Source organism: Kitasatospora sp. NPDC034023 (assembly GCF_055575795.1).
Genome location: NZ_JBVIRY010000044.1, coordinates 1 through 57,671 on the forward strand (window position 1 = coordinate 1; position 57,671 = coordinate 57,671).

The window sequence follows — 57,671 nt, forward strand, 5'->3', positions numbered from 1 at the left end:
CTGCCGTTCGTCGTCGCCCTCAACGGCTTCGACGGACACCAGCCCCACACCGCCGACGAGGTCCGCGAAGCCCTCCAGCTGGGCCCCGACACCCCCGTCATCACGCTCGACGCCCGCCGCCGCGACAGCGCCAAGAGCGCCCTCATCACCCTCGTCGAACACGCCCTGCTCGCCCGCCTCCGCTGAGCGAGCGGGACCGGGCCCGGGTGGCCCGCCGGACTCCGTACGAAGTCCGGCGGGCCACCGGCGGGTCGCAGGCCGACTACTCGGTGGGCTCCAGCCCGGCGCGGATCAGGCCGTAGGTGTACGCGTCCTCCAGCGCCAGCCAGGAGGCGGCGACCACGTTGTCGGCGACGCCGACGGTGGACCAGGTGGACGTGCCGTCGGTGGACTCGATCAGCACCCGGGTCTTGGACCCGGTGCCGTGCTGGCCCTCCAGGATGCGGACCTTGTAGTCCACCAGCTCGAAGGTGGCCAGCGGCGGGTAGATCCCCTCCAGCGCGGTGCGCAGCGCCTGGTCCAGCGCGTTCACCGGGCCGTTGCCCTCGCCGACGGCGATCCGGCGCTCGCCCTTGGCCCAGAGCTTGACGGTCGCCTCGTTGCCGGAGACCCCGTTCGGGCCCTGCTCGCTGATGGTCCGCCAGGACTCGAGGGTGTAGAAGCGGTCCCGGCTGCCGCGCACCTCGTCGCGCAGCAGCAGCTCGAAGGAGGCGTCGGCGGACTCGTAGGTGTAGCCGAGGTTCTCCTGCTCCTTCACCTTGGCCACCACCCGGCCGGCCAGGTCCCGGTCGGTGGACAGGTCGTAGCCGAGCTCCTTGCCCTTGAGCTCGACGGAGGCCCGGCCGGCCATGTCGGAGACCAGCATCCGCATGGAGTTGCCGACCCGCTCGGGGTCGATGTGCTGGTACAGGTCCGGGTCGATCTTGATCGCGGAGGCGTGCAGGCCCGCCTTGTGGGCGAAGGCCGAGTAGCCGACGTACGGCTGGTGGGTGGAGGGGGCCAGGTTGACCAGCTCGGCGATCGCGTGCGAGATGCGCGTCATCTCGGCCAGCCGGCCCTCGGGCAGCACCCGGCGGTCGTGCTTGATCTCCAGCGCGCCGACCACCGGGAACAGGTTGGCGTTGCCGACCCGCTCGCCGTAGCCGTTGGCGGTGCACTGGACGTGGGTCGCGCCGGCGTCCACCGCGGCCAGGGTGTTGGCGACCGCGCAGCCGGTGTCGTCCTGGGCGTGGATGCCGAGCCGGGCGCCGGGCCGGTAGGTGTCGCAGTACGCGCGGACGTCGGTGACGATCTCCCGGACGTCGGCCGGCAGCATCCCGCCGTTGGTGTCGCACAGCACCACCACGTCCGCCCCGGCCTCGTGCGCGGCCCGGACCACGGCGAGGGCGTACCCGCGGTTCGCCCGGTAGCCGTCGAAGAAGTGCTCGCAGTCGATGAACACCCGGCGGCCCTGGGAGCGCAGGAACTCGACGCTGTCCCGGACCATCTCCAGGTTCTCGTCCAGGGTGGTGCGCAGCGCCAGCTCCACGTGCCGGTCGTGGGACTTGGCGACCAGGGTGACCACGGGGGCGCCGGAGCCGACCAGCGCGGCCAGCTGCGGGTCGTCCGCGGCCCGGCCGCCGGCCCGGCGGGTGGCGCCGAAGGCGACCAACTGCGCGTGCTCCAGCTCCAGCTCGGCGGCGGCGCGGGCGAAGAACTCGGTGTCGCGCGGGTTGGCCCCGGGCCAGCCCCCCTCGATGAAGCCGACCCCGAACTCGTCCAGGTGCCGGGCGATGGCCAGCTTGTCCGCCACCGTCAGGTTGATGCCCTCGCGCTGGGCGCCGTCGCGCAGCGTGGTGTCGAACACGTGGAAACTGTCGTCGGTACGGCTGACCTCGGTCATGACCCCTGGTTCTCCGTTCGGGGAGGCTCGTACTGCTCTGGCCGGATTTCTGGTCCCGGCTCCACTGTCCAGGATCTCGCGCGCGGCCCGGTCTCCCCGAGCCCTTCGTGGGGGCTCTCGGCCGGTCCGGGTGGCTTCGCTCGGTGGGGCGGCGCCCAGGGTGTGGGGCGGGCCGCGCCGCAAAGCAAAAGACCCCTCGCGGGTGCGAGAGGTCTGCGCGCGGGTCTGGACGCTCGTGGTCGCTCCGCATCGGGTCCTGCGGAAGCGGTCACTGCGGACCGGCGCGCCTGCTGCCGATAATCAGCGAAAGCGAGGACACATCGGCAGTCTGGCACAGCGCCCGGGATCCGGCCCACCCGTCTCGCGATGCGGAACGTGGCAGGCCGGAGCCGGTGTGCGCGTTCCGGAATCAGACGATCTTGTGCAGCCAGCCGTGGGTGTCGGGGGTCTGGCCGCCCTGGATCGACAGCAGCGCCTTGCGCAGCTCCATGGTGACGGGGCCGGGCTCGCCGGTGCCGACGGTCCAGTCGGCGGCGGCGGACTTCACCGAGCCGACCGGGGTGATGACGGCGGCGGTGCCGCAGGCGAAGACCTCGGTGAGGGTGCCGTCGGCGTTGCTCTGCTGCCACTCGTCGGTGGAGATCTTCCGCTCCTCGACGGCGTAGCCGAGGTCGCCGGCGAGCCGGAGCAGCGAGTCACGGGTGATGCCGGGCAGCAGGGCGCCGGACAGCTCCGGGGTGACGATCTTCGCGTCCTTGCCCTCGCCGAAGACGAAGTACAGGTTCATGCCGCCCATCTCCTCGACCCACCGGTGCTCGGCGGCGTCGAGCCAGACCACCTGGTCGCAGCCCTTCTCGGCGGCCTGCGCCTGGGCGACCAGCGAAGCGGCGTAGTTGCCCGCGCACTTGGCGGCGCCGGTGCCACCGGGCGCGGCCCGGACGTACTCCTTGGAGAGCCAGACCGAGACCGGCTTGATGCCGCCCTGGAAGTAGGCGCCGGCCGGCGAGGCGATGATCATGAAGAGGTAGGAGTTGGCCGGGCGGACACCCAGGCCGACCTCGGTGGCGAACATGAACGGACGCAGGTAGAGGCTCTGCTCCGGCTCGTTCGGGACCCACTCCTGCTCCTGCTGGACCAGCAGCTCCACGGCCTCGACGAAGGTCTCGACCGGCAGCTCGGGCATCGCCAGACGGCGGGCCGAGGCCTGGAAGCGGGCGGCGTTGGCCTCCGGACGGAAGGTGGCGATGGAGCCGTCGGCCTGGCGGTAGGCCTTCAGGCCCTCGAAGATCGCCTGGCCGTAGTGCAGGGTCATGTTCGCCGGGTCGATCTCCAGCGGCGCGTACGGCGCCAGCTGGGCGTCGTGCCAGCCCACGCCCTCGGTCCAGCGGATGGTGACCATGTGGTCGGTGAAGACCCGGCCGAAGCCGGGGTTGGCCAGCCGGGCCTCGCGCTCCGCTGCGGGCAGCGGGTGGGCGGAGGGCTTGAGGTCGAACGTGATGGGCGCCTGGGTGGGCGTGCTCATGGCTGTTTCCTTCACCGTGGGGTTGGTCCGGGCCGCCACCGCCGCAGGGACGTTTCAGCGATCGAACGCCGGAACGGACGCACAGCGACACGACCCACTGTCGATACTCGCATCCAGAGGGCCGTGCCGAACAGCTGCCCGCTCCTTTGAGAGCTGCAAGCTGCGGTTATGCGGTCCGGCCCACCTGGCCGGAAACCTTGTCGGATCCGGCCCGTCGGCCGGAAGTCCGCTCCTGGGTCCGGCCCGTCAGCCGGCGGATACTCGGCCGGCGAGCGCGTCGCCGACCTCGGAGGTGCTGCGGGTGCCGGAGCGCTCGGCCAGGTCCGCCGCGACGACGGCCTCGACCTTGGCGGCCTCGGCGGCGAAGCCGAGGTGCTCCAGCAGCATGGCGACCGACAGCACGGTGGCGGTCGGGTCGGCCTTGCCCTGGCCGGCGATGTCCGGCGCCGAGCCGTGCACCGGCTCGAACATCGACGGGAACTCGCCGCTCGGGTTGATGTTGCCGCTCGCGGCCAGGCCGATCCCGCCGGTGACGGCGGCGGCCAGGTCGGTCAGGATGTCGCCGAACAGGTTGTCGGTGACGATCACGTCGAAGCGCTCGGGCTGGGTGACGAAGAAGATCGTCGCCGCGTCGACGTGCAGGTAGTCGGTGGTGACCTCGGGGAACTCCTTGCCGACCTCGGCGAAGATCCGCGTCCACAGGTGCCCGGCGTGCACCAGCACGTTGTTCTTGTGCACCAGGGTGAGCTTCTTGCGCGGCCGCGCCTGGGCCCGGCGGTAGGCGTCGCGCACCACGCGCTCGATGCCGTACGCGGTGTTCAGGCTGACCTCGGTGGCCACCTCCTGCGGCGTCCCGGTGCGCAGCGAGCCGCCGTTGCCGACGTACGGGCCCTCGGTGCCCTCGCGGACGACCACGAAGTCGATGTCGGGCGCGCCGGCCAGCGGGGACGTCACCCCGGGGAAGAGGCGACCCGGACGCAGGTTGATGTGGTGGTCGAAGGCGAAGCGCAGCTTGAGCAGCAGCCCGCGCTCCAGCACCCCCGACGGCACACTCGGGTCGCCGATGGCACCCAGCAGGATCGCGTCGTGCGACTTCAGTTCCGCCAGCACGTCGTCCGGCAGCGTCTCCCCCGTCCGGTGGTAGCGCCGGGCCCCGAGGTCGTACTCGGTGGTCTCCAGCTTCACATCGGCGGGAAGCACGGCGCCCAGGACCTTGAGGCCTTCGGCCACCACTTCCTGGCCGATGCCGTCACCCGGGACAACTGCGAGACGAATGGTGCGAGACATGCTCGGACCCTACTCCGGCGTCCCAGGAGCTGACACCTGGCGTCCACCATCCGGACGGGTCAGGTCGGCACGGGTCAGGTCGGGGCGGGTCGGCTCAGGTCAGCTCAGGTCGATCTCGACCGGGAACGGCTGATCGACCTTCAGCTGCTTGTGGTGGATGCCGGTCAGACCGTAGGCCCTGGTGGCCGGGTCCAGCTCGTACACGTAGACGATCGGGCGGCCCTCGTCGTCACCCTCCACCCGCCAGAAGTGCAGGATGCCGGCCGCAGCGTACTTCCGGGGTTTGGTGTCACGATCCCGCTCCTGCGACTCCTGGGACACCACCTCCACGGCCAGCAGCACGTCCTCCGCTTCGCACATCGTCTGCCTCGGCCCGGTGTCGCCCCGCTCGTCGACCACGATGAGGTCGGGCTCGGGCCGGTCGCGCCGGTTCAGCTTGACCGTCATCTCCCGCCACACCTCCCACCCCGCCGGGACAGCGCCCTCCAGCGCCCGTTCCAACCTGCGCAACGTCCGCATGTGGAACTTCGTCTGTGCGCTCATGAAGATCAGGCTCCCGTCGAGCAGCTCGGTGTGCGGCGGGAGATCAGGCAGCCGGTCCAGGTCCTCGGCGACGTAGCCGCTGACAGGAGGCCGGATCCAGTCGGGGTACGGCGCGACGCTCACGGTTCCTCCCATACGGGCATCCTGACGGCCCTCTCAGGCTACTCGGCCAAGCCTTCCCGGACGCCACTCCTTTGAAGGAGCGCGTACGTCGGATCCCGCGCCGGGGGCGCGCTTAGGGTGGCGAAGTCCGGGGTCACTGGCAGAACGGGGCGCGTGGGTGAGGGGCGAGCGGCGGCGGGAGGTGCTGGTCTGCGGGGGCGCGGCCGGGCTGGCGATGGCCGGGTACGCGCTGGCGGCCGGACTGCGCGGGCGGTGGCCCGCCGGGGCGGAGGCGGTCGCGGTGCCGTACCACGCCCACCTGTGGGACCTGCTGCACGGGGAGACCCCCGGGGACCTGCTGTTCAACTGGAACAGCGGGTACGGCGTCCCGTTCCTGGCCGACTTCTTCGCCTACCTGATGAACCCGTTCTCCTGGCTCACCGCGCTCCTCCCCCGCGACCGGGGCGAACTCGCCGTCCTCCTGGTCACCCTCGCCACCATCGGCCTCGGCACCGCCCTGATGGCCCACCTGCTCGGCCGCCTCCACCCCGGCCCGCACCGGCTGCGGGTGCTCGCCGCCGTCGGGTACGGGCTGTGCGCCTGGGTGCTGGACGTCGGCGGGGCCGCGCCGATGTGGCTCTGGGGCCTGGTCTCGCTGCCGCTGCTCGGCCTCGCCGCCGACTGGTGCCTGCACGAGCGGCGCTGGGTGGCCGGCGCCCTCTGCGTCGCCCTGGCCTGGGCCGGCAACCTGTACACCGCCGCGCTGGCCACCCTGGCGGCCGGACTCCTCTTCGCCGTCCGGCTGGCCGCCACCTCGAGGCCGTTCCGGCAGCGGGTCCGGGCGACCGGCCGGGCCGTCACCATGGCCACGGCCGGGGTGCTGCTCGCCTCCCCGGTGCTGTTCGTCGCGGTCCTGGCCGCGCGGGGCGCCCAGCCCGAGTCCCCGGTCCAGCCGCTCGGCCCGTCCGGCCTCGGCGGCCACCTCGCCCAGCTGCTGCCCGCCACCCACGGCGGACGGGCACTGCCGGACGTGGCGATCGGCCTGTTCGGGCTGCTGCTGGTGTGCGGGCTGCCGTTCAACCGGCGGGTGCGGCCGCGCGAGCGGGCGGCCTGGTGCGCGGCGCTGGTGCTGGTGGTGCTCGGCTTCTTCTGGACCCCGACCGTCCTGGTCTGGCACGGTCTGGCGATCCCGGCCGGCGGCCCGTACCGGGTCGCCTTCGTGCTCAGCGGGCTGCTGGTGCTGGCCGGCTGGGTGTCGCTGGCGCACCGGCCGGACCCGCTCACCCTGCTGGGCGGCGCCGCCGTGGTCACGGTGATCGCCGCGCTGGCGGCTACCCGACAGTCGGTCCGCCCGGCCACCTGGGTGCTGCTGACCGTCGGCGGCACCGTCCTGCTCGCCGCGCTGTGGATCCTGGACCGCCGGCACCCCGACCGCCGGGCGAACACCCTCGCCACCTGGGTGATCGGCGGCGCGGTGCTCGGCAACGCCGTCTGGTCCGGGTACGCGGCGCTCGGCGCGGCCCCCTCCGACAGCGTCCCCCCGGCGGCGGTGCGGGCCGGGCACGCGGCGGTCCGCACCGCCGACGACTGGCCGCACGGCCGCAGCGACCCCGGCCCGCACACCTTCACCACCAACGACCCGCTGCTGCTGGGCGGCCAGGGCGGCGGCTACTTCAGCGGCTACCTGCCGACCGTCACCGCCCTGCTGCTGCACGACCTCGGCGCGGGCTGGACGGCCGGCGGGCGGCAGACCGCGAGCGTCACCGACCCGGTCGGGCAGGCGCTGTTCGCTGTCCACGCCCACCTGGACGACGGTCCGCCACCGTACGGCTTCGCCCCCGGCCGGGCTGCCGCACCGCCGCTGGTCACCGTTTTGGCGCCGACCGCCCGGCCGGACACCTCCTCGGTCTGGTCCCGACAGGAGTCGCTGCTCGGCAGCCAGGTGTACGACGCCCCGCTGCCCGTCCCGGCCGGCGGCCCGGCGCCCACCCTGCACGGCACCAGCGGCTGGTCGGTGCCGCCCGGCGACGAGGGCACCGTCCTCACCGCCGCCTGCACACCCGGCTCGACGGCGTTCTTCCAGGGCGTCTGGTACCGGGGCACGGTCAGCGGCCTCGGCACCAGCTACCGCAGCGACGGCGAGCAGCCCACCACGGCCGTGGCGATCCACCGGCTGGGGACCGTCCCGGCGGACGGGGTGGTCCGGGTGACGCTGCGGTCCGACACCGTCAGCCAGGTCCCCGCCCGCCCGATCGGCTGCCTGCGCACCGGCGCCCTGGACGCCGCCGTCGCCCGCCTCACCGCCACCGGCGCCACCCGCGTCGACGCCGACGGGCACACCCTCTCGGCCGCCCTCCCGGCGGGCTCCACCGGCACCGCGCTGCTCTCCGTCCCCGCCACCGAGGGCTGGACCTGCGCCGTCGACGGCGGCCGCTACGCCGCCCCCACCCCGGTCCTGGGCATGATCGGCGTCCCCCTCGGCCCCGGCGCCTCCCGGATCGCCTGCTCCTTCCGCCCGCCCGGCCTCACCGACGGCCTCACCGTCACCTCCGCCACCGCCGCCGCCCTCGCCCTGGTCGCCGTCTTCGCCCGCCTCACCCGCCGCCCCACCCGCACCCCCCGCCGGGACCGCCGCGCCGCCCAGGCGGCCCCGAACCCCGAGGAGGCCCCGAACGCGTAGGGGCGGCCTGCCGTGGTCGGCGGGCCGCCCCTGCGGTCGGGTGCCGGGGGTCAGGGCAGGGTCAGCACCTGGGCCCGCCGCTCGCCCGGGTTGAGGTGGTGCAGCAGCAGGAGCCGGGAGCTGTCGCCCGGCGTGCGGTGCACGTCGAGGACGGTGCCCGGGCCCACGGGGGCGAGCACCGCAGGGGGGCCGATGAGGCCGGCCCGGGCGGCGAGGGCCGGGTGCAGGACGTCCAGCGGGACGACCGGTCGGGTGCCGCGCAGGCCGATGGCGGCGTAGGCCTCGGCCGGGTCCGGTGTACCGGAGGCGGCGACGCCGGTCCAGACGCCGTAGTGGACGGTGCTGTGGCCGGGGCCGACGCCGGGCAGGGCGCCCAGTCGGACGGGCAGGACGAGCACGTCGCTGTCCAGCAGCGCGGTGTCGGTGTCGCCCCAGCGGGCGTTCAGCGGCTGGACGTCGAGCTCGGCTCCGGTGCGGGCGTCGAGGGCGCGGGAGACCAGGACATCGCTGCCGCGCAGCCGGTCGGCCTTGAGGATGACGTCGGTGCTGCCGTCCCCGTCGGTGTCCAGCCCGACCCGCACGCCGTACAGCCCGACCGGGGTGGCCGCAGGGGCCCACAACTGCGCTCCCACGTACAGCAGTTCGTGGTCGACGGCGGCGCCGACCGCTCGCAGGTTCGCGGACCGTTCGCCGGGGTGCTCGACGCAGACGTCCTGCGCGGGGCCGGTCTCCTCCCCCGCGTCCTCGGGCCGGATGCCCGCGCCCGGCCCGACGGCGGCGCCGCTGCCGGGCGGGCAGTCGGCCCAGCGCGTTCCTTCGCCGCCGAGGGCGAGGGCGGTGACCAGTCCGGGCGTGGCGCCGGGCGCGGCGCTGCCGCCGACCGTGACAAGGGTGCCGTCCCGGGCGGTCCGGACGGTGGCCGTCGCCGCGAGGTCGCTCGCGGGCCGTGGGGCGGCGAGCACCGGGATCCGCAGCTGGGGCAGGGTGTCGTTCGCGAGCGGCGTCAGCAGCACCCGTCCCGAGAGCTCGCCCCGGTAGCTGCGGGCCCTGCCGCCCTGCACGGTGTCGATGGTGGGGTCGGGCGCGCGGCCCAGCTCCCCGGGGACGGAGAGCGTCACCCGTACCCGTGCGGTGCCGCCCGCGGGGACGTCGACCCGGGCCGGGGCCACCTCGAAGGAGGCGCCGGGCAGTTCGGTGGCCGCCGCGTAGCCGGTGCGGTAACTCAGCGGCGAGTCCGCGTGGTTGCGGACCTCGATGTCACGTACGAGCGCCGTCGGCCCGCCGACCTCGACCGGCCCGAAGGAGATTCCGACGCCGCCCTCCTCGGTGCCCTCGCCCGCCGAGTAGGCGACGACGGGCGTGCGGACCGCCCGGTCCGCCTGGACCCGGCCGGCCCCGGTGCGCTCGGGCCCGTAGACCGGCCCGCTGTGGTCGTCGCCGAGGTAGGTGTCCGTGGCGGTGTTCATCAGCGCGGCTTTGAGCTGCTCGACCGGCCAGTCCGGGTGCGCGGCACGGACCAACGCGGCGAGCCCGGCGACGTGCGGGGCGGCCATGGAGGTGCCGTTCTCGCGCTGGCCGCCGGTGCCGCTGCCGACCAGGGCGGACCAGATGGTCTCGCCGGGGGCCGCCAGGTCGGGCTTGACCACGCCGGGCACGCCGATGCCGCGGGAGGTGAAGTCGGTGAGGGTGTCGGCCCGGGCGGGCTGGTTCTGCACGACGGAGCCGTGCAGCGGGTTGGCGGGGGCGGCGAGCCGGACCCGGACCGGCCCGGCGGCCGCGGCCTGCCGCAGCCGCTCGCCGTCGGCGTGGGCCAGCAGGACGGCCGGGATGCGGTCGTTGCCCGCGATCTCGGCGAGGTGGTCGGTGTCGGCGGCGTACAGCGCGCCGATCGCTCCGGCGTCGGCGGCGTGGTCGGCGCGCGGGCCGGAGTTGCACGGCCGGTCGGCCTCGCTGGTCTTCCAGGCGAGTAGGGCGATCTTCCCGGCCAGCCGCTGCCGGTCGGCTTCGCTGAAGGCGGTGCAGCCGTCCGACTGGTCGGCGGGCAGGGCGAGTTCGCCGCTGACGTCGGCGGTGGCCCAGCCCCGGTAGCGCTCGCTCCAGTGCGCCGGGACGACTCCGGCCGTGGCGGCGGGGTCGAGCACGGTGATGCCGTCCACGTCGGCGTGCCCGTGGACGGAGGCGGCGACGGTGATCGCCCGGGCGGCGGTGCCGGGGCTGCCGCCGATGCCGTACACGTCGCCCTCGTTGCCCGCGGCCGCGACCACGGCGGTGCCCAGCGCGGCGAGCCGGTCGACGGCCAGCGCGTCGGTGTCGTCGGTGCTGCCGAAGCGGCTGCCGAGCGAGAGGTTGACGACGTCCAGCCGGTCGCCCAGGTCGCCGTCGCCGTCCGGGTCGGCGGCCAGGTCGAGGGCTTGGGCGAGGCGGTCGGTGGAGCCGTCGCAGCCGAACACCCGGATCGCGTACAGCTGGGCGCCGGGGGCGGCGCCGGGGCCGACCTTGAACGAGGCCGGGTCGAGCCCGGGGCCGTACGGACCGGCGTAGGGCCGGCCGTCGGCGGTGACGCCGTACCCGGCCGCGGTGCCGGCGACGTGGGTGCCGTGCCCGTTGCGCACGCAGTCGATCGGGTTGTCGCTGGGGTGCGGCACGGGCTGGTGGTGCGGGGAGGCCGGGTCGGGGTCGTAGTCGTCGCCGACCAGGTCCTTGCCGCCGACCACCTTGGCGTTGGGGAAGAGCGCGGGCGGCGCGGGCTTGCCGCGCTCGACCGAGCGGAACGCCTCCTCGGTGCCGGGGCCGCCGAAGTCCGCGTGGGTGTAGTCGATGCCGCTGTCGATGATGCCGATCCGCACGCCCTGCCCGGTGTTGCCGGCGGGCGCGGAGTCACCGGCCCAGACCTGCGGGGCGCCGGTCAGCGGGACGGAGTAGGCGTTGTCGCGCCGCTTGTTGACGATCGGGTGGACGGCCCCGACGCCGGGCAGCGCCCGCAGCGCGGGCAGCCGGTCGGCGGGCGCACTGACGGCGAGGCCGGTGAGCAGGGTGCGGGTGCGGTAGAGCTCGCGGGCGGCGGGCGCCGCCCGGTGGACGGCCCCGGCGAGCCGGTCGAGCGCGTCCCCGGCCCGGCCCCGCTGAGCGGCGCCGGCCTGCGCGGCCTCCCGGCGGACGGCCTCCGGGGAGCGCCGCTCCCGCCGGGCCCCGTCGGCGGCGCGCCGCCAGGCGGGGCCGGCCGCCTCGGTGGTGAGTTCGAGCAGGACGGAGGCCGTTCGGCCGACCCCCGGCGGTCCGGCGGCTGGCGGTCCCGCGGTCGGTGGGCCGCCGACCGCCGGGGTGGCGGCGAGGACGGCGCTCCCGGCCAGCAGGGCCAGGGTGAGGCCGATCCGGGCGACGGGTCGGCGGACGGGTGGCAGACGCACTGGGCCCTCTCCCCCGGCCGGGGGACTGATCCGCACCGCGTGCCGCTGACGCCCGCCCGCGCGGACGTCGATCACCCTTCCGGGGGCCCCAAATTAGGATGATCGCGCCAGCCCGGGCGAGCAACGTCCCTCGAACGGACCGGGGTTGCACCCTACGGGGTGACACACCGTCAATCCGTTCGGCCCAGTAGGCCGATGAACGCCACCCGCGGTGCCGCTCAGAGGTGGCCGGTCGCACCGCCGTTGTCACGGCGGTCCAGCGAGCGCTGCAGGGCGGCGGCCGCGAAGGTGTTCCGCTCGGCGGACCGGCGGCGGCGCGGGGCGCGGACGGAGGTGGCGGCGGGGGCGGGAGTGGCGTGGCGGTCGGCGGTGGAGGGCATACCGGGCTCCTTGGAAGCGGCGCGCTGGAGGACGCGACAAGAGGGTGGAGACGGAGGTGCCGCACGGCGTCCCAAGAGGGGTGGCGGCAGGCGGCGGGAGGGAACGCGCGGGAGCAGGGATCGCCTGCCCGTGAGGGCGCACGCGCACACGGGCCGCACGCCCTGGCTACAGGGGCGGCACACCGTATGGCTCTTCCACGGTAAGGCCCCGCCCCGGCCGTGTCTGCACGAATACTTGGATTTCCTAGTATCTGAGACGGGACCCACCCGGGAGAACGCAGCAGGGCCCGGACCACCGTACGAACGGCGGTCCGGGCCCTGCTCGGGCCGGAAGGATCAGCCCAGGTCGACCGAGCGCGCGAAGCGGGCGCCGATCTCGGCGGCGATCACCGACAGCACCTCCTGCGGGATCTCGCTGTCCACGGTGATGGAGGCCAGCGCGCCGCCGCCGTCGCGGGCGACCTGCATGCCGGCGATGTTGATGCCGGCGTCGCCGAGGTGGCGGCCGAGCACGCCGACCACGCCGGGGCGGTCCTCGTACTTGAAGAAGGCCATGTGGTCGGTGAGCGCCACGTCCACGTCGAAGGCGTCCACGCCGACGATCTTCTGGGTCTGCTTGGGGCCGGCCAGCGTGCCGGAGATGGCGATCTCCTCGCCGTTCCCGAGCGTGCCGCGCACGGTGATCACGTTGCGGTGCTCGGGGCTCTCGCTGGAGGTGGTCAGGCGGACCTCGACACCGCGCTCCTGGGCGAACAGCGGGGCGTTGACGTAGGACACCGTCTCCGCCACCACGTCCTCGAACACGCCCTTCAGCGCGGACAGTTCGAGCACCTTCACGTCGTGCTGGGTGATCTCGCCGCGGACCTCGACGTCGAGCCGGACGGCCACCTCGCCGGCCAGCGCGGTGAAGATCCGGCCGAGCTTCTCGGCCAGCGGCAGGCCCGGGCGGACGTCCTCGGCGATCACGCCGCCCTGGACGTTCACCGCGTCCGGTACGAGCTCGCCGGCCAGCGCGAGGCGCACCGACCGGGCGACCGCGATGCCGGCCTTCTCCTGCGCCTCGTCGGTGGAGGCGCCCAGGTGCGGGGTGGCGACCACGTTGTCGAAGCCGAACAGCGGGGAGTCGGTGCACGGCTCCTTGGCGTACACGTCCAGGCCCGCGCCGGCCACCCGGCCGTCGCGCAGGGCGCTCGCGAGCGCCTCCTCGTCCACGATGCCACCGCGGGCGGCGTTCACGATGCGCACGGTCGGCTTGACCTTGTGCAGCGCCTCGTCGCCGATCAGGCCGATGGTCTCGGGGGTCTTGGGGAGGTGGACGGTGATGAAGTCCGAGGCCTCGAGCAGCTCCTCGAGGGTGACCAGCTTGACGCCCATCTGCGCGGCGCGGGCGGCCTGGATGTAGGGGTCGTACGCGACGATCTTCATCCCGAACGCGGACATCCGCTGGGCGACCAGGACGCCGATCCGGCCGAGGCCGACGACACCGAGGGTCTTCTCGCTGAGCTCGACGCCGGTGTACTTGTTGCGCTTCCACTCGCCCTGCTTGAGCGCGGCGTTGGCGGGCGCGATGTTGCGGGCGACGGAGATCAGCAGGCCGCAGGCGAGTTCGGCGGCGGTGACGATGTTGGAGGTCGGCGCGTTGACGACCATCACACCGGCCTTGGTGGCGGCGGCGACGTCCACGTTGTCCAGGCCGACGCCGGCGCGGGCGACCACCTTGAGCTTGCGGGCGACGGCCAGCGCCTCGGCGTCCACCTTGGTGGCGGAGCGGATCAGGATCGCGTCGACGTCGGCGATCGCGGTGAGCAGCTCGGTGCGGTCGGCGCCGTTGCAGTGGCGGATCTCGAAGTCGGGACCGAGGGCGTCGACGGTGGCGGGCGACAGCTCTTCGGCGATCAGAACGACGGCGGTCTTGGATGTCACAGTGCTCACGACAGTGTGTCCTTAACTCTGCGGTTCCCCCGGCACGAAGGTGGCGTGGAAGGGCGGGGGAAGGTGGCATGCCGCGTAGGTAGACGCACGACGCTGTGGGCCTGACGCGCACTCGGAGTGTATCGACGGGCTGGGTGCCAGGCTGCTCCCGTCCGGCGAAATCACCCGGACGAGAGCAGCCTACTTGTACAAGGAAGTTACGAGATCGGGCCGCCGGAACGACCCGGAAATGCTCAGGCCTTGTCGTCGACCCAGCTCATCAGCGAGCGCAGCTTCTTGCCGGTGGTCTCCAGCAGGTGGCCCTCGTCGGCCTTCTTGTACTCGTGGTACTTGGGCAGGCCCGCCTTGTACTCGGCGATCCAGGTGTTGGCGAAGGTGCCGTCCTGGATCTCGGCGAGGACCTTCTTCATCTCGGCCTTGGTGGCGTCGGTGATGATCCGCGGGCCGGTGACGTAGTCGCCCCACTCGGCGGTCTCGGAGACCGACCAGCGCATCTTCTCCAGGCCGCCCTCGTACATCAGGTCGACGATGAGCTTCAGCTCGTGCATGCACTCGAAGTAGGCGATCTCCGGCTGGTAGCCGGCCTCGACCAGGGTCTCGAACCCGGCCTTCACCAGGGCGGCGGTGCCACCGCAGAGGACGGCCTGCTCACCGAACAGGTCGGTCTCGGTCTCCTCGGTGAAGGTGGTCTTGATGACGCCGGCCTTGGTGGCGCCCAGGCCCTTGGCGTACGACAGCGCCAGGGCGAAGGCCTTGCCCGAGGCGTCCTGCTCGACGGCGACGATCGCCGGGACGCCGCGGCCCTCCTCGTACTGGCGGCGAACCAGGTGGCCCGGGCCCTTCGGGGCGACCATGCAGACGTCGACGTCCGCCGGGGGCTTGATGAAGCCGTAGCGGATGTTCAGGCCGTGGCCGAAGAACAGGGCGTCGCCGGCCTTCAGGTGCGGGGCGATGTCCGCCGCGTAGACGTCGGCCTGGATCGGGTCCGGGACCAGGATCATGATGACGTCGGCCTCGGCCGCCGCCTCGGCCGGGGTGACGACGCGCAGGCCGGCCTCCTCCGCCTTGGCGCGGGACTTGGACTCCGGCTTCAGGCCGACCCGGACGTCCGCGCCGGAGTCGCGCAGGGACAGCGCGTGGGCGTGGCCCTGGCTGCCGTAGCCGATGACCGCGACCTTGCGGCCCTGGATGATGGACAGGTCGGCGTCGTCTTCGTAGAACAGCTCGGCCACGGGGGCACATCTCCTTGCGTGATGGGTGCCGGGTACGCGGTGCCTACCGTATTCGCACCCGGCGGGGGTATGAGTCTTTGCTCGAGGGGTGCCGCGCGTCGGCGCGCCGTCGGAAGGACGGTGGCGGGCGACGGGCGGGTGGGACGCGCGGGTTACGCGCTGCGGTCCAGGGCGCGCAGCGACCGGTCCGTGATCGAACGGGCGCCGCGGCCGATCGCGACCAGGCCGGACTGGACCAACTCCTTGATGCCGTAAGGCTCCAGCATCCGGAGCATGGCCTCCAGCTTGTCCGAACTGCCGGTGGCCTCGATGGTCACCGCGTCGGGCGACACGTCGACGGTCTTGGCACGGAACAGCTGGACGATCTCGACGATCTGCGACCGGGTCTCGTTGTCGGCGCGGACCTTCACCAGGACCAGTTCCCGCTGGATCGCAGCGGCCTGGTCGAGTTCGACGATCTTTATCACGTTCACGAGCTTGTTGAGCTGCTTGGTGACCTGTTCCAGCGGGAGGTCCTCGACGTTGACCACGATCGTCATCCGGGACACGTCCGGGTGCTCGGTCGGGCCGACGGCGAGGGAGTCGATGTTGAAGCCCCGACGGGAGAACAGCGAGGCGATGCGGGCGAGCACGCCGGGCTTGTTCTCGACCAGGACGGAGAGGGTGTGCTTGGACATGTGGTTCCTCAGTCGCTCTGGATGGGGGCGGTTCAGTCGTCGTCGCCGAAGTCGGGACGGACGCCCTTGGCGAACTGGATCTCGTCGTTGCTGGTCCCGGCCGCGACCATCGGCCAGACCATGGCGTCCTGGTGGACGATGAAGTCGATGACGACCGGGCGGTCGTTGATCTCCATCGCCTGCTTGATGACGGCGTCGAGGTCCTCGGGGCGCTCGCAGCGCAGGCCCACGCAGCCCATCGCCTCGGACAGCAGGACGAAGTCGGGGATCCGGGTGCCCTGGGCCGGCGGCTCGATGCCGTCGTGGCCCGGGCCGGCGTGCAGCACGGTGTTGGAGTAGCGCTGGTTGTAGAACAGCGTCTGCCACTGCCGGACCATGCCCAGCGAGCCGTTGTTGATGACCGCGACCTTGATCGGGATGTCGTTCAGGGCGCAGGTGACCAGTTCCTGGTTGGTCATCTGGAAGCAGCCGTCGCCGTCGATGGCCCAGACCGGGGTCTGCGGGCGGCCGGCCTTGGCGCCCATCGCCGCGGGGACGGCGTAGCCCATGGTCCCGGCGCCGCCGGAGTTGAGCCAGGTGCCGGGCTTCTCGAAGCGGATGAACTGCGAGCTCCACATCTGGTGCTGGCCCACGCCCGCCGCGTAGATCGCCTCGGGGCCGACCAGCTTCCCGATCCGCTCGATGACCTGCTGCGGCGAGAGCTCGCCGCTCGGGGCCGGCTCGTAGCCGATCGGGTAGGTCGTCTTCCACTCGTCGAGCTTCTCCCACCACTCGGCGTAGTCGCCCTTGTGGCCGGCGTCGAACTCGGCCTGGACGGCGACGATCAGGTCGGCGAGCACCTCGCGGGCGTCGCCGACGATCGGCACGTCGGCCGGGCGGTTCTTGCCGATCTCGGCCGGGTCGATGTCGGCGTGGACGACCTTGGCGTACGGGGCGAAGCCGTCCAGCTTGCCGGTGACGCGGTCGTCGAAGCGGGCGCCGAGGGTGAACAGCAGGTCGGACTTCTGCAGGGCGGTGACGGCCGGGACGGAGCCGTGCATGCCGGGCATGCCCAGGTGCTGCGGGTGGCTGTCCGGGAAGGCGCCGAGCGCCATCAGGGTGGTGACCACCGGGGCGCCGGTCAGCTCGGCGAGGATCCGCAGCTCGGCGGTGGCCTGCGCCTTGATGACGCCGCCGCCGACGTAGAGCACCGGGCGCTTCGCGCCGACCAGCATCTTCGCGGCCTCGCGGATCTGCTTGGCGTGCGGCTTGGTGACCGGGCGGTAGCCGGGCAGGGCGGTCTCGACCGGCCAGCGGAACGTGGTGGTCGCCTGCAGCGCGTCCTTGGCGATGTCGACCAGGACCGGGCCGGGGCGGCCGGTGGCGGCGATGTGGAACGCCTCGGCGATCACCCGGGGGATCTCGGCGGGGTCGGTGACCAGGTAGTTGTGCTTGGTGATCGGCATCGTGATGCCGCAGATGTCCGCCTCCTGGAAGGCGTCGGTGCCGATCGCCTTGGAGGAGACCTGGCCGGTGATGGCGACGATCGGCACGGAGTCCATGTAGGCGTCGGCGATCGGGGTGACCAGGTTGGTCGCGCCCGGGCCGGAGGTGGCCATGCAGACCCCGACCCGGCCGGTGGCCTGGGCGTATCCGGTGGCGGCGTGGCCGGCGCCCTGCTCGTGGCGGACCAGGATGTGGCGCACCTTGGCGGAGTCCATCAGCGGGTCGTACGCGGGAAGGATGGCCCCGCCCGGAATGCCGAAGACGGTGTCCGCGCCTACGGCCTCCAGCGAGCGGATGAGCGACTGGGCGCCGGTCATGGTCTCGACGACGTGCTGGGGAGCGTTGGCGGCCGGGTTGTCCCCGCGGCGGGGGGATGCGGCGTGCTCGGTCATCTGCCTGTCTCTTCTCGGGTTTTGCCGACCCGGCTGCGGGCCCCGGTGCTGCGAGGTGGGGTCCCGGTCCGGGTCGATCGCCGGCTCTGCCTCAATCGTCCCGCTCATTCCGACGAGTCGGAGGTTCTCGGGGGGTCGAGGCCAGGGGTCTTGCGGGGTGGAACAGCGTCAGTGCAACAAAAAACCCCTCGTGCCCAAGGGCATGCGAGGGGTGGCGCGTCGGTCTGTCACGAGCAGGGCGAGCGAGCCCTGTCAGCCGACGCGCCCGCCAAGTACGAGAATTCGGGTGCGCATGGCAACGACCATCCTCCCGTCCAGGGTGGCGTGTCAAGCAGGTGGGATGACCGTCTCGCCATGCGGACCACCTGCCGGACCAGTAGCGGCCCGGTGTTCGGGCAGGTCAGCGCCCCCGTGGTGACGTACGACACGTCCCGGCGCGGAGTCCGGGCGGCCACTCGTCCGGGTGTCGGCGGCCGGGTATCCGCGCCGGGCGGAGAGCGGGCCGAGCGGCTTCGGCAGCGGGTAGCCGCGGCGGGCCAGCGCGCGGCGCAGCCGGGGTTCGTCCAGCGTCGGCGCGAAGGCCGAGCCCTGGGCCTGCCCGCAGGCCAGCTCCTGCAGCACGGCGACCTGGCGGGGCAGGTCCACCCCCTCGGCGGCGGTGGCCATCCCGAGGTCGCGGCCGAGCCGCAGGGCGTGCCCGGCGAGCGTGCGGGCGAGCGAGGACTCGCCGAGGTCCTGGACCAGGGTGCGGTCCAGCTTGAGGCCGTCCAGGGGCAGCCGGGCGAGGGCGCCGAGCGAGCCGCTGCCGGCGCCGTAGCCGGCCAGCCAGGTGGAGACGCCGAGCCGGCGCAGCGCGGCCAGCCGGCGGCCGAGTTCGTCGGCGAGCGAGTCCGGTCCCATCCGGGCCACCTCGATCACCAGCTCGCCGGCCGGCAGGCCGCTGTCGCGCAGCGCGGCGGCCACCGTCTCGTACAGCCCGGGCGAGCAGAGCCGCTCGGCGGAGAGCCGGACAGCCACCGGGACGGGTTCCGGTACGCCTCGGCCGCGGCCGAGGCCGCGCCGGGCGGCGGCCGCGGTGACCGCCTCGTGGACCAGCCAGCGGGAGAACCGGGTGGACGCGTCGCCGTGCTCGGTGGAGCGCAGGAACTCGGCCGGGGTGAGCAGCAGGCCGCCCGCCGAGCGCCAGCGGGCCTGCGCCTCGACACCGGCCACGGTGCCGTCGGCGAGGTCCACCACGGGCTGGTGGAGCAGGGTGAAGCCGCCCTCCCGGACGGCCAGTCTCAGCCGTTCCTCCAGCTCGGTGCGGCGCTCCAGGTCGGCCCGCATCGCGGGGGTGTAGAGCACCACGCGGCCCTTGCCCTCGGACTTGGCCCGGTACATCGCGAGGTCGGCGTTGCGCATCAGTTCGTCGGCGGCGGCTCTGGGGTCGCCGGCCGGGCCGCGTTCGGGGGTGCCGAAGGAGATGCCGATGCTCGCGGCGACGCCGAGTTCGGCACCGCCGATCCAGTACGGCTCGGAGAGCGCGACGCGCAGCCGTTCGGCCAGCTCCTGGACCTGGAGGCGGCCGAGCGGGCCGCAGACCAGCGCGGCGAACTCGTCGCCGCCGAACCGGGCCACGGTGTCCCCGCAGCGGACGGCGCCCTGCAGCCGGCGGGCGGCCTGCACCAGCAGCTCGTCGCCGACCTGGTGCCCGGCGGAGTCGTTGACCGCCTTGAAGCCGTCCAGGTCGAGGAAGAGCACGGCGATCCCGGCGCCCGCCTCGCCCTGCTGGCCGCGGGCGCCGAGGGCGGCCCGCAGGCGCTGGGTGAACAGGGCCCGGTTGGGCAGGTCGGTGAGCGGGTCGTGGAAGGCGTTGTGCTGCAACTGGGCCTGGAGCATGACGCGTTCGGTGACGTCCCGGCTGTTGAGCAGCAGCCCGTCGCGGTGCCGGCTGACCGTGGACTCGACGTGCAGCCACTCGCCGCCGCCGGAGCTGATCCGGCACTCCACCCGGGCGGAGGGTTCGGCGGTGCCGGGGACGCGGTGGGCGGTGAGCCGGACCCGCGCGAGGTAACGGCGGACCTCGGAGAGCACCCGGTCCACGTCCTCGGGGTGGACGAGGTCCAGCAGGTTGCCGCCGACCAGTTCCTCCGGGTCCCGCCCGTACACGCCGAGCGCGGCCGGGGAGACGTAGGAGAGCACGCCGTTGCCCCCGGCGATCATGATGACGTCGCTGGAGCCCTGCACCAGGGAGCGGAAGTGCGCCTCCTTGTGGGCGAGTTCCTGGGCCAGCGACAGGTTGTCGAGCAGCATCACGCCTTGCCTGAGGATCAGCGCCAGCCCGACGGTGCACGCGGCCGCGGCCACCACGCGGTCCAACGCACGCCCGCCGAGGGCGTTATAGAGGATGCCGGCGGTGCAGACCGCGGCGGCCGCGTACGGGGTGAGCACGCTGAAGGTGGTGGCCACCCGGCGGCGCGGCAGGCCGCCGGCCGAGGGGTGCTCGCGCAGTGGGCGGCGCCAGCGCTGGGACCACGGCGCCCAGGCCAGCAGCAGGCTGCCGGAGAACCAGCCGGCGTCCAGCAGTTCGCCGGAGTGGTAGCTGCTGCGCAGCTCCGGGGAGGTGAACAGGGCGTCGCACAGCACGGTGACGGCGAGCGCCAGCATCGCGGTGTGCACCGCCGCCCGGTTGCCGTCCCGGCCGCCGAAGCGCAGCCCGACCACCAGGCTGACCAGCAGGATGTCCAGCACCGGGTAGGCCAGGTTGAGGGCCAGCCGCAGCGGGGAGCCGTCCTCGCCGGCCGCGATCCGGCCGAGCGCCAGGCTCCAGCTGAGGGTGAACAGCGAGCCGGCGATCAGCCAGCCGTCGAGCAGCAGGCAGAGCCAGCCGGCCGCGGAGCGCGGGCGCTGGGCGAGCACCAGGACGCCGGTGATGGCGAGCGGGGCGAACAGCAGGAAGGCGTACTCGGCGAGCGAGTCCTGGGGCAGCGGGGTGCGCACGACCAGCTCGTACCAGCCCCAGGTGCCGTTGCCGAAGGCGACCATGAGCGAGGAGAGGCCGAACAGCAGCCAGGCCGGGCGGGCGTGCCCGCCGACCGTGCAGCCGTACACCAGGCAGGACAGCGCGGCCGCCAGGGCCGCCGCGGCCAGGCCGAAGTCGCCCATGAAGATGGACAGTCGGCGGGATCCCCAGCCGGCGGCGGCGCCCATGGCGTAGGCCAGGCAGAGTGCGCCCAGGACGAGCCCGGGCAGCGTGCGGCTCTCCAGGAGCCGGCGCAGCGGGCCGCGCCGGGCGGGCGCGGGCATGTCGACGGCGGACGTATCGGCGGGCGGCGCGCCCGGGCGTCCGGCTCCGGGCAACACCGTATCGGTGGAGCTCACTCGGCCTCTCCCCCTCCGGCCCGGGGCCTCGCGCCCCGGCCACGGGCCACCGGACGCGCACCTCTCGGCCGTACGCGGTGACCTGGCGCCCCGTCAGGACGGTGGCCCAGGGGGTGGGCGGCCTGCCGGTCGCCGCACCGCACCGATGCTCCCAAAATGGACCCTACACCAAATCCGTCACTCAATGACACACACACTCAACTTAGAGTAATGGCGCAAGGGTGGGGAAATGCCCTCGATTCCGACGGATCGGCCCGGTTGGCGGCGGCGCGCGGGCGGGGGCTCACGCGGCGCGCACGGGATCACACGGGAGCACACGGCAGCGCCCCGCGGCCGGGACCGGACCGCCCTCGAGCGGTCCGGCCCCGGCGGCGGGGCCGGGTCTCAACGGCCGGACGGTGCCGGATCGTCCGGGAACAGCCGCAACCGGTGTGCCAGCGCGGCTGCCTCGCCCCGGCCGCCGACCGCGAGCTTGCCCAGGATGTTGGAGACGTGCACGCTTGCGGTCTTCGGAGAGATGTACAGCTCCTCGGCGATCTGCCGGTTGGTCCAGCCGCGCGCGAGCAATCGGAGCACGTCCCGCTCACGGGGGGTCAGGTTGAAGGAGTCCCCGACGGACGCGGCCGGAGCCGGCTCCGCCGCCGCCCGCTCGGCGGGGGCCAGGCTCAGCCCGGCCCGCTCGGCGAGGCCCGCGATCTGCGCCCCCAGCGTCCGGTCGTCCCGTACGGCCGCCAGTTCGGCCGCCTCGCGCAGCAGTTCGGCCCCGGCCTCGCGCCGCCCGGCCAGCACCTCGGCCTCGGCGGCCCGCAGCAGGGCGAGCGCCAGCGGGAACGGCAGGCCGGTCGGCCGCAGCGCCTCGAGCGCGGCGCCCCACAGCGCGGGGGTGTCGGCGCCCTCGGCGCGGGCCAGTTCGGCCTCCAGCAGCCGGGCCCAGCCATGGTGCAGCGGCGCCCTGGGCCGCAGCACGGCGGCCGCCTCCCGGATCGCGGCCAGCGCCTCGGCCCGGCCCGCCGCGGCCTGCGGCAGGCCCCGGATGTCCGCCTCCACCCCGGCGGCCTCTGCCAGCAGCGGGTAGACGTCGGACTCGTGGCCGAGCCGTCCGCCCTCCGCCAGCGCGGCGAGCAGTTCGGCCCGGGCTTCCAGCGGTCGGCCGCCGAGCGCGGCGAGCCGCACCGCCAGCCGGCTGATCGGCACGCTGTGCTGGACCTGGCCGACCCGGTTGGCCGACCGGGCCTGCGCCAGCATGGTCGCCGCGGTGGGCAGGTCGCCCTGCAGCAGGGCGAGTTCGCCGCGCATCCGGTCCAGGAACTCGGCGTGGGTACCGCTCAGGCTGGTCAGCTCGCAGGCGGCGAGCACCTCGGCGGCCTCCCCGACCCGCCCGAGGTCGGTCAGCGCCTCGACCAGGTTGCCGGTCAGGATGGTGCCGACGTTGCGCAGCAGGCCGTTGCCGTCCGCGAACTCCAGGCCCTCGCGGGCCAGCCGGACGGCGTCCTCGGCCCGGCCCAGCCCGCGCTGCATGCTGGCCAGGTTGTTGATGCCGCGCAGCAGCAGGTCGGGCACGCCCAGCCGGCGGGCCCGCTCGACCGCCCCGGCGAGCTCGGCCAGCCCGCCCTCGGCGTCGCCGTGCACGTCGTAGCGCAGGCCGCCGAGGGTCATCCGGGCGTGCACCTCGACCGCGTGCGCGCCGACCTGCTCGGCGATCCGGATCGCCCGCTCGGCGAGTTCGAGGTGCTCGGGCCCGGGCTGCTTGAGCATCGCCGAGCCGGCGCCGAGCGCGAGCACCTCGGCCTGCACGGCCGACGGCGGCAGCGGTTCCACCAGCCGCAGCGCGTGGCCGATCTCCGCCTCGTCGCCGGAGCGGCGCAGGCTGCCCAGCATCCGGGCCCGGTTGATCCGGAACCAGGCCGCGCGCACCGGGTGCACCGTCTCGTCGACCAGCCGCACCCCGCGCTTGGCCAGGCTCAGGCCGCGCTCGCGATCGCCGCAGCGCCGGGCCGCGACCACCGCCTCGGCCAGCACGTCCTCCAGCTGGATCCGGTCGCACTCCTCGTCGGCGGCGCTGTGGTCGCAGGAGCCCGGCGGGTAGGTCTCGGCCCAGTCGTAGGGGCGCAGGGTGTGCGCCAGTACCTCCTCGGAGACCATGTCCCACAGCTCCAGGGCCCGTTCCAGCATGCCAAGCTGCTCGGCGAAGGCGTTGCGGCGGCGGGCCGCGCGGGCGGCCTCCAGGGCGGTCGGCAGGGCGCGGGCCGGGTCGTGCGCGTGGTACCAGTAGTTGGCCAGCCGGGCGGGCAGCGCGTCGCAGGAGACCAGCTGCGGCTGGGCCTCCACGGCGAGCGCGAACTTGCGGTTGATCCGGTGGCGTTCGCCGGGCAGCAGGTCGTCCGAAACCGCCTCGCGGACCAGCGCGTGCCGGAACCGGTAGCCCTCGCCCTCGCTGTCCGGACGCAGGATGTTGGCGCCGACGGCCGACCGCAGCGCCTCGATCAGCGCCTCCTCGTCGTCGTCCAGGACGGCGGCCAGCAGGGCGTGTTCGACGTGCGAGCCGCCCTCGGCGGCGATCCGCACCACCCGCTGGGCCTCCTCGTCCAGGCCCTCGACCCGCACCAGCAGGATGTCCCGCAGCGAGTCGGTCAGCCCGGCGCCGCAGCCGTCCTCGAAGGCGGTGGCCAGCTCCTCGACGAAGAAGGGGTTGCCCTCCGAGCGGCGGTGGATCCGGTCCACCAGCTGGCGGTCGGGGGTGGCGGTGCCGAGGATCCCGGCCAGCTGGGCGGCCACCTCGCGGCGGACGAACCGCGCCAACTCCAGCCGCTGGACGGTGCGCAGCCGATCGAGCTCGGCGAGGAAGGGGCGCAGCGGGTGCCGGCGGTGCAGGTCGTCGCTGCGGTAGGTGGCGACCAGCAGCACCCGGGAGCGGTGCAGGGTGCGCACCAGGAAGGCGAGCAGTTCGCGGGTGGAGCGGTCGGACCAGTGCAGGTCCTCGACGGCGAGGACGAGGGTACGCTCCGCGCCGAGCCGTTCGAACAGCCTCGCGGTGTGCTCGAACAGCCGGGCCCGGCCGTACTCGTCGTTGGGTTCGCCGTCGGCCTCGCCGAACTCGGAGATCAGGCGGGCGAGATGGCCCTCGCTGCCGGCCGCCGCGGCCTCGAACTCGGCGCCCAGTGAGCGGTGCAGCCGGCGTAGTGCGGCGGCCAGCGGCGCGTAGGGCAGGCCCTCGGCGCCGACCTCCAGACAGCTGCCGAGCGAGGTGACCGCGCCCCGGTCGGCGGCACGCTGCAGGAACTCCTCCAGCAGCCGGGTCTTGCCGACGCCGGCCTCGCCGCCGATCAGCACGGCCTGCGGGCTGCCGGTGCCCGCCCGGCGCAGCGCGTCGGTCAGTTCGGTGATCTCGCTGCCACGGCCGACGAAGACGGGGCTGACCGATATCTGCTGCATGGAGGCGAGCATGCCATAGCCGGTGGGGACCGGCCGAGGGGTTATCTCCCCTGGCGAACGCCCGGAGGGGGAGACGCTCACTCGCAGCGTCTCCCCCTCCGTAACTCCGTCGGCACCGCCCTGGTGCCGCACCGTCAGCATTCGGGCTGACGCACGGGGCGCCGCTGGAAGCGGGTGGCCACCGGACGCTGCCGCAGGCGGCGCGCCTCCTTGGCCTCGCGCACCAGGCGCTCGTGCTCGGCGCGGGCCACGAGCTCGTGGGCGTGTTGCTGGAAGGTCTGGTACTCGATCACTTCAGGTCCCCTTTGTGGGTTCTCACTGCTGTCTTGCTGACAGGTAAGAGCTTCCTCTCCCAGTGGGGGGTGCGGCATCGGGAGCGTGCCCGATCTTCGGGGGCCCGGAGGCCTTAGATCGGGCGCCGGGAAAGGTTTAAGGCCCGGCCTCACCCCATTACGGGGGTGAGACCGGGCCTTAGACCTTACTTAGAGGGCCTTAGATGCCTTAGGCGCCTTAGGAAGGAAGGGTCGACAGCCTAGGTGCCCTGGGAAGAAGCCGCTCAGGCGGAGCCGCCCGGCTTCTCCAGGCTGTGCTTACTGTCCTTCCACGCCCAGCTTCTCGAGGATCAGGTCCTTCACGCGGGCGGCGTCGGCCTGGCCGCGGGTGGCCTTCATGACCGCGCCGACCAGCGCGCCCACGGCCTGGACCTTGCCGTCGCGGATCTTGGCGGCGATCCCCTCGTTCTCGGCGATCGCCTGGTCGACGGCGGCGCCCAGCGCGGAGTCGTCCGAGACCACGGCCAGGCCGCGCTTCTCGACGATCTCGTCCGGCTCGCCCTCGCCGGCCAGCACACCCTCGATGACCTGGCGGGCCAGCTTGTCGTTCAGCTTGCCCTCGGCGACCAGCGCGGCGACCCGGGCGACCTGCACCGGGGTGATCGGCTGCTCGCTCAGCTCGGTGCCGGTCTCGTTGGCACGGCGGGCCAGCTCGCCCATCCACCACTTGCGGGCCTGGTCGGCCGGGGCACCGGCCGCGATGGTCTCCTGGATCGGCCCCACCGCACCGGCGTTGAGGACGGACTGCATGTCCTTGTCGGACAGCCCCCACTCGGCCTGCAGCCGGGCGCGGCGCACCCGCGGCAGCTCGGGCAGGGCGGCGCGCAGCTCCTCGACCCACGCGCGGGCGGGGGCCACCGGCACCAGGTCCGGCTCGGGGAAGTAGCGGTAGTCCTCGGCGTTGTCCTTGATCCGGCCCGAGGTGGTGCTGCCGTCGTCCTCGTGGAAGTGGCGGGTCTCCTGCACGATGGTGCCGCCGTCGCTCAGCACGGTGGCGTGCCGACGGATCTCGTACCGGGCGGCCCGCTCCACGCTGCGCAGCGAGTTGACGTTCTTGGTCTCCGAGCGGGTGCCGAACTTCTCGGTGCCGTTCGGGCGCAGCGACAGGTTGACGTCGCAGCGCATCTGGCCCTTGTCCATCCGGGCCTCGGAGACGCCGAGGGAGCGGATGACCTCGCGCAGCTCGGCGACGTACGCCTTGGCGACCTCGGGGGCGCGCTCGCCGGCCCCCTCGATCGGCTTGGTGACGATCTCGATCAGCGGGATGCCGGCCCGGTTGTAGTCGAGCAGCGAGTGGGTGGCGCCGTGGATGCGGCCGGTCGCGCCACCGACGTGGCTGGACTTGCCGGTGTCCTCCTCCATGTGGGCGCGCTCGATCTCCACGCGGAAGGTCGAGCCGTCCTCGAGCTGCACGTCGAGGTAGCCGTTGAAGGCGATCGGCTCGTCGTACTGCGAGGTCTGGAAGTTCTTGGGCATGTCCGGGTAGAAGTAGTTCTTCCGGGCGAACCGGCACCACTCGGCGATGTCGCAGTTCAGCGCCAGGCCGATCTTGACGGCCGACTCCACGCCGACCGCGTTGACCACCGGCAGCGAGCCCGGCAGGCCCAGGCAGGTCGGGCAGGTCTGGCTGTTCGGCTCGGCGCCCAGCTCGGTCGAGCAGCCGCAGAACATCTTGGTCTTGGTACCGAGCTCGACGTGGACCTCAAGGCCCATCACCGGGTCGTACGACGCCAGAGCGTCCTCGTAGGAGACCAGGGTCATGACGCTCACAGCGTCCCTTCTCAACTAAAGACTCGGGAGGTACGGGCCCGGCCGCCGCTCGCGCGGGGCCGGGCCTGGGCGCTCGGCTCAGCCCAGCAGCACGTCGTCGGAGCCCAGCCGGCGCAGCTCGCGCACCAGCAGGGCGGTGCCGGTGATCAGCGCGGCGGCGCCGACCAGGGCGTTGACCAGCTTGAGGGTGTCGCTCTCCTCGCGGGCCTTGCGGACGTCCTTGGCGATGGAGACCGCGCCGAAGGCGCTGGTGCCGATGGACAGCCACAGGCCGGGCTTCGAGTGCTTGAAGCCCTTCAAGGAAGTCGACTGGGCCTTCGCCTTCTCGATCTTGCTCACAGTGCCGGTGCCTCCTCCAGCAGGGTGTGCCCCCACTTGTCGTTGAGTGCGGCCTCGACGGCGCCGCCCACGCGGTACAGGCGGTCGTCCGCCATCGCGGGTGCGATGATCTGCAGGCCGACCGGGAGATTGTCCTCCGGCGCCAGGCCGACCGGCAGCGACATGGCCGCGTTGCCCGCCAGGTTCGACGGAATCGTGCACAGGTCGGCCAGGTACATCGCCATCGGGTCGTCGGCGCGCTCGCCGATCGGGAAGGCGGTGGTCGGCGTGGTCGGCGAGACCAGCACGTCCACGCCGGCGAAGGCCGCGTCGAAGTCCCGCGAGATGAGCGTGCGGACCTTCTGGGCCGAGCCGTAGTAGGCGTCGTAGTAGCCCGAGGAGAGGGCGTAGGTGCCCAGGATGATGCGGCGCTTGACCTCGTCGCCGAAGCCGGCCTCACGGGTCAGCGCGGTGACCTCCTCGGCCGAGCGGGTGCCGTCGTCGCCGACCCGCAGGCCGTAGCGCATCGCGTCGAAGCGGGCCAGGTTGGAGGAGCACTCACTCGGCGCGATCAGGTAGTACGCCGGCAGCGCCAGGGTGAACGACGGGCAGGAGACCTCGACGACCTCGGCGCCCAGCTCGCGCAGCAGCTCCACCGACTCGTTGAAGCGCTCCATCACGCCGGCCTGGTAGCCCTCGCCGGCGAACTCCTTGACGACGCCGATCCGCATGCCGCGGACGTCGCGCATCTTCGCGGCCTCGACCACGGCCGGGACCGGCGCGTCGATCGAGGTGGAGTCCAGCGGGTCGTGCCCGGCGATGGCCTCGTGCAGCAGCGCCGCGTCCAGCACGGTGCGGGCGCACGGGCCGCCCTGGTCCAGGCTGCTGGAGAAGGCGACCAGGCCGTAGCGGGACACCGAGCCGTAGGTCGGCTTGACGCCGACGGTGCCGGTGACGGCGCCGGGCTGGCGGATCGAGCCGCCGGTGTCGGTGCCGATCGCCAGCGGGGCCTCGAAGGCGGCCAGCGCGGCGGCCGAACCGCCGCCGGAGCCGCCGGGGATGCGGGTGAGGTCCCACGGGTTGCCGGTCGGGCCGTAGGCGGAGTTCTCGGTGGAGGAGCCCATCGCGAACTCGTCCATGTTGGTCTTGCCGAGGATGACGACGCCGGCGTCCTTGAGACGGGAGGTCAGCGTGGCGTCGTACGGCGGGATCCAGCCCTCGAGCATCTTGGAGCCGCAGGTGGTGGGGACGCCCTTGGTGGTGAAGACGTCCTTCAGCGCGAGCGGGACGCCGGCCAGCGGGCCCAGCTCCTCGCCCTTGGCACGCTTCTCGTCGACGGCCTTGGCGGCGGCCAGCGCGCCCTCGGTGTCGACGTGCAGGAAGGCGTTGACCTTCTTGTCGACGGCCTCGATGCGGTCCAGGTGCGCCTGCGCGACCTCGACGGCGGACACCTCGCCCTTGGCGATGGCGCCCGCGGTCTCGGCGGCGGTGTAGCGAATCAGCTCGGTCATCTCGGTCAGTCCTCCCCGAGGATCTGCGGCACACGGAAACGCTGCTCTTCGGCGGCGGGGGCGCCGGACAGCGCCTGCTCCGGGGTGAGCGAGGGCCGCACCTCGTCCGCGCGCATGACGTTGGTCAGCGGCAGCGGGTGGGAGGTCGGCGGGACGTCCTGTCCGGCGACCTCGGAAACGCGGGCGACCGCGCCGATGATCACGTCGAGCTGCTCGGCGAAGTGGTCCAGCTCTTCGGGCTTCAGCTCAAGACGCGACAGCCGGGCGAGGTGGGCGACCTCCTCGCGCGTGATGCCAGGCATGCAGCGATCCTCAGGGTGAGTTCTGGTGAGACCCGGCGGTGCCTTGCGGGCGGTGCCGGGCCCGGGCAGGAGCAGCCGGGTTCGGCGCTCCGTCCTCATGGTCTTTGGACCCATCCTATGGGGCCCGGCCCGGCCACCGGCCAACGAGTGAGCCGCGGCGCCCGTCACCGCCGAGCCGGCGCCCCCACCGCCGCGTCCGTCACTGCGACCGGAAGCGGGCCCAACTCTGCGCGCTCGGCGCCTTGATCTCCATCTGCGCGGCCTGCGCCGCCTGGACCACCGGCGGCAGCACGGGGGGCATCACCGGCGGCAGCACGGGCGGGAGCGTCGGCGGCAGCACGGGCGGGATGGCCGGCTGGACGATCGGCTTGCCCTGGACCGGCATGCCCTGGACCGACTGGAAGCCGGCGCGCAGCTGGGGCGGCGCGCCCAGTCGCTCCACCGGCGGGGCGCCGGTGCGGTGCACCAGCAGCCAGGCGGTGGCCTGCTCGGCCGGCATCGCGGCCGACACCAGCCAGCCCTGGACGGCGTCCACGCCCATGCAGTGCAGCCGCTCCCAGGTCTCGTCGTCCTCGACGCCCTCGGCGACCACGGTCAGGCCCAGCGAGTGGGCGAGCTCCACCGAGCAGCGCACCACCGCCGCGTCGTGGTCGTCGATGACCATGCGGGAGACGAAGGAGCGGTCGATCTTCAGCTCGCCGACGGGCAGGCTGCGCAGCCGCACCAGCGAGGAGTGCCCGGTGCCGAAGTCGTCCAGGGACATCCCCACGCCGTAGCCACGCAGTTCGGCGAGGGTGTCGGCGGCCCGCCGGGAGTCGTCCAGCAGCAGCCGCTCGGTGATCTCCAGCTGGAGCGCGTGGGCCGGCACCTGGTGGCGCACGAGGTGGCCGGCGACGCGCTGGGCGAAGCCGGGGTTGAGCACGTCCCGCGGCGAGACGTTGACCGCGACCTGCACCTGCAGCCCCTGGTCGCGCCAGTAGGCGAGCTGGCCGACCGCGGCCTCCAGCACGTAGTCGGTGAGCCGGGGCATCAGGCCGCTGGACTCGGCGAGCCCGACGAACTCGTCCGGCGAGACCCGGCCCTGGCCGGGGCGGTCCCAGCGCAGCAGGGCCTCCAGGCCGACCACCCGGCCGTCGAAGGCCACTTTCGGCTGGTAGTGCAGCTGTACCTCGCCGGTCTCCAGGGCCCGGCGCAGGTCCCCGAGCAGTCCGATCCGGTAGGGGGTGTCGGCGTCCTGGGTCTCGTCGTACTGGGCGACGCCGCTGCAGCCGCGCTGGGCGTGGCCCATCGCGACGTCCGCGCGGCGCAGCAGCGACTCGGCGTCCTGGGCGTGCTGCGGGTAGACGCAGACGCCGGCGCTGGCCTCCAGGACGAGCAGCAGCCCGTCCAGCCGGATCGGGGCGGCCAGTTCGGCGATCAGTGCCTTGGCGACACGTTCCAGGCTGTCCGGGCAGTTGATGCCGGGCAGCAGGACGGCGAACTCGTCGCCGCCCATCCGGGCCACCATCGGGCGGCCGCGCCGGTAGTGCCGGGGCAGCCCGGCGAAGACGTCGTCGATGGACTCCCGGGTGGCGCTGCCGGCCGGTCCGCCGGAGCGCAGCGCGCGGTGCAGTCGGCGGGAAATGTGAACCAGCAGGCGGTCACCGGCCGTATGACCAAGTGTGTCATTGAGTGATCGGAAGCGGTCGAGGTCAAGCAGGATGAGACCGACGCTGAAGCCCGGGTCGCATTCGGCGATCGCCTCCTGGGCGGCCAGCAGGAGGGCCTGACGGTTGGGCAGGTCCGTCAGCGGGTCGGTCAGTTGGTCGCGGGCGCGGTCCCGGGCGATCCGCCAGGCCGCGACCAGCACGGCCAGGGGCACCGCGAACAGCGGCAGCAGCTCGGGTTCGTACCGGTAGACCAGGACGGCCAGCGGGATGAGCGGCGCAGCTCCGGCCAGCAGCACGCCGAGCAGCAGGACCGCACCTGCCACCCCCTGCGGCGGGCGTGTGGGCGCACCGCCGGTCGTACGATCCATAAGCCCTGTCCTCCGTCGGGCCCGCCCCGTCAGGCCGCCTTACGGTGAGGCACCGTGCCGGTACCGACAGCTGCCGGGCATGGAGCGACCCCGAGGAGCACCGGCACAGCCGGTGCCCCCACCCCTGCTGACATTCTGTTGCGCTCCAGGGTATGCCGGGGTCCACCCGGTGGGCAGACTTTCGGACAACCGGAAACGCGCTGACCCGCCCGAGTGTCACACAGTGACACAATGCCCGCTTTCACTGCACGGCACCCGGTGACGTTGCATCAGGACGATAACAACACGGATTCGGCCACCCGCCGCTCGGGTCGGCCCCGGGTCAGCCCTCGGCGGGCGCCTCCGACGGCTCGGCGGCCTCCTCCGGCTCCGGAAGTCCCAGGTGGGCGCGGGCGGCGGCCGGTCCGCCGGCCAGCAGTGCGGCGAAGCCCGCGTCGTCCAGGACCGGCAGTCCGAGCTGAACAGCCTTGTCGTACTTGGACCCTGGGTTGTCACCAGCGACCACAAAATCGGTCTTCTTCGAAACCGAACCGGTCACCTTCGCTCCGCGCGAGGTCAGCGCCTCCTTGGCGCCGTCCCGGGTGTGGCCGGCCAGGGTGCCGGTCACCACGACGGTCAGACCCTCCAGCGGGCGCTCCGCCTCCTCCTCGTCCGCGAACTCCTCGACGAAGCGGACACCCGCGGCACGCCACTTCTCCAGGATCTGCCGGTGCCACTCCTCCTGGTACCACTCGACCACCGACCGGGCGATGATCGGCCCGACCCCCTCGACCGCGGCCAGCTCCTCCTCGGTGGCCGAGAAGATCCGGTCCAGGTCGCGGAACTCCCGGGCCAGCTCCTGGGCCGCGACCGGCCCCACGTGCCGGATCGAGAGACCGTTGAGGAACCGCCAGAGCGGACGTTCCTTCACCTTCTCGAGGTTCTCCAGCAGGATTGCGGCGGTCTTCTTGGGCTCGCCCTTCTGGTTGGCGAAGAAGGTGGCCTTCTTCTCCTTGCCGGTCCGGTCGTCCAGCTTGGGCATGCCGGTCTTCTGGTCGCGCACCAGCACCTGGATCGGCAGCAGCTGCTCCATCGTCAGCCCGAAGATGTCACCCTCGTCCCGCACCGGCGCCTCCGTCGGCTCCAGCGGCTGGGTCAGCGCGGTGGCCGCGACGTAGCCGAGGCCCTCGACGTCCAGCGAGGAACGGCCGCCCAGGAAGGCGATCCGCTCCCGGATCTGTGCCGGGCAGAACTGGGCGTTGGGGCAGCGCAGATCGATGTCCCCCTCGGCCATCGGGCGCAGCTCCGCCCCGCACTCGTGGCAGTGCGAGGGCATCACGAACTCCTGCTCGGTGCCGTCCCGCAGGTTCTCCACCGGGCCGAGGATCTCCGGGATCACGTCACCGGCCTTGCGCAGCACGATCGTGTCGCCCAGCAGCACGCCCTTGGCCTTGACGACCTGCTGGTTGTGCAGCGTCGCGTACTGCACCATCGAACCGGCCACCTTCACCGGCTCGGCCAGCACCGCGAACGGCGTCGCCCGGCCGGTGCGGCCAATGCCGACCCGGATCTGGGCGAGCCTGCCGGTGACCTCCTCCGGCGGGTACTTCCAGGCGATCGCCCAGCGCGGGGACTTGGAGGTGGCGCCGAGCCGGCCCTGCAGGGCGATCTCGTCCACCTTGACCACGACGCCGTCGATCTCGTGCTCGACCGAGTGACGCTGCTCGCCGAAGTGCCCGATGAAGGCCCGCACCTCGTCGAGGGTCTTCACCACCTTGTTGTGCCGGGCGGTGGGCAGGCCCCAGTCGTGCAGCAGTCGGTAGGCGTGCGACTGGTTGTCGATGTCGAAGCCGATCCGGGCGCCGATGCCGTGCACCACCATGTGCAGCGGGCGGGAAGCGGTGACCAGCGGGTCCTTCTGGCGCAGCGAACCGGCGGCGGCGTTGCGGGGGTTCATGAACAGCCGGATCATCGCCCGGGGCCGCTTGCCCTCCTTGGCGCGCTCCTCGTTCTCCAGGCGGCGGCGCTCGTTCTCCGCCACGAACGAGGCGTTGAGCGCCTCGAAGGCCTCGGTCGGGAAGTAGACCTCGCCGCGGATCTCCACCAGCTCGGGGATGTCGTCGCCCTTGAGTTGGTGCGGGATCTCCTTGATGGTGCGGACGTTGGCGGTGATGTCCTCGCCCACCCGGCCGTCACCGCGCGTCGCCGCCTGCACCAACTGGCCGTTCTCGTAGGTGAGGTTGACGGCCAGGCCGTCCACCTTGAGCTCGCACAGGTAGTGGTAGTCGATGCCGTGCAGCTCGCTCGCGACGCGCTCGGCCCAGGCGGCGAGCTCCTCGTCGTCCATCGCGTTGTCGAGGCTGAGGAGGCGCTCGCGGTGCTCCACCTCGGCGAACAGCTCGGTGGGGGCGCCGCCGACCTTCTGGGTGGGCGAATCCGGGGTGGCCAGGGCCGGGTGCTCGGCCTCCAGCGCCTCCAGCTCGCGCATCAGGGCGTCGAACTCGGAGTCGGTGACGACCGGCGCGTCCTGCTCGTAGTACCGGACGCGGTGGTCGGTGACCTCCTGCGCCAGCTCGGCGTGCCGCCGCCGTACCTCCGCCGGGACGTCCTTGCCCTCGACAGCCGTCACCGCAAGCCCTCCTACGTTCTCATTCCGGGTTGTCCACCAGGCTCTGCGCCGCCCGCACGCTCTGGGACAGCGCCTTGCGCGCGTACGCCGGGGAGGCCCCGGCCAGCCCGCAGGTCGGCGTCACCAGCACGCGACGGCCCAGCAGCTCCGGGGCGAACCCGAGCCTGCGCCACAAGGTCCTGACACCCTGGACACTACCGGCCGGGTCGGACACCGCCTGGTCAGTGGAGGGGACGACACCGGCGAGGATCATCGTGCCCGCCTCCACGGCCTCGCCGAGGTCGTCGTCGGAACGCTCGGTGAGGAGCGCGAAGTCGAGGGAGACGCCGGCCACCCCGGCGCGGCGCAGCAGCGGGATCGGGACCTCGGGGGCGCAGGAGTGCACCACGACCGGCGCGTCGAGGTTGGTGATCACCTCCCGCAGCACCTCCTCGGCCACCTGCCGGTCCACGGCGCGCAGCCGCTGGAAGCCGCTGGCGGTCTTCACCGAGCCGGTCAGGACGGCGGGCAGCGAGGGCTCGTCGAGCTGGAGGACCACCTGGGCACCGGGTACGCGCTTGCGGACGTCCGCGAGGTGGCGGCGCAGGCCCTCGGTGAGCGAGCCGGCGATGTCCCGGCACGCGCCGTGGTCGGAGAGCGCCTTCTCGCCGTACTTCAGCTCGATGCTCGCCGCCAGCGTCCACGGGCCGACGGCCTGGACCTTCAGCGCGCCCTGGTAGCCCTGGGTGAACTCCTCCAGGGCGTCCAGGTCCTCGCCGAGCCAGGAGTGGGCGCGCTTGGTGTCCCGGCCGGGCCGGTCGGTGAACCGCCAGCCGCTGGGCTCGGTCTGCGCGAACAGCTCGACGAGGAAACCGGCGCCGCGCCCGATCATGTCGGCGCCGGGGCCGCGCGCGGGCAGCTCGGGCAGGAACGGCAGGTGCTCCAACGCGCCGGTGGCCGTCTTGGCGGCCTCACGGGCGTCGACACCGGGCAGCGAGCCGACACCGGTGGCGGCGCCGCGCAGGTCGGGGAAGGGGTGGGGAGTGCTCACCCGTCCGAGCCTAGTGCGCGGCGCCTGCCGGGTCGGTCAGTACCCGGGGCGGACGGTGATGTCCGTGATCTCCGCGTCCCGGGAGGTGTCCAGGGCGGCCAGGACCGCCTTGGCCACGGACTCGGGCTCGATCCAGCGCTCGGCGTCGTACTCCTTGCCCTCCTGCTGGTGCACCTTGACCTGCATCGCGGTGGCGGTGCGGCCGGGGTAGACCGAGGTGACCCGGACGCCGCCCGCGTGCTCCTCGGCGCGCAGCGAGTCGGCCAGCGCCTTCAGGCCGTGCTTGCTGGCCGCGTACGCCGACCACTCGGCGTGGGCGTTCAGGCCCGCACCGGAGTTGACGAAGACCACGTGGCCCTTGACGAGGCGGAGGGAGGGCAGCAGGAGGCGGGTCAGCTCGGCGGGGGCGACCAGGTTGACGTTCAGCGTCTCCTGCCAGGCCTTCACCGGCAGGTCGCCGACCGTGCCCAGCTCGACGACGCCCGCGACGTGCAGCAGGGAGTCCAGCTCGATCGGCAGCGCCTGGTGCCCGAAGGCCCAGGACAGCTTGGCCGGGTCGCCGAGGTCGCCGACCAGGGTCTTCGCCCCGGGGAAGCGCTCCCGCAGCTCGGCGGCGCGGCGGGCGTCGCGGGCCAGTAGCCAGAGGTCGTCCCCGCGCTCGGCGAGCTTCCCGGCCAGGACGGCGCCGATGCCGGAGCCGGCGCCGGTGATCAGATGTGCAGCCATGGCTCCGATCCTCTCAGGCCTTGAGCTGCGCAAAAACCTCGGCGGGCGTGTCGGCGAAGGTGATCAGCTCGGCGAGCGGCCGGGGCAGGAAGCCCTCGGCGTCCATCCGCTCCAACTGCGTCCGCAGGCCCGAGTAGAAGCCCTCGGTGTCCAGGACGACCACCGGCTTCTCGAACATCCCGTGCTTCTTGAGCTCCAGCACCTCGGTGACCTCGTCCAGCGTGCCCAGCCCGCCCACCAGGACGACGATCGCGTCCGCCCGGGCCGCCAGCTCGGCCTTCCGCTCGGCCAGGTCGCCGGTCATGACCAGCTCGTCGGCGCCGACGTAGCCCTTGTGCTTCAGCATCTCCACCATGACCCCGACGAGCTTTCCGCCGGCCGCCTTCACCTCGTCGGCCAGCAGGCCCATCAGGCCGGCGTTCGAGCCGCCCCACACCAGGGTGTGCCCGCCCTCCCCCAGGAGCCGGGCGAACTCGGCGGCGGGGGCGGTGTAGCGGTCATCGAGCGAGTACGCGGAGCAGAAAACGCAGATATTCATAGTGCTGATTGGTCTATCACGCCCCGGCGCCCCCGCTCACCGGCATTACGGCGACCACGGGCAACCCCTGAGGTGCTGCGCGTGCGCCACCTTGAGATATCCGATCTGATCACGGCCGTGGATCCGTGCGACGGCCGCCGGCTCCCGGTCTCTCGCGACGAGGTCGTCCGGCGGCTGCGCGAGAACGGGGACCGACGCGCGGCCCGGGTCGTCGCCGGGCTGCCCGTCGACCGGGACGGCGCACTCGACCCCGTGGCGGTGGACCGGCTGCTCGTCAGCGCGCGTACGAACTCCAGCGGCTGAGCGCGGCGGCGGTGCTGCTCTCGCTCGCCGCCTACATCACCCTGCCGTTCCGCGCCGGCACCCTGGCGATGGTCATCGGCCTCGGCCCGCTGACGCTGCTGCGGCCGGCCGCCGTCGCCACCGCCTGCGTCGGTGCCCTGCTGAACGGCGGCGGCGCGGCGGCCCTGCTGGTCGGTGTGGTCGCGGGCGCGGCGGTGCTGTGCGTCGAGCCGTTGGTGCACCGGCGCTGGTACCGCGAGGTGCAGTAGAGCCCGGCTCCGGAGCTCAGTCCTGGTACGGAACGAGCTCCGACAGGCTCAGCGTGAAGCCGAACGGCTCCGGAATGCCGATCGCGTCGCCGAACTTCCGGTCGCTGCGGGTGTGGTACCGGTCGTGGTTCGGATCGGAGAACAGCGTCACCGTCTGCTGGCGCGGGTCCACGATGAGGTAGAGCGGGATGCGCATCGCCGCGTAGTCGTACAGCTTGTCCATCCAGTCGTTCCCCGGATTGGACGGTGAGACGATCTCCACGGCGATCAGGGCTTCCGCAGCCGGAGCCTTGTTGCCCGCCCCGGAGAGGACCTCCACCGGCAGGTACGTCAGGTCCGGCTCGCGCCCCTTGGAGACGTCCGGGCTGACGATTTCGCTCCGCTCCGTGGGGAGGTAGCCGTCAGGAGCGTGCTGCTCGAACTGCCTGCGCACCTGGGCCATGTTGAGCTGATGGATGTTGGACGGCGACGCCTGCATGATCAGCGTGTCTCCGGACCATTCGATCCGGACGCCTTCCGGGGCAATCCGCTCCAACTCCTCGATGAAGTCCCGGTGCTGCTCGTAGAAGGTCATGCCGTCCTCTCCGGGGGGTGCGCCTCGGGCATCGTAGCCGCCGGATCCGTCACGCGGGTGAAGGCCCGGCGGTAGGAGCAGGACGGGACTCCCCGGCGCCATCACTCATGCTCAAGACCACCTCTCGCGGCGAAGCGCGCAGGAGGCCCCTGTCCACTCGCCCTGGGTGGCGGCTGATCACGGGTGCTGGAAGAGCACCTCGGGGTTCGCTGCCGAGGGGCCGTCGAGGAGGGGCTGGTGGATTCCCTTCAGGGTCCGGTCGAAGAAGGCTCCGACGTACTCCCGGGTCAGCTGCATCCCGCGCTCCGGCGAGGTGGTCAGGTCCGGGGGGAGGGGAAGGCCGGCCTCGGCGGCCAGGATGGGGACGTCCGTGAAGCCGGCGTGCGCCGTGCCGGCGACGGCCAGCCAGGGCTTGTAGCCGTCCCAGCCCGCCCAGGTCTGTCCCCAGGACGGGTCTCCGCTGCCGGCGGAGTGGTCGCTCTGCTTCCCGAGCAGGAGGAAGGAGCGTCCCTTGAGGCTGTCGGTCGGGGTCGGCGGGAAGAACGTTCCGTCCATGTTCACTCCGGCGAGGATCCGCTGGTCCTCGGCCATCGCCGTCAGCGTTGACGCGCCGCCGATCGAGTGTCCGGCCATGCCGATGCGGCTGCGGTCGATCAGGTGGGCCAGGCGCCAGGCCGGGTGGTGCCCGGTCAGCTGGTCCAGGACGAACGACACGTCCTTCGCGCGGCTGTCGGGGAGCGTGTCCGGTGCCCCGGTCTCGCACAGGGCGCATCCGGGGGTGCTGCCGTCGGCGAGCGTCTCGCCGGAGTCCTCGTAGGGGTGGCCGACCAGGGCCACGACGTAGCCGTGGGCGGCCAGGTCGGTCGCCAGGCCGGTCAGTGTGGCGCGGGGGTTCTCGAAGCCCGGGGAGAGGACCACCAGCGGGAACTTCCCGCCTGCGGCCTTCGCGTCGGTGTAGGCGTAGGTCCTGAGGTCCGCGAGGTCCTGCGGCTGGAGTCCGGTCCCCGGCGGAACCCGGGTCGCCACGAAGCCCTGCGCCTCGCCGAGGCTCATGTACGGGGCGGGCGCGCCGGTGTCCTGCCGGGCCGGGTAGAACATCGACACCGTCAGCTGCCGGGGCCCGGCGGAGGGTACCCAGGGGTCTGTGCGGGCCCGGTCGGTCAGGTGCAGGACCTCCTCGCCGGCCGCGTACGGCCCGGTCGGGCGGGGCAGTTCGCCGTGGAAGGCGGCCGGGGTCGAGGCGTCGGCGACAGCGGCGGGCGCGGTGGCGGACGGCGGCGACGACAGCGAAGGCGACGACGACAGCGACGGCGACGAGGCCATGGCGGCCCCGGCCGGCGGGAGGGGCAGGGCGAGGGCGAGGGCCGCGATGGCCGCGATACGGCGGGTTCGGTTCATGGCCCTGAGATTAGGTTTGCGGCCCGGACCGTCGAATCAGCCCGACGAATGCAATCTCCGGCCGTGGTCATCCGCGGGATTCAGCGGCGTCATCCAATGGGATGACCACGGCCCCGCCCACCCCACGCCCGCACCCGCGCCCCCGAACCGGCGGCGCGGGCGGGACAGGCGGGTGTGCTCAGGCGTTGACGGCCGGGCGTTCGGTGGTGGCGATGGTGGCGGAGCCGACGACGCGGGTGCCGTCGTACAGCACCACGGCCTGGCCGGGGGCGATGCCGCGGGCCGGGGTGTCGAGGCGGACGTGGAGCTCGCCGTCGACCACCGAGGCGTCCACCGGCACCTCCTCGCCGTGGGCGCGCAGTTGGGCGGTGTAGCGGCCGTCGGCCAGGGGCTCGGTGCCGCACCAGCGGGGGCGGATGGCGGTGAGCGCGGTGACGTCGAGGCCCTCGACCGGGCCGACGGTCACGGTGTTGTTCACCGGGGAGATGTCGAGGACGTACCGCGGCTTGCCGTCCGCCGCCGGGCGGCCGATGCGCAGGCCCTTGCGCTGGCCGATGGTGAAGCCGTACGCGCCGTCGTGCTCGCCGAGCTTGGTGCCGTCGGTGTCGAGGATGTCGCCGGTCGCGGTGCCGAGGTGCTTGGCGAGGAAGCCCTGGGTGTCGCCGTCGGCGATGAAGCAGATGTCGTGGCTGTCCGGCTTCTTCGCGACCGCGAGGCCGCGGCGCTCGGCCTCCTCGCGGATGACGTCCTTGGTGGTGTCGCCGAGCGGGAAGAGGGAGTGGGCGAGCTGGTCGGCGTCGAGGACGCCGAGCACGTACGACTGGTCCTTGGCGGCGTCGACCGCGCGGTGGAGTTCGCGCGAGCCGTCCGGCAGGTCGACGATCCGGGCGTAGTGGCCGGTGCAGACGGCGTCGAAGCCGAGGGCGACGGCCTTGTCCAGCAGCGCGGCGAACTTGATCTTCTCGTTGCAGCGCAGGCACGGGTTGGGGGTGCGCCCGGCCGCGTACTCGGCGACGAAGTCGTCGATGACGTCCTCGCGGAAGCGCTCGGCGAGGTCCCAGACGTAGAACGGGATGCCGATCACGTCGGCCGCTCGCCAGGCGTCCCGGGAGTCCTCGATGGTGCAGCAGCCGCGCGCGCCGGTGCGGAAGGACTGCGGGTTGGCGGAGAGCGCCAGGTGGACGCCGGTCACCTCGTGCCCCGCTTCGACGGCGCGGGCGGCGGCGACGGCGGAGTCGACTCCGCCGGACATCGCCGCGAGCACGCGCAGACGGCCAGTGGACGGAGTGGTCGGGGCACCCGGGAAGTCAGTCATGATGCCAATAAGCGTACGGGTTGAACCGACTGTTCCCCGAGCCGATATCGGCGCCCCCTCGGCGCACCCTCGGCGCCGCATCAGCCCCGTGTCAGCGCCGCACCGATGCCAGCCCGGCGTTGCGCGCCCGCTGGACGACCGGGCCGATGGCTTCCGCGATCGCCGTGACGTCCTCCGGCACCGAGGTGTGCCCGAGCGAGAACCGCAGCGAGGCACGGGCCAGCAGCGGGTCGACGCCCATCGCGAGCAGGACGTGGCTGGGCTGCGGCACCCCGGCCGTGCAGGCGGAGCCGGTGGAGCACTCGATCCCCGCCGCGTCGAGCAGCATCAGCAGGGCGTCGCCCTCGCAGCCGGGGAAGGAGAAGTGCGCGTTGGCGGGCAGTCGGCCCTCGGCGGCCGGGTCGCCGTTGAGGACGGCGTCCGGCACGGCGGCCAGGACGGAGGCCACCAGTTCGTCGCGCAGCGTGCCGAGGGCCACCGCGTGCTCCTCGCGGTGCTCCACGGCCCATGTCGCGGCGGCCGCGAAGCCGGCGGCGCCGGGGGCGTCCAGGGTGCCGGAGCGTACGTCGCGTTCCTGGCCTCCGCCGTGCAGCAGCGGTACGGGTGCGGCGCCCCGGGAGAGCAGCAGCGCGCCGATGCCGAACGGGCCGCCGATCTTGTGACCGGTGACGGTGAGCGCGGTGAGCCCCGACTCGGCGAAGGAGACCGGGACCTGACCGAGCGCCTGCACCGCGTCGGCGTGCATCGGGATGCCGTACTCGGCGGCGACGGCGGCGAGTTCGTGTACCGGCTGGATGGTGCCGACCTCGTTGTTGGCCCACATCACGGTGACCAGGGCGACCGACGAGGGGTCGTGTTCGATCGCGGCGCGCAGCGCCTCGGGGTGCACCCGGCCCAGGGGGTCCACCGGCAGGTACTCGACGCAGGCGCCCTCGTGTTCGGAGAGCCAGTGCACCGCGTCCAGCACCGCGTGGTGCTCGACCGGGCTGCACAGCACCCGGGTGCGGGCCGGGTCGGCGTCCCGGCGGGCCCAGTAGAGGCCCTTGACCGCCAGGTTGTCGGACTCGGTGCCGCCGCCGGTGAGCACGATCTCGCTGGGGCGGGCGCCGAGCGAATCGGCCAGCGACTCGCGGGCCTCCTCGACCACCCGGCGGGCTCGGCGGCCGGCCGCGTGCAGGGACGAGGCGTTGCCGACCACCCCCAGGTGCGCCGTCATCGCGGCGATCGCCTCGGGCAGCATCGGCGTGGTCGCCGCATGGTCCAGGTATGGCATAACCATCCGATTGTAGAGGGCTGTACGGGGCGGCCCTCCAGGCCTGCGCATCGATCCGGCCATCGCGCGTACGGGCCGATACCCGACCGCACCCGAACAACCGGGCACCCACCGCTGGTCTGTACCAATTCCGGACGGCGGCGTCCGGCACTGGTTTGTACCACTACGCCCCCCAGCGGTTAGCCTGACGCACACTTCCAAGCCGGATCCACAGGGGGCGCCATGACGCAGTCGGTCGACCGCGCGCTGACCCTGCTCGGCGCGCTCGGTGAGGCACCGCTCTCCCTCGACCAGGCCGCGAGCACCCTCGGGGTGCACAAGTCCACCGCGCTGCGGCTGCTGCGCACCCTGGAGGAGCACGGCTTCGCCCAGCGCCAGCCCGACCTGCGCTACCGGCTCGGCGGCCGGGTGCTCTCGCTGGCCCACCGGGCCCTGGAGGACTTCGACGTCCGGCAGGTCGCCGCGCCGTACCTGGCCGCGCTCAACGCCCGCAGCGGGTTCACCGTCCGGCTCGCGGTGCTGCACGACGGCGAGGTGCTGTACCTGGACGAGGTGGCCGGGCCGTCGGCCGCCGGGCCGTCCCGGATCGGGCGCCGCGCCCCGGTGACCGGTACGGCGGTCGGCCGGGTGCTGCTGGCCGGGCTGCCCGCGGACGGGCCGTGCGAGGAGGCCGAGCTGGCGGCGGTGCGCCGCCGGGGCTGGGCGGCGGAGTCCGCCGAGCACCGGGAGCCGGTGACCTGTGTGGCCGCGCCGGTCGCGGGCAGCGGCGGGCGGACGGTCGCGGCCTGCGCGCTGAGCGCCCCGGCCGGCGAGGTGCCGCCGGCCGAACTGGCCCGGATGGTGCCGGAGCTGCTCTGCACGGCCGAGGCGATCTCGCTCGCGTACGGCGGCTCGCCTACTCCTCGCTGGTGCGAGAACCGTTGCGGTGCCAGGCCCGCGGGGCGCGCCAGCCGTACCTCAGGGCGAGCATCCGCAGGCCGAAGGCGGTGAGCGCGGCGGCGGTGCCGGTGACGCCGGTGAGCCGGTCCGCGCCGATCAGCGCGGCGACCAGCGCGGCACCGACCAGGGCCGGTACGGCGTAGATCTCCCGGTCCCAGCGCAGCAGCGAGGGAATCTCCCCGGCCAGCACGTCGCGGATCACGCCGCCGCCGGCCGCGGTGACCATGCCGAGCGCGATCGCCGCGACCGCGCCGAGTCCGTAGTCGTGCGCCTTGGCGGTGCCGGTGACGCAGAACAGCCCGAGCCCGAGGGCGTCCAGGGTCTGCACCGCGCGGTTGATCCGCTCGACCTCGGGGTGCAGGAAGAACACCACGAGCGCGGCGACGAGCGGGGTCACGAAGTAGCCGAGGTTGGTGAAGGCGGCGACCGGGGTGGCCCCGATCACCAGGTCGCGCATCACCCCGCCGCCGAGGGCCGTGACCTCGGCCAGCACACAGATCCCGAAGATGTCCATGTTCTTGCGGACGGCGAGCAGGCCCCCGGAGAGGGCGAAGACGAAGATGCCGACGAGGTCCAGCGACTGCTGCACGTCGGAGGGGAAGATCTGCGAGGTCACCGTCCCCTTTGTACCTGATGGGCCGGGATGCCCCCGCACCGGTGACGAAAGTCCGCCCGCCCCGATCGGCCGGGGCGGGCGGACTTCGTCGTCGGTGGCTCAGGCCTGCTCGGAGCCCGCGTCCGCGGCGCCCGACGGCGTGTTCTCGGGGCTGCGCCTTAGTTCCCCTCGCCGTTCTCGGGGCTGCGCCTTAGCTCCCCTCGCCGTTCTCGGGGCTGCGCCTTAGCTCCCCTCGCCGTTCTCGGGGAAGTGGCAGGCCACCTGGTGCCCGGTCTTCAGCGCCGTCAGCGGCGGCTCCTGGGTGGAGCAGATGTCCTGGGCCTTCCAGCAGCGGGTGCGGAAGCGGCAGCCGCTGGGCGGGTTGATCGGGGAGGGGACGTCGCCGGTGAGCAGGATCCGGTCGCGGCCGCCGCGCTGGCGGCGGCGCGGGTCGGGGACGGGCACGGCGGACATCAGCGCGTTGGTGTACGGGTGCATCGGGGTGCGGTAGAGCGAGTCCCGGTCGGCGATCTCGACGACCTTGCCGAGGTACATCACCGCGACCCGGTCCGAGACGTGCCGGACCACCGAGAGGTCGTGCGCGATGATCAGGTAGGTCAGGCCGAGCTCCTTCTGGAGGTCGTCCAGCAGGTTGACCACCTGGGCCTGGATCGACACGTCCAGCGCCGAGACCGGCTCGTCCGCGATGATCATCTTCGGCCGCAGCGCGAGTGCCCGGGCGATGCCGATGCGCTGGCGCTGGCCGCCGGAGAACTCGTGCGGGTAGCGGTTGTAGTGCTCGGGGCTGAGGCCGCACAGCTCCAGCAGTTCCTGGACGGCCTTCTTGAGCCCGCCCTCGGGCACCGCGTTCTGCAGCTTGAACGGCGCGCCGACGATGGTGCCGACGGTGTGCCGGGGGTTCAGCGAGGAGTACGGGTCCTGGAAGATCATCTGGATGTCGCGGCGCAGCGGCCGCATCGCCCCGACGCTCAGGTGGGTGATGTCGGTGCCCTCGAACTCGATCGTCCCGCCGGTCGGTTCGTCGAGCCGGGTGACCAGTCGGCCCATGGTCGACTTGCCGCAGCCGGACTCGCCGACGACACCGAGCGTCTCGCCGGCGTTGACGGTGAAGTCGATGCCGTCGACGGCCCGGACCGCGCCGGTCTGGCGCCGCATCAGCCCGCTGCGGATCGGGAAGTGCCGGGTCAGGCCGGTCACCTTCAGCAGCGGCTCGCGGTCGGGTGCGGGTGCCGGTGCGGGGATCGAGGCCGCCTGGGTGTCCGTCATCGGTTCTCTCCAGAAAGGTGGTACGAGGCCGGGCTCACAGCCGGGGCGCGATCTCTTCGGCGAAGATGCGGTGCCGCTCGTCGGCCGGCAGGTGGCAGGCCGCGAAGTGCCCGGGTACGGCCTCGGCCAGCACCGGGAGCTCGCTGGTGGAGCGTCCCTCGGTCAGGGCGGCGTACGGGCAGCGCGGGTGGAAGGCGCAGCCCGTCGGCACGTTGATCAGGCTGGGCGGGGTGCCCTTGACCGGGACGAGCCGGTCCTGCAGTTCCCGGTCCAGGCGCGGCATCGAGCCCAGCAGGCCCCAGGTGTAGGGGTGTTCGGGCGCGTCGAAGAGGGTCTCGGCCGGTCCGCGCTCGACGCACTTGCCGCCGTACATGACCAGGATGTCGTCGGCCAGTTCGGCGACCACTCCGAGGTCGTGGGTGATGATGATGACGGCGGAGCCGAACTCGTCCTGGAGGTCGCGGATGAGGTCCAGGATCTGCGCCTGGACGGTGACGTCCAGGGCGGTGGTGGGCTCGTCGGCGATCAGCAGCGAGGGGTCGTTGACCAGGGACATGGCGATCATCGCGCGCTGGCGCATGCCGCCGGAGAACTGGTGCGGGTAGTCGTCGATCCGGCGGTCGGGCTGCGGGATGCCGACCCGGTCGAGCATCTCGATCGCGCGGGCCCGGGCCTGCTTCTTGTTCGCCTCGGGGTGGTGGACCCGGTAGGCCTCGACGATCTGCTGCCCCACCGTGTAGTAGGGGTGCATCGCGGTCAGCGGGTCCTGGAAGATCATCGCCATTTCGCGGCCGCGCAGTTGGCGCACCCGGTCCGGGCCGGCGGCGATCAGGTCCTCGCCGTTGAGCCGGATCTCGCCGCTGATCCGGGCCCGCTTGGAGCGGTGCAGGCCCATGATGCCGAGCGAGGTGACGGACTTCCCGGAGCCGGACTCGCCGACGATGCCGAGGGTGCGGCCCTTGTGCAGGTCGAAGCTGACCCCGTCCACCGAGCGGACCAGGCCGTCGTCGGTGTCGAAGTGGATCCGCAGGTCGCGCACGGAGAGGAAGGGGTCACCGGTCGGGGCCTGCGCAGTGGCTTCCGTGGTCTTCTGGAGCTCGGTCACGAGAGCCTCACCCGGGGGTCGACGAGGGCGTACAGGAGGTCGACCACGAGGTTGCAGGCGACGATGAAGAAGGCGGCGAGCAGGGTGACGCCGAGGATCTTGGGCAGGTCGTTGTCGGAGATCGCCTGGACGGCGAACTGGCCGACGCCCTGGAGCGAGAAGACCTGCTCGGTGATCAGCGCACCGCCGAGCAGCAGCCCGAGGTCCATGCCGAAGATGGTGACGATCGGGGTGAGCGCGGCGCGCAGCCCGTGCCGGGTGACGACCTTGCGCTCGACCAGGCCCTTGGCCCGGGCGGTGCGGATGTAGTCCTCGCTCATGGTCTCCAGCATTCCGGCGCGGGTGAGCCGGGCGTAGAGCGCGGAGTAGAGGAAGGCCAGCGAGATCCAGGGGAGGATCAGGTTGCGGGCCCACATCAGCGGGTTGTCGGTGAAGTCGACGTACTGCAGGTTGTCCAGGATCGGCCACTCGTAGCTGAACAGCGTGAGCAGCAGCGCGCCGGTGAAGAAGACCGGCAGCGAGACGCCGGCGAGGGCGATGCCCATGGAGAGCCGGTCGAAGATCGACTTCGGCTTGAGGGCGGAGACGACGCCGGTGGCGACGCCGGAGACCAGCCAGAGCACGGCCGCGCCGGCGGCCAGCGAGATGGTGACCGGGATCCGCTTGGACAGCTCGGGCCAGACCTCCAGGTGGTTCTTGAAGGAGTAGCCGAAGCAGGGCACGTGGCAGGTGGCCGGCTCCGGCCCGAACTTGTACTCGGCGCCGCTGACCAGGCCCCTGAGGAAGTCCCAGTACTGGGCGTACAGCGGCTTGTCGAGGCCGAGGTTCTGCTTGACTGCGGCGATCGCCTCGGGTGAGGGGTTCTTCCCGATGTACTGGGCGGCCAGCTGGTCGGCCGTTTCGCCGGCGACGCGCGGGAGCAGGAAGAAGATCGCGAAGGTGACCGCGCTGACGACCAGCAGCAGCAGCACCGCCGAGAAGATCCTGCGGATGATGTAGGCAAACACAGTTGGGCGGCTCCGGCGGCCCGCCGTCGTCCGGGGTCTTCCGGACGACGGCGGGCGCCGCTGCCTTCACCTGCCTTCAGGGATGCGGAGCCAGGCTCTTACTTGGTGGTGCCGATGTTCAGGGAGTCGTACTCACCCGAGAACGCCGGGTTGGAGGCCATGTTGGTGGCGTTGTCCGGGCGGTACAGGAAGACCTTGAAGTAGGTCAGCGGGACGATGACCGCCTGGTCCATGACCTTCTTGTCGATGTCGCCGTAGATCTTCTCGCGGGCGGCCTTGTCCGGGTTGACGGCGGCGTCGTCGATCAGCTGGTTGACCGCCGGGTCGTTCAGCTGGGACAGGTTGCTGTTGCCGGAGGCCTTGATCGCGCGGCCGTCGACGATCTGCTGCAGGAAGCCGTAGCCGGTCGGCCAGTCGGCACCCCACTGCATCATCATCAGGCCGATGTTGTGGTCCTGGGTGAACTGCGGGGCACCGGCGCTGTCGGTCAGGTACTTGCCCTGCGGGTACTGCTGGATCTCGGCGTTGATGCCGACCTTCTTCAGCGCGGCCTGGATCGAGGTCGCGGCGGCGACCTCGGTGGCGCGCTCGGTGCGGGCGGAGATGACGGTGTTGATGCTGTCCTTGCCGCAGGCCTTCAGGGCGTCCTTGGCCTTGGCCTCGTCACCCTTGTTGTCCTTGGTCTCGAACTGGTTGAAGTCCTGGTGGCCCGGGATGTCCGGCGGGAGCACCGTGTTGGCGATCTGGCCGCGGATCGGGCCGCCCTCGGCGGTCTGCACCGAGACCTTGTCGATCGCGAACTGGACGGCCTTGCGGCAGTCGACGTTGTCGAACGGCGCGACCTTGGAGTTGATCGCCAGGTAGACCAGGCGGCCGCCGTAGGCGTTGTCGGTGCTGGCCTTGAGCTTCGGGTTCTGCAGGATCTGCGCCTGGGTCTGCGGGTCGACGCCGCCACCCACCAGGTCGACCTGGGCGTTGCCGGCCAGCAGGTCCTTGTCGATGGTGGCCTGGTCGATGTTCATCTTGAGCTGGATCTTGTCCGGCAGCTGCTTCCGGATCGGGTCCGTGCTCTTGTCCCAGTTGGTGTTCGGCACCAGGGTGGCCTGCTTGCCGTCCTCGTAGGACTCGAACTTGAAGGAGCCCGAGGACACGATGTGCTTGACGTAGTCGGCACCGGTGTCCTTGGCCTGCGGGACCGGCGCGGTCTGCGGGGCGCTCACCAGGTAGTCGAAGTCCGCGAACGGGTGCTTCAGGTGGAAGACGATCGTGCTGTCGTCCGGCGTCTCGATCGACTTCAGGTCGCCGGTCTTGTCCTTGTACGGACCCGCGTACGGCGTGTCGTTGTCGACCAGCAGGTCGTGGAAGTAGGTCGGGCCGTTGGAGTTCACGTCCGGCGCGAAGTTGGAGCGCTCGACGGCGTACTTGACGTCCTTCGAGCTGATCGCGGTGCCGTCGTCGTACTTCAGGCCCGCACGCAGCTTGTACGTCCAGGTCAGGCCGTCCGCGCTGGGCTGGCCCATCGACTCGGCGAGGTCCGGGACGAGCTTGTTGCCCTCCTCGCCGGCGGCCGGGTTGAACGTGGTCAGCGGACGGGCGTACAGGCGCGAGAAGTTGTAGATGTACGCGTAGTACGTGTTGCCCGGGTCGAGCGAGTCCGGGGTGCCCTTCATCTCGAAGGTGACCGTCCCGCCCTTCTTGTCCGAGGCGTTGACGATGTTCTTGGTGGCCGCGTTGGCTCCGCCGCCGCCCGAGGCGGAGGACGAGGAGGACGAGTCGCCGCTCTTCGACGAGCTGGAACAGCCGGTGACAACCAGGACCGCGGCGGCAGCCGCCGCGGTCAGGGCGACGGTACGGGACCTACGCATGGGTGAGATCAACCCCTTGAGGATGTGGAAAAGGTGGAGGGTCCTGACGCAGGGTCAGTTGCTCTTGGGATCGAGGGCGTCGCGCAGCCCGTCGCCGAGCAGGTTGAAGGCGAGCACGGTAAGGAAGATCGCCACACCGGGGACCACCATGTACTGGGGGTCCACCTGGTAGTACCGGATCGCGTCCTGGAGCATCCCGCCCCAGGAGGCCTGCGGAGGCTGGATGCCGACACCGAGGAAGCTCAGCCCGGCCTCGAAGAGGATGTTGGTCGGGATCAGCAGGGTCGAGTAGACCAGGATCGGACCGACCAGGTTGGGCAGCAGCTCCTTGAACAGGATGAACGGGCCCCGGGCGCCCAGGCTGCGGGCCGCGTGGACGAACTCCCGCTCGCGCAGCGAGAGGGTCTGGCCGCGCACGATCCGGCCCATGTAGGGCCAGTTGAAGAAGCCGATCACGAAGATCAGCACCAGGATGTGCAGCGGCAGGCCGTGCAGGCCGAACGCACCGCCCTGCAGCGAGGTCGAGATCGCGATCGCGAAGAGCAGCAGCGGGAACGCCAGGAAAACGTCCATCACACGGCTGATCAGGGTGTCCACCCAGCCGCCGTAGTAGCCGGCCATGATGCCGAGCACGGTGCCGATGGTGTTGGACAGCACGGTCGCGCCGAAGGCGACCAGCAGGGAGACCCAGGAGCCCTCGATCACGCGGGTCAGCAGGTCGCGGCCCTGCAGCGGGTCGACGCCGAGCGGGTGGGACCCGCTCATGCCGCCCCAGTCGCCGAGCGGCAGGCCGCCGAGGTCGGCGTCCAGCAGGTCCTGGTGGAGGGCGTCCGGGTCGAGCCCGAACATCGACTCGATCGGCTTGGCCAGCACGGCGAGCAGGATCAGCAGGATCACCACGACGCCGCCGGCGACGGCGGCCTTGTCCCGCTTGAAGCGGGTCCAGGCGATCTGGCCGAGGGAGCGGCCCTCGATCTTCTTGGCCGGGCTCGCGGCGGCGGGTGCCTCCGGCTCGTTCCCGGCGGTTGTGACGGATGCGGTCATGGTCAGTTGGTCCCCTCGCCGACGGTGGCCGGCCCACGGGTGCCGGGCGCCGGCTTCGGCGGTGCGGCTGCGGACGTGCGGAGGTGCGTAGAAGCGGGTGGGCGCGGCAGTGCGTCGTGCACAGGCACTGCCACCACGCGGGATGGGCGTCGCGTGGTCGAACGGGTCGGCGTGCGCGCTCACCTTTGTGGGGTTCCAGTACGCGCGGTGCGTTGCGCAGAACTCTCTGCCATCCGAACTGGCTTACGCCAGACCTGACAACCGACAGATGCCCAACTGTGATCTGCAGGCATGCATCTCCCGGGCCTTCGGCATATCCCTCTTCACACGTCTGTAACATGCATGTCAAGATGGCCGGACGGCGCAATTCGGAAATTCGTCCGGAAAGCATCGAAGCCGACTTGACGGACAATCAAGTCGGCTTCGGCTTCGGCCTCACGGCCCGGGATTTACGGCGGGAACGGGCCCTGAAGGACCGGGTTCGGCAGGACCGGGTTCGGCAATCAGCGCCCGGGGTAGCCGGGCCACGGCCGCTGCGGCTGTTGGGGCTGGGGCTGCTGCTGCCAGCCCTGCGCGGGCGGCTGCGTGCCGTAGGCCCATCCCGGCGTCGGCTGCCCCGACATCGACTGCCCCGGGTACGCGGGCGGCGGCACCGGCGGGTACGGACCGGTCGCCGGGCGGCCGGCCTCCCGGTCGAAGAACGGCCGCGCGTTGGCGCGCATCCACAGCGCCACCGGGTCGTACTCGTCCGACATCGCCACCGTGGACACCGCGAGCCCCTCCGGGGCCACCGCGATCGCCCGCTGCATCAGCGCGCGCACCGCCTCCACCGCGGGCGGCGAACTCTCGTACAGGTCCAGGCCGATCGCCAGGTACGGCTCCCCCACCGCCGGCTGCACCCACGCCCGGCGCAGCGCCCGGACCGCGCGCACCTCGCCGGCCTGCCGCTCCAGCAGCGCGAAGAACGGCTGGGCGTTGACCTGCGGCTCGCTCAGCTTCAGCGGACCGGCCGGCAGCCGGTCCAGGCCCGCGGCGACCCGCCGCAGGTCGGCCCAGGGCACGCCGACGCCGCCGCCGGGCGCGTGCGGGTTCAGCCACAGGCCCCAGCGGGTGCGGTACAGCGAGCCGGCGATCTCCCGGCCGGAGACGACCTCGTGGGCCCGCCCCCAGCCGGAGGCGGCCAGCTGCTCGGGCGAGGTGACGGCCGGCGCGTAGCCGTGGCCGCTGATCTCCATGTTCCCGTACTGCGCGTCAGGACTGCCCGGCGTGCCGTGCCAGAGCAGCATCCAGACCCGGCCGTCCGCCAGCGCGTGCAGCAGGCGCTCGTACGCGTCGTAGCGCTCCGGCGCGACCTCGCGCAGGGCGTGCTCCAACACGCCGGGATCCGCTCCCGGGCGCCCGGCCGGTGCCTGGCCCCAGGGCCCCGGCACCCCGCCCGCTCCCGTTCCCGCACTCATGCGCCCACCTCGCCGCGCCTCTTTCCTCGAACCACCGGCCGTCGGCCGTCTGCACGCACCCTATGGCGCGGCACCGGCCACCGCCACGGCGACGTGCCTTGGATACGAACCCCGCTCACACCCGCGTGTAGAAAGGCATGACCCGGGTGAGCAGCCACTCGACCACCGGGTCGTCGGCGAGGTCGAGCAGTACGAGGTGGACGCCGCCCGGCAGCGGCGCGGTTCCCAGCGCTCGGCCGAGCGCGTCGTTCACCGCGGCCGGGTCGGCCGGGGCCGCCGGATCCAACTGGACGCCCACGAACATCACGGTCGGCTCGCCCTCGATGCTGGCCAGCGCCCGGCGGGCGGTCAACACCCCGGGAAGGGCCGACAGTTCGGCCCGGCAGGCGGCCAGGAAGTGCTCCGGGTCCTCGCCCGGCACCGGCTCGCGCAGCGCCACCCGGCCGCCGGTAGGCGCCGCCGGGTCCTCGGCGGCCTCCCACCGGTCCTGGCGCGGACCGCGGCGCAGCTCGGCCACGCCCTGCGGCGGCACCGGGATGCCCACCGCCGCGTCCGGGTTCACCGCGATGCCCACGCCCAGCGGCAGCCCGCGGGCGAACTCCCAGACCGGCGCGATCGCGAAGGCCATCCCCGGCGCCTGCTGCAGGAACACCTCCTGCGAGGAGAACACCGGTACGTACGGGTCGCCGCCCAGTTCGATGGTCGGCAGGTCCAGCGACTGCCCCTGCGGGTCGGCCCCGCCGGGCAGCGGCACCCACACCTGGCTGCGGGCCAGCACCTCGATCACCCGCGGCGTCGCGCCCGGGTCGCCCAGGGCCGCGGTCAGCACCTGCTCCAGCTCGTTGGCCGGCCACGTGCCGCCCGCCGGCGCCCCCTCCGGGCCGCCCCACCCCTGCTGCTGCTCCACCGGGTACCCCATGCGCCGCCGATTCCGCCCTCTGCCGGTCGGCCGCCCTCTGCTGCGCCGACGCGGAGCAGTCTAGGGCTCGTGTTCGCCTCTGTGTCGTGTGACCGGCTCCCCCCTAGTCGTGTGACCGGCTCCCCTCTCACCGTGTGACCGGGTCCCCTCTCCCTTCCTCGTCCGGGACGTGCCATGATGTGCGCGTCCGACGGCATGCGCCGCGGGCCCCACAACTCCATACCGGCCGCTCGAACCCGCGCGGGAGAGCCCGGAGTGCCGCACCAGTGAGTGAGTGGCACAGCCGGCGCCGAAGGAGCAAGTCCTCCCCGGAATCTCTCAGGCCCCCCTACCGCACGGGTTAGGCACATCTGGAAAGCGGCGCGCGGCCCTGTCGCGCGCCCACCCACGGTGCAAGCCGCCATGCTGTCCTGGATGCTGGAAACAGCTGCGGGCCGGCGGGCGGTGAAGCTCTCAGGTTCGACGACAGATGGGGAGACCCACGCCGCCGCATGCCCGCGCGCAGGGTCGGCCCCCGAGAGGGTCCGGTCCGGCGCGTGCACCCATGAGTGCCCCGACCGAGGAGTTCCTGGCCATGTCGTCCCTCCGCCTGACCGCGCTCGACGCGCTGCACCGCGCCCTCGGCGCGACCATGACCGACTTCGCCGGCTGGGACATGCCGCTGCGCTACGGCAGCGAGCGCGAGGAGCACCTCGCCGTCCGCACCAAGGCCGGCCTGTTCGACCTCTCCCACATGGGCGAGATCACCGTCACCGGTCCGCAGGCCGGCGAGATGCTGGACCACGCGCTGGTCGGCTTCGTCTCCGCGCTGGGTGAGCTGCGCGCCCGCTACACCATGATCTGCGCCGAGGACGGCGGCATCCTGGACGACCTGATCGTCTACCGCCTGCGCGAGGACGCCTTCCTGGTCGTCGCCAACGCCTCGAACGCCCAGCTGGTCCTCGACGAGCTGATCGCCCGCGCCAAGGGCTTCGACGCCGTCGTCACCGACGACCGCGACACCTACGCGCTGATCGCCGTCCAGGGCCCGGAGTCCACCGCGATCCTGGCCGAGACCACCGACGCCGACCTGCCCGGCCTCAAGTACTACGCGATCCTCCCGGCCCACGTGGCCGGCCGCGAGGTGCTGCTGGCCCGCACCGGCTACACCGGCGAGGACGGCTTCGAGATCTTCTGCCACCCGGTCGACGCCGAGGAGATCTGGCAGGCGCTGACCGCCGCCGGCGAGGGCCGCGGCCTGGTCGCGTGCGGCCTTTCCTGCCGCGACACGCTGCGCCTGGAGGCGGGCATGCCGCTGTACGGGCACGAGCTGTCCACCGACCTCACCCCGTTCGACGCCGGCCTGGGCCGCGTCGTCCGCTTCGACAAGACCACCAACGAGGGCGCCTTCGTCGGCCGCAAGGCGCTGGAGCAGGCCGCCGCCGCGGCCGAGGCCAACCCGCCTCGGGTGCTGGTCGGCCTGCTCTCCGAGGGCAAGCGCGTCCCGCGCGCCGAGTACACCGTGGTCTCCGCCGACGGCGCCCCGATCGGCCGGATCACCTCCGGCGCGCCGTCCCCGACGCTGGGACAGCCGATCGCGATGGCCTACGTCGACGCGGCCCACGCCGCCCCCGGCACCACCGTCGCGGTGGACGTGCGCGGCAAGCACGAGCCGGTCCGGGTCGTGGCGCTGCCGTTCTACAAGCGCGCCCGCTGAGCGCCCGCCGAGCGCCCCGCCGACACCCGCCTTTCCCCATACCCGCACGTCGAAGCCGTCCACGCGGCGGCCCGCTTCGCCGTACCCGCTTCCCATCCTGGAGAATGACGCCATGAGCAACCCCCAGCACCTGCAGTACACCAAGGAGCACGAGTGGCTCACCGCCGCTGAGGACGGTGTCTCCACCATCGGCATCACCAAGCACGCCGCCGACGCGCTCGGTGACATCGTCTACGTGCAGCTGCCGGCCGTCGGCGACGCCGTGACCGCCGGCGAGACCTGTGGCGAGCTGGAGTCCACCAAGTCGGTCAGCGACCTGTACTCCCCGGTGACCGGCGAGGTCGTCGAGGTCAACCAGGACGTCCTGGACGACAACGGCCTGGTCAACAGCGCCCCCTTCGAGGGTGGCTGGCTGTTCAAGGTGCGCGTGGAGTCCACCGACGAGCTGCTCAGCGCGGACGAGTACGACGCGCTCACCCACAGCAGCTGACCCGCTCGTGATCGGGCGGGCCGCAGCACGGCGGCCCGCCCTCCCCCGCCGTCCCTCCGCTCTCCTCCCCGGGAAGACCACACCATGACGGTTCTCAACCAGTCCCTGCACGCCCTCGACCCGGAGATCGCCGCCGCGGTCGACGCCGAGCTGCACCGCCAGCAGACCACCCTGGAGATGATCGCCTCCGAGAACTTCGCCCCGGTGGCGGTCATGGAGGCCCAGGGCTCGGTGCTCACCAACAAGTACGCCGAGGGCTACCCCGGCCGTCGCTACTACGGCGGCTGCGAGCACGTCGACGTGGTCGAGCAGATCGCGATCGACCGCATCAAGGCCCTGTTCGGCGCCGAGCACGCCAACGTGCAGCCGCACTCGGGCGCGCAGGCCAACGCCGCCGCGATGTTCGCGCTGATCCAGCCGGGCGACACCATCCTGGGCCTGGACCTGGCCCACGGCGGTCACCTGACCCACGGCATGAAGATCAACTTCTCCGGCAAGCTCTACAACGTGGTCGCGTACCACGTCGACGAGAAGACCGGCCAGGTCGACATGGCCGAGGTCGAGCGCCTCGCCAAGGAGCACCAGCCGAAGCTGATCATCGCCGGCTGGTCCGCCTACCCGCGCCAGCTGGACTTCGCCGAGTTCCGCCGGGTCGCCGACGAGGTCGGCGCGCTGCTCATGGTGGACATGGCGCACTTCGCCGGCCTGGTGGCCGCCGGGCTGCACCCGAACCCGGTGCCCTACGCGGACGTGGTCACCACCACCACCCACAAGACCCTGGGCGGCCCGCGCGGCGGCGTCATCCTGTCCAAGGCCGAGTACGCGAAGAAGATCAACTCCGCGGTCTTCCCCGGCCAGCAGGGCGGCCCGCTCGAGCACGTGATCGCCGGCAAGGCGGTCGCCTTCAAGGTCGCGGCCTCGGAGGAGTTCAAGGAGCGCCAGCAGCGCACCCTGGACGGTGCCCGGATCCTGGCCGAGCGCCTGCTGCAGGCCGACGTCGCCGAGGCCGGCGCGTCCGTCCTGTCCGGCGGCACCGACGTGCACCTGGTCCTGGTCGACCTGCGCAACAGCGAGCTCGACGGCCAGCAGGCCGAGGACCGCCTGCACGAGGTCGGCATCACCGTCAACCGCAACGCCATCCCGAACGACCCGCGCCCGCCGATGGTCACCTCGGGCCTGCGTATCGGCACCCCGGCCCTGGCCACCCGCGGCTTCCAGGCCGAGGACTTCCGCGAGGTCGCCGACATCATCGCCGAGGCGCTCAAGCCCGCCTTCGACGAGACCGTCGCCGACGCCCTGAAGGCCCGCGTCACCGCGCTGGCCGAGAAGTACCCGCTGTACCCGAACCTCTGATCACTTCGGTGATCGTCCGGGCCGGGTGACCGGCCTCACCCCGCCGCGACACCTGGGGCTCCGGGGCACCGCGCACACTGGTAAGTGCGCGCGGTGCCCCGAGCCGTGTCGGCCCCCCGCCCGCAAGTACTTCCACGAGACCAGACAAGGACGTCCCCCGTGGCCATCAGCGTCTTCGACCTCTTCTCCATCGGCATCGGCCCCTCGAGCTCCCACACCGTGGGCCCGATGCGCGCCGCCCGGATGTTCGCCCGCCGACTGCGGTCCGAAGACCTGCTGACCCAGGTGACGGGCGTGCGTGCCGAGCTGTACGGCTCGCTGGGTGCCACCGGCCACGGCCACGGCACCCCGAAGGCCGTCCTGCTGGGCCTGGAGGACAACTCGCCCCGCACCGTCGACGTCGACCAGGCCGACAAGGACGTCGAGCGGATCACCGCCGAGAAGAAGCTCCACCTGCTCGGCGAGCACTCCATCGACTTCGACCCCGACAGCCAGCTCGTGCTGCACCGCCGCCGGTCGCTGCCCTACCACGCCAACGGCATGACCCTCTGGGCGTACGCGGCCGACGGCTCCACCCTGCTGGAGAAGACCTACTACTCGGTCGGCGGCGGCTTCGTCGTCGACGAGGACGCGATCGGCGCCGACCGGGTCAAGCCGGACGACACCGTGCTGAAGTACCCCTTCCGCACCGGTGACGAGCTGCTGCGGCTCAGCCGGGAGACGGGGCTCTCCATCTCCGGCCTGATGCTGGAGAACGAGAAGGCCTGGCGCAGCGAGGAGGAGATCCGCACCGGGCTGCTGGAGATCTGGTCCGTGATGCAGGACTGCGTGCGGGCCGGCATGACCCGCGAGGGCATCCTGCCGGGCGGCCTCAAGGTCCGCCGCCGGGCCGCCGCTGCCGCGCGCACGCTCCGCGCCGAGGGCATCGGGCCGGCCAACGCGATGGAGTGGGTGACCCTCTACGCGATGGCGGTCAACGAGGAGAACGCCTCCGGCCGCCGGGTGGTCACCGCGCCGACCAACGGCGCGGCGGGGATCATCCCGGCCGTCCTGCACTACTTCCTGAACTTCATCCCGGGCGCCGACGACGACGGCATCGTCCGCTTCCTCCTCGCGGCCGGCGCCATCGGCATGCTGTTCAAGGAGAACGCCTCCATCTCCGGCGCCGAGGTCGGCTGCCAGGGCGAGGTCGGCTCCGCCTGCTCGATGGCCGCGGGCGGCCTCGCCGAGGTCCTCGGCGGCACCCCCGAGCAGGTCGAGAACGCCGCCGAGATCGGCATCGAGCACAACCTCGGCCTCACCTGCGACCCGGTCGGCGGCCTGGTCCAGATCCCCTGCATCGAGCGCAACGGCATGGCGTCGGTCAAGGCCATCACCGCGGCCCGGATGGCGCTGCGCGGCGACGGCCGGCACCACGTCTCGCTGGACAAGGCGATCAAGACGATGAAGGAGACCGGGGCCGACATGAAGATCAAGTACAAGGAGACCTCGCGCGGCGGCCTCGCCGTGAACGTCATCGAGTGCTGACCGGGCACTGACCGCGCGCCGGTCACGACGCCCCGGCCCCCGGGTGGAGCCCCCTCCACCCGGGGGCCTTCGCATGCCCGCTGCGCGTTTCACCGCGCACTTCCCCTTGCGCATTTTTACTGGCCGACGGACCGTCAGCAGGTCCATAATCTCGGCGAGTTGGTTCACGCCAGAGGGGGAGGCGGATGACCTTCCAGCCCGGGCCGGTGCGGCCCGCCGAGCCGCCGTCCGTTCCACCGCCACCGCCGGCGCCACCGCCGACATCGTCGGGAACACCGGGATCGCCGGGATCGCCGTACGCGAGGTCCGAGGCCACCCGGCTGCTCTGCGCCGGGGTCTACCTCGACCCGGACTACCGCCGGCGTGTCATCACCGAACTGGTCGAGCACGACGAGCGCTCCGTCCCGCCGTCCCTGGGCTTCGACCTGGTCACGGTGCTGGCGCACGCCCTCCGGGCCCGGGCACTGGAGGCTCGCACGGGCGCGGTGCTCGCCTTGGTCTGGTTGGGCTTCTTCTGCACCGAGTACTGGCCGCTGCTCCAGCACCCACCGTCCGCCGCCGACTGGAAGTCCTACGGGGAAGGACTGACCGGCGGGTACTACGGCGACGATCCGTACGGCCAGGAGTCGGCGGCCGACACCGTGTTCGGCGTGCTCTCGCACTACATGCCACCGTTCACGGCGACCTTCGCCGTCCTGTACGCCCTGGTCTGCCTGCTGTCCTGGTACGCCAAGCCCGCGGAGGTCCGGGAGTACGCGCTCTACGCCCCAGCCGCCCCCACCACGCCCGGCGGCTCCCGGGCGTCCGAGGCCCGGCGCGCCGCCGGCGGGCTCCTCTCCGTCCTCGCCGTGATCGCCCAGATCCTCTACTGGGCACTGGCGCTGGCCACACTGAAGGAGGGGGCCTGGCAGGGCACGCTGTTCCCGCTGGCGCTCGCCGCGACAGTGGGCTGGCACCGCCTGCACGTCGCCCAGGTCCTCCGCCGGGAGCTGACCCGCGAGAACTTCCCCAAGCATCCGCGCCGGCTGCCGGCCCGGCCGCGCTACCCGGCGCTGCAGCGGGCCATCGCCGACGAGCAGTACTCGCAGCTCGTCGTCTACGATCCGGCCGATCCCTTCCTCGGCGCCGGACTCCCGTTCAGCGTCTGGCGGTTCACCCTGGAGCTGAGGCGCCGCAAGGACGCCCCGGCGGCCGCCGAGGAGGGCCTGACCGCCCGGGCCGTACTCGACCTGGTCATCCCGCGCCTGGCCGCCTTGCGGCAGGCCGCCGCCGACACCAGCCTGGACCGCCTGCGGGACCTGGAGATCGAGCACGTCGTCTACCTCCCGTACGGCCCGGCGCGCGGCGAGGTCCCGCGCGGGCCCGAGGAGATCGCCCGGCACATCGCCGAGGCGGTCGACGAGGGCGGCGAACGGCGCCGGCACTTCCTGCGGGTCCGGGTCGGCGCCTGGGACGAACAGGTGGTGCTGACGGTGCAGTTGCGGGTGCACACCCAGGGGAACCTGCTGATGGTGGAGGTCGTCCCGCACGTGCTCGGGCCGGTCCGGCGTGACTACGAGCTGCTGGCGGACGCGGTGGCCCAGCAGGGCACCCGACCGGGACGCCGCGGCCCGGCGATGTCCGCGTTCACCGCCGGGCCGGCCGCGCTCCGCTCGCTGCTGCGCCCGGGCGGACGCCGGGCCACGGGCGGCACGGATGACGACGACCAGCTGGTGGTGGCCGCCCGCCCGGTCGTCTCCTTGCGCGAGGCCGCCACCACGTCGACCATCTCGATCTTCCAGGAGCTGGACGTCATACGGTACTTGAAGTCG

42 protein-coding genes, 2 pseudogenes and 1 riboswitch (1 of these 45 running past the window's edge) are annotated in these 57,671 nt (G+C 72.6%); of the genes and pseudogenes, 10 read left to right on the forward strand and 34 right to left on the reverse strand.

All coding sequences use genetic code 11. The annotated features are described in order from the left end of the window. A pseudogene (locus ACZ52R_RS37650) lies at positions 1 to 186 on the forward strand (ATP-binding protein); the annotation flags it as partial. A 76-nt stretch (positions 187 to 262) separates the two neighbouring features. Here ACZ52R_RS37650 and cimA read toward each other — a convergent pair. The 4 genes from cimA to ACZ52R_RS37670 form a co-directional block, all read right to left on the reverse strand. Next, positions 263 to 1,882, reverse strand: a complete 1,620-nt coding sequence (gene cimA, locus ACZ52R_RS37655) for a citramalate synthase (RefSeq protein WP_465617765.1) — start codon at positions 1,880 to 1,882, stop codon at positions 263 to 265. A 409-nt stretch (positions 1,883 to 2,291) separates the two neighbouring features. Next, positions 2,292 to 3,404 (reverse strand): branched-chain amino acid aminotransferase, encoded by a 1,113-nt coding sequence (locus ACZ52R_RS37660; RefSeq protein ID WP_465617763.1) that lies wholly within the window; start codon positions 3,402 to 3,404, stop codon positions 2,292 to 2,294. Positions 3,405 to 3,650: 246 nt separating this feature from the next. After that, positions 3,651 to 4,691: a 3-isopropylmalate dehydrogenase gene (locus tag ACZ52R_RS37665; protein WP_465617761.1), complete on the reverse strand. Its 1,041-nt coding sequence runs from the start codon at positions 4,689 to 4,691 to the stop codon at positions 3,651 to 3,653. A gap of 99 nt (positions 4,692 to 4,790) precedes the next feature. Beyond that, positions 4,791 to 5,369, reverse strand: coding sequence for a Uma2 family endonuclease (locus ACZ52R_RS37670; RefSeq protein ID WP_465617760.1), 579 nt, complete (start codon positions 5,367 to 5,369; stop codon positions 4,791 to 4,793). A 145-nt stretch (positions 5,370 to 5,514) separates the two neighbouring features. On the opposite strand from ACZ52R_RS37670, the gene ACZ52R_RS37675 reads away from it, so the two are divergent. After that, positions 5,515 to 8,016, forward strand: coding sequence for a YfhO family protein (locus tag ACZ52R_RS37675; protein WP_465661086.1), 2,502 nt, complete (start codon positions 5,515 to 5,517; stop codon positions 8,014 to 8,016). A 50-nt stretch (positions 8,017 to 8,066) separates the two neighbouring features. On the opposite strand, the gene ACZ52R_RS37680 is transcribed toward ACZ52R_RS37675, so the two are convergent. The 18 genes and pseudogenes from ACZ52R_RS37680 to ACZ52R_RS37765 all read right to left on the reverse strand — a co-directional run bounded on the left by ACZ52R_RS37680 (position 8,067) and on the right by ACZ52R_RS37765 (position 35,465). Continuing rightward, positions 8,067 to 11,423, reverse strand: a complete 3,357-nt coding sequence (locus tag ACZ52R_RS37680; protein ID WP_465755034.1) for a S8 family peptidase — start codon at positions 11,421 to 11,423, stop codon at positions 8,067 to 8,069. A gap of 218 nt (positions 11,424 to 11,641) precedes the next feature. Then, positions 11,642 to 11,803 carry a hypothetical protein gene (locus ACZ52R_RS37685; protein ID WP_465617754.1) on the reverse strand — a complete coding sequence of 54 codons (162 nt, stop codon included), beginning with the start codon at positions 11,801 to 11,803 and terminating at the stop codon, positions 11,642 to 11,644. Positions 11,804 to 12,139: 336 nt separating this feature from the next. Next, positions 12,140 to 13,726 (reverse strand): phosphoglycerate dehydrogenase, encoded by a 1,587-nt coding sequence (gene serA / locus ACZ52R_RS37690; RefSeq protein WP_396287769.1) that lies wholly within the window; start codon positions 13,724 to 13,726, stop codon positions 12,140 to 12,142. Between the two features lie 242 nt (positions 13,727 to 13,968). Next, positions 13,969 to 14,967, reverse strand: coding sequence for a ketol-acid reductoisomerase (gene ilvC, locus ACZ52R_RS37695; RefSeq protein WP_360498784.1), 999 nt, complete (start codon positions 14,965 to 14,967; stop codon positions 13,969 to 13,971). 152 nt (positions 14,968 to 15,119) lie between these two features. Continuing rightward, positions 15,120 to 15,644 carry an acetolactate synthase small subunit gene (gene ilvN / locus ACZ52R_RS37700; RefSeq protein WP_238951331.1) on the reverse strand — a complete coding sequence of 175 codons (525 nt, stop codon included), beginning with the start codon at positions 15,642 to 15,644 and terminating at the stop codon, positions 15,120 to 15,122. Positions 15,645 to 15,676: 32 nt separating this feature from the next. Beyond that, a complete protein-coding gene (locus tag ACZ52R_RS37705) occupies positions 15,677 to 17,521 on the reverse strand; it encodes an acetolactate synthase large subunit (RefSeq protein WP_465755035.1) in 1,845 nt (614 codons plus the stop codon). 327 nt (positions 17,522 to 17,848) lie between these two features. Beyond that, positions 17,849 to 20,806, reverse strand: coding sequence for a putative bifunctional diguanylate cyclase/phosphodiesterase (locus ACZ52R_RS37710; RefSeq protein ID WP_465617791.1), 2,958 nt, complete (start codon positions 20,804 to 20,806; stop codon positions 17,849 to 17,851). 459 nt (positions 20,807 to 21,265) lie between these two features. Further along, positions 21,266 to 24,313, reverse strand: a complete 3,048-nt coding sequence (locus ACZ52R_RS37715) for a helix-turn-helix transcriptional regulator (RefSeq protein WP_360498781.1) — start codon at positions 24,311 to 24,313, stop codon at positions 21,266 to 21,268. Between the two features lie 134 nt (positions 24,314 to 24,447). Then, a complete protein-coding gene (locus ACZ52R_RS37720) occupies positions 24,448 to 24,606 on the reverse strand; it encodes a hypothetical protein (RefSeq protein WP_360498779.1) in 159 nt (52 codons plus the stop codon). 297 nt (positions 24,607 to 24,903) lie between these two features. Further along, a complete protein-coding gene (gene gatB / locus ACZ52R_RS37725; protein ID WP_465617789.1) occupies positions 24,904 to 26,406 on the reverse strand; it encodes an Asp-tRNA(Asn)/Glu-tRNA(Gln) amidotransferase subunit GatB in 1,503 nt (500 codons plus the stop codon). Between the two features lie 87 nt (positions 26,407 to 26,493). Further along, positions 26,494 to 26,754 carry a hypothetical protein gene (locus ACZ52R_RS37730; protein ID WP_360498777.1) on the reverse strand — a complete coding sequence of 87 codons (261 nt, stop codon included), beginning with the start codon at positions 26,752 to 26,754 and terminating at the stop codon, positions 26,494 to 26,496. Then, positions 26,751 to 28,244, reverse strand: a complete 1,494-nt coding sequence (gatA, locus tag ACZ52R_RS37735; RefSeq protein WP_360498775.1) for an Asp-tRNA(Asn)/Glu-tRNA(Gln) amidotransferase subunit GatA — start codon at positions 28,242 to 28,244, stop codon at positions 26,751 to 26,753. The genes ACZ52R_RS37730 and gatA overlap by 4 nt, the downstream gene beginning before the upstream one ends. 5 nt (positions 28,245 to 28,249) lie before the next feature. Then, positions 28,250 to 28,546 (reverse strand): Asp-tRNA(Asn)/Glu-tRNA(Gln) amidotransferase subunit GatC, encoded by a 297-nt coding sequence (gatC, locus tag ACZ52R_RS37740; protein ID WP_030057414.1) that lies wholly within the window; start codon positions 28,544 to 28,546, stop codon positions 28,250 to 28,252. A 199-nt stretch (positions 28,547 to 28,745) separates the two neighbouring features. Further along, positions 28,746 to 30,500: pseudogene (locus tag ACZ52R_RS37745) on the reverse strand (putative bifunctional diguanylate cyclase/phosphodiesterase); the annotation flags it as partial. Between the two features lie 385 nt (positions 30,501 to 30,885). Next, on the reverse strand, positions 30,886 to 33,171 hold the full coding sequence (gene ligA, locus ACZ52R_RS37750; RefSeq protein WP_465617748.1) for an NAD-dependent DNA ligase LigA: 2,286 nt from the start codon (positions 33,169 to 33,171) through the stop codon (positions 30,886 to 30,888). A 19-nt stretch (positions 33,172 to 33,190) separates the two neighbouring features. Beyond that, complete coding sequence (locus tag ACZ52R_RS37755) at positions 33,191 to 34,201, reverse strand: methionine synthase (protein WP_360498771.1); 1,011 nt, start codon at positions 34,199 to 34,201, stop codon at positions 33,191 to 33,193. 36 nt (positions 34,202 to 34,237) lie between these two features. Further along, complete coding sequence (locus tag ACZ52R_RS37760; protein ID WP_465661090.1) at positions 34,238 to 34,927, reverse strand: SDR family oxidoreductase; 690 nt, start codon at positions 34,925 to 34,927, stop codon at positions 34,238 to 34,240. Positions 34,928 to 34,940: 13 nt separating this feature from the next. Next, entirely contained in the window at positions 34,941 to 35,465 is a 525-nt protein-coding gene (locus ACZ52R_RS37765) for an LOG family protein (protein ID WP_465661092.1), read from the reverse strand. An 81-nt stretch (positions 35,466 to 35,546) separates the two neighbouring features. Here ACZ52R_RS37765 and ACZ52R_RS37770 point away from each other — a divergent pair, with 81 nt between their 5' ends. Both ACZ52R_RS37770 and ACZ52R_RS37775 read left to right on the forward strand, forming a co-directional pair. Further along, on the forward strand, positions 35,547 to 35,768 hold the full coding sequence (locus ACZ52R_RS37770) for a P-loop NTPase family protein (protein ID WP_465617742.1): 222 nt from the start codon (positions 35,547 to 35,549) through the stop codon (positions 35,766 to 35,768). A gap of 11 nt (positions 35,769 to 35,779) precedes the next feature. After that, a complete protein-coding gene (locus ACZ52R_RS37775) occupies positions 35,780 to 36,016 on the forward strand; it encodes a hypothetical protein (RefSeq protein WP_465617740.1) in 237 nt (78 codons plus the stop codon). 16 nt (positions 36,017 to 36,032) lie between these two features. Here the strand turns inward: ACZ52R_RS37775 and ACZ52R_RS37780 are convergent, their stop codons facing one another. The 4 genes from ACZ52R_RS37780 to ACZ52R_RS37795 form a co-directional block, all read right to left on the reverse strand. After that, a complete protein-coding gene (locus tag ACZ52R_RS37780; protein ID WP_465661094.1) occupies positions 36,033 to 36,590 on the reverse strand; it encodes a Uma2 family endonuclease in 558 nt (185 codons plus the stop codon). Positions 36,591 to 36,767: 177 nt separating this feature from the next. Then, a complete protein-coding gene (locus ACZ52R_RS37785; protein ID WP_465661096.1) occupies positions 36,768 to 37,988 on the reverse strand; it encodes an alpha/beta hydrolase family protein in 1,221 nt (406 codons plus the stop codon). A 178-nt stretch (positions 37,989 to 38,166) separates the two neighbouring features. Then, positions 38,167 to 39,303 carry a tRNA 2-thiouridine(34) synthase MnmA gene (gene mnmA, locus ACZ52R_RS37790; RefSeq protein WP_465617734.1) on the reverse strand — a complete coding sequence of 379 codons (1,137 nt, stop codon included), beginning with the start codon at positions 39,301 to 39,303 and terminating at the stop codon, positions 38,167 to 38,169. Between the two features lie 91 nt (positions 39,304 to 39,394). Further along, positions 39,395 to 40,576 carry a cysteine desulfurase family protein gene (locus ACZ52R_RS37795; RefSeq protein ID WP_465661098.1) on the reverse strand — a complete coding sequence of 394 codons (1,182 nt, stop codon included), beginning with the start codon at positions 40,574 to 40,576 and terminating at the stop codon, positions 39,395 to 39,397. Positions 40,577 to 40,798: 222 nt separating this feature from the next. Between ACZ52R_RS37795 and ACZ52R_RS37800 the strand changes: the two genes are divergently transcribed. Beyond that, positions 40,799 to 41,566, forward strand: a complete 768-nt coding sequence (locus tag ACZ52R_RS37800; protein ID WP_465755036.1) for an IclR family transcriptional regulator — start codon at positions 40,799 to 40,801, stop codon at positions 41,564 to 41,566. On the opposite strand, the gene ACZ52R_RS37805 is transcribed toward ACZ52R_RS37800, so the two are convergent. The 8 genes from ACZ52R_RS37805 to ACZ52R_RS37840 all read right to left on the reverse strand — a co-directional run bounded on the left by ACZ52R_RS37805 (position 41,472) and on the right by ACZ52R_RS37840 (position 50,794). Further along, a complete protein-coding gene (locus ACZ52R_RS37805) occupies positions 41,472 to 42,131 on the reverse strand; it encodes a trimeric intracellular cation channel family protein (protein ID WP_360498757.1) in 660 nt (219 codons plus the stop codon). The two genes, ACZ52R_RS37800 and ACZ52R_RS37805, sit on opposite strands and share 95 nt — an antisense overlap. 222 nt (positions 42,132 to 42,353) lie before the next feature. Next, on the reverse strand, positions 42,354 to 43,397 hold the full coding sequence (locus ACZ52R_RS37810) for an ABC transporter ATP-binding protein (protein WP_360498755.1): 1,044 nt from the start codon (positions 43,395 to 43,397) through the stop codon (positions 42,354 to 42,356). Positions 43,398 to 43,431: 34 nt separating this feature from the next. After that, positions 43,432 to 44,502, reverse strand: coding sequence for an ABC transporter ATP-binding protein (locus ACZ52R_RS37815; protein ID WP_360498753.1), 1,071 nt, complete (start codon positions 44,500 to 44,502; stop codon positions 43,432 to 43,434). Then, a complete protein-coding gene (locus ACZ52R_RS37820) occupies positions 44,499 to 45,509 on the reverse strand; it encodes an ABC transporter permease (protein WP_360498751.1) in 1,011 nt (336 codons plus the stop codon). The genes ACZ52R_RS37815 and ACZ52R_RS37820 overlap by 4 nt, the downstream gene beginning before the upstream one ends. Positions 45,510 to 45,607: 98 nt before the next feature. Beyond that, complete coding sequence (locus tag ACZ52R_RS37825; RefSeq protein WP_360498749.1) at positions 45,608 to 47,374, reverse strand: ABC transporter substrate-binding protein; 1,767 nt, start codon at positions 47,372 to 47,374, stop codon at positions 45,608 to 45,610. 54 nt (positions 47,375 to 47,428) lie between these two features. Further along, positions 47,429 to 48,418 carry an ABC transporter permease gene (locus ACZ52R_RS37830; RefSeq protein ID WP_360498747.1) on the reverse strand — a complete coding sequence of 330 codons (990 nt, stop codon included), beginning with the start codon at positions 48,416 to 48,418 and terminating at the stop codon, positions 47,429 to 47,431. A 503-nt stretch (positions 48,419 to 48,921) separates the two neighbouring features. Next, positions 48,922 to 49,875, reverse strand: coding sequence for an enhanced serine sensitivity protein SseB C-terminal domain-containing protein (locus ACZ52R_RS37835; RefSeq protein WP_465617725.1), 954 nt, complete (start codon positions 49,873 to 49,875; stop codon positions 48,922 to 48,924). Between the two features lie 115 nt (positions 49,876 to 49,990). Further along, positions 49,991 to 50,794, reverse strand: coding sequence for an enhanced serine sensitivity protein SseB C-terminal domain-containing protein (locus ACZ52R_RS37840; protein WP_360498745.1), 804 nt, complete (start codon positions 50,792 to 50,794; stop codon positions 49,991 to 49,993). Positions 50,795 to 51,025: 231 nt separating this feature from the next. Beyond that, a riboswitch (glycine riboswitch) is annotated at positions 51,026 to 51,138 on the forward strand. Positions 51,139 to 51,368: 230 nt separating this feature from the next. Between ACZ52R_RS37840 and gcvT the strand changes: the two genes are divergently transcribed. From gcvT to ACZ52R_RS37865, 5 genes are all read left to right on the forward strand, one after another. Continuing rightward, positions 51,369 to 52,490 carry a glycine cleavage system aminomethyltransferase GcvT gene (gcvT, locus tag ACZ52R_RS37845; protein WP_465661407.1) on the forward strand — a complete coding sequence of 374 codons (1,122 nt, stop codon included), beginning with the start codon at positions 51,369 to 51,371 and terminating at the stop codon, positions 52,488 to 52,490. 112 nt (positions 52,491 to 52,602) lie between these two features. Next, entirely contained in the window at positions 52,603 to 52,980 is a 378-nt protein-coding gene (gene gcvH / locus ACZ52R_RS37850; protein ID WP_360498743.1) for a glycine cleavage system protein GcvH, read from the forward strand. An 84-nt stretch (positions 52,981 to 53,064) separates the two neighbouring features. Beyond that, positions 53,065 to 54,333, forward strand: coding sequence for a serine hydroxymethyltransferase (gene glyA, locus ACZ52R_RS37855; RefSeq protein WP_465617723.1), 1,269 nt, complete (start codon positions 53,065 to 53,067; stop codon positions 54,331 to 54,333). 159 nt (positions 54,334 to 54,492) lie between these two features. After that, positions 54,493 to 55,860: an L-serine ammonia-lyase gene (locus ACZ52R_RS37860; protein WP_465617721.1), complete on the forward strand. Its 1,368-nt coding sequence runs from the start codon at positions 54,493 to 54,495 to the stop codon at positions 55,858 to 55,860. 185 nt (positions 55,861 to 56,045) lie between these two features. Next, a protein-coding gene (locus tag ACZ52R_RS37865) for a hypothetical protein (protein ID WP_465661102.1) crosses the window boundary here: on the forward strand, positions 56,046 to 57,671 show its 5' portion. 204 nt of this gene lie beyond the right edge of the window; the window shows 1,626 of its 1,830 coding nt (coding positions 1–1,626); it begins with the start codon at positions 56,046 to 56,048; its stop codon lies off the right edge, out of view.

Coding starts and splice junctions, on each gene's coding strand:
- cimA (WP_465617765.1), bottom strand. CDS start 1,882: ATGACCGAGGTCAGCCGTACCGACGACAGTTTCCACGTGTTCGACACC.
- ACZ52R_RS37660 (WP_465617763.1), bottom strand. CDS start 3,404: ATGAGCACGCCCACCCAGGCGCCCATCACGTTCGACCTCAAGCCCTCC.
- ACZ52R_RS37665 (WP_465617761.1), bottom strand. CDS start 4,691: ATGTCTCGCACCATTCGTCTCGCAGTTGTCCCGGGTGACGGCATCGGC.
- ACZ52R_RS37670 (WP_465617760.1), bottom strand. CDS start 5,369: ATGGGAGGAACCGTGAGCGTCGCGCCGTACCCCGACTGGATCCGGCCT.
- ACZ52R_RS37685 (WP_465617754.1), bottom strand. CDS start 11,803: ATGCCCTCCACCGCCGACCGCCACGCCACTCCCGCCCCCGCCGCCACC.
- ilvN (WP_238951331.1), bottom strand. CDS start 15,644: ATGTCCAAGCACACCCTCTCCGTCCTGGTCGAGAACAAGCCCGGCGTG.
- ACZ52R_RS37705 (WP_465755035.1), bottom strand. CDS start 17,521: ATGACCGAGCACGCCGCATCCCCCCGCCGCGGGGACAACCCGGCCGCC.
- ACZ52R_RS37710 (WP_465617791.1), bottom strand. CDS start 20,806: ATGCCCGCGCCCGCCCGGCGCGGCCCGCTGCGCCGGCTCCTGGAGAGC.
- ACZ52R_RS37715 (WP_360498781.1), bottom strand. CDS start 24,313: ATGCAGCAGATATCGGTCAGCCCCGTCTTCGTCGGCCGTGGCAGCGAG.
- gatB (WP_465617789.1), bottom strand. CDS start 26,406: ATGACCCTGGTCTCCTACGAGGACGCTCTGGCGTCGTACGACCCGGTG.
- gatA (WP_360498775.1), bottom strand. CDS start 28,244: ATGACCGAGCTGATTCGCTACACCGCCGCCGAGACCGCGGGCGCCATC.
- gatC (WP_030057414.1), bottom strand. CDS start 28,546: ATGCCTGGCATCACGCGCGAGGAGGTCGCCCACCTCGCCCGGCTGTCG.
- ACZ52R_RS37760 (WP_465661090.1), bottom strand. CDS start 34,927: ATGGCTGCACATCTGATCACCGGCGCCGGCTCCGGCATCGGCGCCGTC.
- ACZ52R_RS37765 (WP_465661092.1), bottom strand. CDS start 35,465: ATGAATATCTGCGTTTTCTGCTCCGCGTACTCGCTCGATGACCGCTAC.
- ACZ52R_RS37780 (WP_465661094.1), bottom strand. CDS start 36,590: ATGACCTTCTACGAGCAGCACCGGGACTTCATCGAGGAGTTGGAGCGG.
- ACZ52R_RS37785 (WP_465661096.1), bottom strand. CDS start 37,988: ATGAACCGAACCCGCCGTATCGCGGCCATCGCGGCCCTCGCCCTCGCC.
- mnmA (WP_465617734.1), bottom strand. CDS start 39,303: ATGACTGACTTCCCGGGTGCCCCGACCACTCCGTCCACTGGCCGTCTG.
- ACZ52R_RS37795 (WP_465661098.1), bottom strand. CDS start 40,576: ATGCCATACCTGGACCATGCGGCGACCACGCCGATGCTGCCCGAGGCG.
- ACZ52R_RS37800 (WP_465755036.1), top strand. CDS start 40,799: ATGACGCAGTCGGTCGACCGCGCGCTGACCCTGCTCGGCGCGCTCGGT.
- ACZ52R_RS37810 (WP_360498755.1), bottom strand. CDS start 43,397: ATGACGGACACCCAGGCGGCCTCGATCCCCGCACCGGCACCCGCACCC.
- ACZ52R_RS37825 (WP_360498749.1), bottom strand. CDS start 47,374: ATGCGTAGGTCCCGTACCGTCGCCCTGACCGCGGCGGCTGCCGCCGCG.
- ACZ52R_RS37830 (WP_360498747.1), bottom strand. CDS start 48,418: ATGACCGCATCCGTCACAACCGCCGGGAACGAGCCGGAGGCACCCGCC.
- ACZ52R_RS37835 (WP_465617725.1), bottom strand. CDS start 49,875: ATGAGTGCGGGAACGGGAGCGGGCGGGGTGCCGGGGCCCTGGGGCCAG.
- ACZ52R_RS37840 (WP_360498745.1), bottom strand. CDS start 50,794: ATGGGGTACCCGGTGGAGCAGCAGCAGGGGTGGGGCGGCCCGGAGGGG.
- gcvT (WP_465661407.1), top strand. CDS start 51,369: ATGTCGTCCCTCCGCCTGACCGCGCTCGACGCGCTGCACCGCGCCCTC.
- gcvH (WP_360498743.1), top strand. CDS start 52,603: ATGAGCAACCCCCAGCACCTGCAGTACACCAAGGAGCACGAGTGGCTC.
- glyA (WP_465617723.1), top strand. CDS start 53,065: ATGACGGTTCTCAACCAGTCCCTGCACGCCCTCGACCCGGAGATCGCC.